A 56,918-nucleotide genomic window follows, 5' to 3' on the forward strand; every position below is an offset into this window, starting at 1 on the left:
CACAAGATTCGAAAAATTCGGCTGGCTCTAACGTATCAGGTTATCTTATTTGGCTTGTGCAAGGATCTGCCCGGGTCAAGCCGAGAGAGCGATTCGTCGTGGGGGCCGCGGCAAAGTTTCTTCGCGAGTTAATGCTCTGAGTTAATGCTCTGAGTTTATTAATGTTTTATCTGCATTGAACCAATATGGTCCATATGTTATCATCAAAAAATTTTTACGGATCGTAGAGAGCGCAGCTTCGGGTTGCAAACTGTCAAATCAAATTATTCATGCGGTCACTTGTTTTCTGTCTCCTGCCGGGAAAATTTTTTGTCCGGAAATGTCCGGTTGCTTTTTGCCGTTTGCCAAAATCCGGATCGGAAGCCCGGCTGCCTTGCTGATGATAAAGTTTATCGATAAGCGATTGCCGTTCGCTTGGCGGCGTTCGGGCAAACCATTCCCCGTTAAACTTCCGGTTCAGGAATCAGTCATAGCGTAATAATTTTTGCTTCAACCTTTTTTCCGGGATTCAACTAAATGACCTTACCTATTGAGGATTATGCCTTACTCGACGATAAAGAATGCGATGCTCGCATCGTGGCGGCAAAAGCCAGGCTGGGCAGCCGTTGCGTTATTCTGGGGCATCATTATCAGCGGGATGAAGTTTTCAAGCACGCCGATTTTACCGGCGATTCGTTAAAGCTGTCCCGGGACGCCGCCCGTTCGGAAGCCGAATACATCGTCTTCTGCGGCGTCCATTTCATGGCCGAAGTCGCCGATGTCCTGTCGAGGCCGGATCAAATCTCGATCTTGCCGGATCTGGCGGCCGGCTGTTCGATGGCGGACATGGCCAATCTGATCAAGGTGCGAAAGTGCTGGAAGGAACTGGCTGAAGTGATCGACGTCGAGAATGAAGTCACCCCGATCACTTACATCAATTCGGCGGCGGATCTGAAAGCGTTTTGCGGCGAGCACGAAGGCATCGTCTGCACTTCGTCGAATGCGCAGAAAATTCTGGAGTGGAGTTTTGCCAAGCGGCCCAAGGTTTTGTTTTTCCCCGATCAGCATCTGGGGCGCAATACCGGTTACCGGATGGGCATTCCCCTGGAACGGATGGTCACGTGGGATTTCAACAAGCCGCTGGGCGGATTGACCGAAGAACAAATTCGAAACGCCAGAATGATACTCTGGAACGGCTATTGTTCGGTGCACCAAGCCTTCAAGCCGGAACAGATCGACCGTTTTCTGGAGCGCTACCCGGAAACCCGGGTAATTTCCCATCCCGAAGCCTGTTTCGAGGTTTGCCGGAAATCCGATTACGTCGGTTCGACCGAATACATCTTGAAAACGGTCCGGCAGGCCGAGTCCAATACCCGCTGGCTGGTCGCTACGGAACTGAATCTGGTCAATCGTCTGCATGAAGAGTGCAAATCCCAGGGGAAAAACGTGCATTTCATGTCGCCGATGCTGTGCATGTGCTCGACCATGTTCCGGACCGATCCGCAGCATCTGGCCTGGGTCATGGAAAACCTGGCGGCAGGCCAGGTCGTCAACCGGATTTCGGTGCCGCCGAAAGAGGCTGATCTGGCCAGGCGCGCGCTGGAAAACATGCTGTCCGTAGCGTGATGTTCGGCGGTTAAGGAAAGGATGTCCTGAACGCGGGCAAGACCGGGCGCGAAAGTTGGTGATACAATTCGAAGCCGATACAAAAGTGCGAGTAACCACGATGAGCCGAAATTATTTCAGTTTTGCCTTCGGGCGTTGTCCAGCCGCTTTGGGGTTTGTTTTTCTGATCGCAGGCTTTTTTTTGACCGGATGCGAAAAAGAAACGCAGCACAGCCCGCTGGTCAAGGAAACAGTCAAAAAATTTGAAGTGGCTACCGCTCTGGAAGGATCCGTCGCCGATGACCAGGGACCGGTCAAGACGGGGACCGTCCGGGTCCTGGACGGTCAGGGCCGAATGATCGCCGGTACGCAGTTGCAGAACGGCGACCGGTATCGGATCGAAATCCCGGCCGGGACCGTTTTGCCGGTCGTCCTGTCCTATCTTCCTTCAGGAAAGGAAACGGATGCCGGTGAATTGATCACGGCGGTCGTGCATCCGAACCTGACTGTCTACAGCATCAATCCGCTGTCCACCGCCATCGCCAAGAAAGCCCGGGAGCTCGGAGGCTATACGCACGCCAATCTGGTCCTGGCGGCGGAAAGCATGGGCACGGTTCCGGACGCCAACAAAACCACGGCCGGCTTTCGGGGCGATCCCACCAAGCAGTACGGCGGCTGGCACTGACGAATTATCATAACCTGTCGGTAAAACGGCATGATTTAAGCCGTTTTGTTACGATCGATATTGAAGGGTAAGTAAACCTCCCTTGCCCAGAGCATTCTTTTCATTAATCTATTCCGGCGATTCGGTTTCGTAGCGACAAAGCCGGCTTTGTTAACCTAAGCTGGTCTCTTCAGGCCGTTCGGTCTATTGCCGTTTCGATGGAATCCTTCCTTGATTTAATGCAGTCCACCCGCTATAATCGTCCAGCTAATTCATTTGGGGCGCAGTGTGGCGGATAAAAAGCTATCGACTGTCGGTAAAGTTCTGATTTTTCAGATTTTGATTATTGCAGCGATGGCTTTGGGGTTTGCCGTAACGAGGGGATGGGTTTCGAGTTATTCCGCAGCGCTGGGCGGGTTCGCGGCATTCATTCCGAATCTGTATTTTGCAATCAAAATGCAAAGAGCCTCCGGGCTGGAAGCACGAAAGATTGTCAGGTCGTTTTATGTCGGGGAATCCGGCAAGCTACTGTTGACAGCCGCTTTGTTCGCGCTGATTTTTCAAATTCCAAACATAGAAATTTTACCGCTGCTGGCAGGTTATCTGGCAGCCTTGTCGGTTTTTTGGTTTGCGCTCTTGATGCGCTGAAATATTAATTAGGTAGAGAGGAACGATGGCAACCGAAGCTCATGCCGCTGAAGGGGCAACTGGTTATATTATTCATCATTTAACACCCCTTAGCGCAGGGGAGGGTTTCTGGACCCTGCATCTGGACACCTTGTTTTTTTCGGTTGTTTTGGGCGTTTTGTTCGTCTGGTTTTTCAAGACGGCGGCGGAAAAGGCCACTTCCGGAGTGCCGGGCCTGGCGCAGAATTTCGTCGAAATGATGATCGAGTTCGTCGATACCCAGGTCAAGGACACGTTCCACGGCCGAAGTGCACTGATCGCGCCGCTGGCGTTGACGATTTTCTGCTGGGTGTTTTTATTCAATTTCATGGATTTGTTCCCGGTCGACCTCCTGCCGTTTATCGGTTCGATGATGGGGTTGCCGTATCTTCGGGTCGTGCCCAGTACCGATTTGAACGCGACCTTCGCGATGTCGATCTCGGTGTTCTGCCTGATCATTTTTTACAGCATCAAGGTCAAGGGCCCCTGGGGGTTTGCCAAGGAAATGCTGTTTCAACCGTTCGGTCCCTGGCTGTTCCCGTTCAACCTGCTGCTGAAAGTCGTCGAGGAAATCGCCAAGCCGATTTCCCTCGGGCTGCGGTTATTCGGCAATCTGTATGCCGGCGAATTGATTTTCATCCTGATCGCCCTGTTGCCTTGTTACATCCAGCCGTTGCTGAGTTTTCCCTGGGCGGTCTTTCATATTCTGATCATTACCTTGCAGGCCTTCATCTTCATGGTATTGACGATCGTCTACCTGAGTATGGCGCACGAAGATCATTGATTTATGCCGTGCGGCGCCGATTCCGATCGATGCGGATCACTCTGAAATGCATGGGATTCAAGCAGCGCTTTCAGGCGGTGTGAGACGGTTCAAGCCGGACAAAATGTCTTTTTTTACTGTTTTTTTATAACGTATCTATTGGAGGTATCATGGAAATTGCAAGATTAATTGCCGATGTACAAGGTTTGACTGCCATCGCGGTAGGTCTGGTTCTTGGTATGGGCGCTTTGGGAACGGCGATCGGCTTCGGCTTGCTGGGCGGAAAATTTCTGGAAGGCGCGGCGCGTCAACCTGAAATGGTTCCGATGCTGCAAGTTAAAATGTTCGTTGTCGCAGGTCTTCTGGACGCGGTCACCATGATCGGCGTCGGTCTGGCGTTGTTCTTTACTTTTGCCAATCCGTTCCTGTCCGCCGTACAGGCCGCTGCTGCCGGTTAATGCGGGCTGATTTACCACCTATCGACAAGAGGAACGCATCGTGAGTATCAATGCTACCCTGATTGGGCAAATGATTACATTTGCACTTCTGGTCTGGTTTACCATGAAGTACATTTGGCCGCCTTTATTTAATTCTTTGGAAGAAAGAAAAAATAAAATTGCCGCCGGTCTGGCAGCGGCCGAAAAGAGTCAGGAAGACTTGAGACTGGCTGAAAAAAAGGCCTTGAGCGTCATTAAGGAAGCGAAGGATAAATATTCTGAGATTGTCAACGAGGCGCAAAAACGCGCCAATGAAATCGTTGAAGAATCCAAGGACACCGCACAAAAAGAAGGCGATCGTCTCAAACTTGCAGCTAAAGTGCAAATCGAGCAGGAAATTCAGCAAACGAAAGAAAGCTTGCGTATAGAAGTCGCGAACCTGGCGGTCAAAGCTGCGGAACAGATTCTGAGCGCGGAAATCGACAAAACCAGGCATCAGGACATTCTTGATAAAGTTTCCAACAAACTATAGGTTGAGTAAATGAGCGAACTGGCAACATTGGCGAGGCCATACGCATCCGCGGCGTTCAAAAGAGCCAAGGAGACCGGCGCCACGGAGAAATGGTCCCAATCCCTGGCGTTTATCGAAGCGATTCTGGCGAATCGGGACGTTTCCAGGCTGGTCGATAATCCGAACGTGAGCAATGAACGCAAGTCGGCCTTGATGCTCGATTTGTGCGGCGACAAAGTGGATCCGGAAGTCGGAAATTTCCTGCAACTGCTCGTTTATAACAAGCGGCTCGGCCTGGTTCCCTACATAACGCGGCTTTACGAAGAATTGAAGGCTCAGGACGAAGGCTACATCGAAGCCGACGTTTATACCGCATATGCCCTGACCAAGGAAGCAAAGGCTCAGTTCGCTTCGTCGCTGGAAAAAAAATTAGGCAAGAAAATCCATATGAAGGTCACCGTGGATAAGTCCCTGATCGGTGGCGTCCTGGTGCGGGCGGGAGACAAGGTTATCGACGGCTCCGTCAGAGGCCAGCTCAAACAAATGCAAAAGACTCTACAGTGAGAGTGAGATCAAGCACATGCAACTAAATCCATCTGAAATAAGTGATCTGATTAAGAAGAAGATCGAAAACTTCGATCTCGGCGCGGAAGCGCACACCGAAGGCACCGTCGTCAGCGTGACTGACGGTATCGTAAGAATCCACGGGCTTTCCGAAGCGATGCAGGGAGAAATGCTGGAATTCCCGGGCAATACCTACGGCATGGCGCTCAACCTGGAGCGCGATTCGGTGGGCGCCGTCGTCCTGGGCGCCTACCAGCACATTTCCGAAGGCGACACCGTCAAATGCACCGGCAAAATTCTTGAAGTGCCGGTCGGCGAAGCCTTGCTCGGCCGCGTGGTCGATGCGCTCGGCAATCCGATCGACGGCAAGGGCGCCATTGAAACCAAGGAAACTTCACCGATCGAAAAAATCGCTCCGGGCGTTATTGCGCGCCAGTCGGTAAGCCAGCCGGTGCAATTGGGCCTGAAATCGATCGACTCGATGATTCCGGTAGGCCGCGGTCAGCGGGAGCTGATCATCGGCGATCGTCAGACCGGAAAAACCGCGATCGCCGTGGACGCCATCATCAACCAGAAAGGTACCGGCATCAAATGCATCTATGTGGCGATCGGGCAAAAACGTTCCTCGATCGCCAACGTCGTGCGCAAACTCGAAGAGCACGGTGCGATGGAGCACACCATCATCGTTTCGGCTTCGGCTTCGGAATCGGCCGCTCTCCAGTTCATCGCGCCCTACACCGGTTGTTCGATGGGCGAGTATTTCAGAGACCGCGGCGAAGACGCCCTGATCATTTACGACGATTTGACCAAGCAGGCCTGGGCTTACCGTCAGGTGTCCCTGTTGCTGCGCCGTCCTCCGGGACGCGAAGCGTATCCGGGCGACGTGTTTTACCTGCATTCGCGCTTGCTGGAAAGAGCGGCCCGGATCAATGCGGACGAAGTGGAAAAACTGACCGGCGGCAAAGTGAAAGGCAAAACCGGCTCTTTGACGGCGTTGCCGATCATCGAAACGCAGGGCGGGGACGTCTCGGCGTTCGTACCGACCAACGTGATTTCCATTACCGACGGCCAGATCTTCCTGGAAACCAACCTGTTCAACTCGGGCATCCGGCCTGCGGTCAACGCCGGTTTGTCGGTATCGCGGGTAGGCGGCGCGGCGCAAACCAAGATCATTAAAAAATTGGGCGGCGGTATCCGTCTCGACCTGGCGCAGTATCGGGAACTGGCGGCATTCGCCCAGTTCGCCTCCGATCTGGACGAAAGCACCCGCAAGCAGATCGAGCGCGGCCAACGCGTCACCGAACTGATGAAGCAGAACCAATATTCGCCGATGTCGGTCGCGCAAATGGCGGTGTCGCTGTATGCGGCGAACCAGGGCTTCCTGGACGCAGTCGAGGTGAACAAGGTGCTGGCGTTCGAAGCCGCGTTGCAACTGTACATGAAGACGGAGCATTCGCAATTGATGGACACCATTAACGCCACCGGCGATTACAACGATGAAATTGCCCGGGGCTTGCAGTCCGCGATCGAAAACTTTGTTAAAACGCATAGCTGGTAAAAGGGTCTTCTAATGGCTGTTGGCAAAGAAATACGCAATAAGATTGGGAGTATTAAAAATACTCAGAAAATCACGCGCGCGATGGAAATGGTCGCGGCCAGCAAGATGCGCAAAACCAAAGACAGAATGCAGGCGACGCGACCTTATTCTCAGCGCATCGGCAGGATCATCAAGCATCTGGCGCATGCCAATCCCGAGTACAAGCATTCGTTTCTGGTGCAGCGCGAGACCAAACGCGTCGGCATCATCGTGATCAGTTCCGATCGGGGCTTGTGCGGCGGTCTGAATTCGAACCTGTTCAGGAAAACGCTGGTCCAGTTGTCGCAGTGGGACAAGGCCGGTATCGAGGTCGACGTCTGCACGATAGGCACCAAAGCGACCGTTTTTTTCAGCAATCTGAAAAAAACGACCCTGGTCGGTCAGATTTCCAAGCTGGGCGATACGCCTCATCTTCAGGACATCATCGGCATCATCAAAATCATGCTGGACGCCTATGAACAGGGCCGAATCGACGAACTGTACGTGGTCAGCAACGAATTCGTCAATACTATGACGCAACGGCCCACCATTGAAAAATTGCTGCCGGTCGCCGCCAGCGAAATGGAAGAGGACCTGTCCGGGCATTGGGATTACATTTATGAGCCGGACGCCAAAGACGTTCTGGATCATTTGCTGGCGCGCTACATCGAATCGAAAGTCTTTCAGGGGCTGGTCGAAAACAATGCCTGCGAGCAGGCCGCGCGCATGGTGGCGATGAAGAGCGCCTCGGACAATGCCGGCAAGCTGATCCAGGAACTGCAATTGATCTATAACAAAGCCAGACAAGCCGCCATCACTCAGGAAATTTCGGAAATCGTCGGCGGCGCGGCAGCCGTTTAAGCCTAAGAGCGACAAAATCAAGAGGACACAGAATGAGTTCGGGTAAAATCGTACAAATTATCGGCGCGGTCGTAGACGTGGAGTTTCCACGCGAAAACCTGCCCAAGGTATATGATGCACTGACAGTCGACGGCGTCGGCCTGATCCTGGAAGTGCAACAGCAATTAGGCGACGGCGTGGCCAGAACGATCGCCATGGGAAGTACCGACGGACTGAGCAGAGGCTTGGCCGTCACCAATACCAACGCGCCGATTTCGGTTCCGGTCGGCAAGGAAACCCTGGGCCGGATCATGAACGTGTTGGGACAGCCGATCGACGAACGCGGGCCCATCGGCGAAACCGTCTCCTGGGGGATCCATCGCGAAGCGCCCAGCTATGCCGACCAGGCGGCCGCCAATGAACTGCTGGAAACCGGCATCAAGGTGATCGACCTGATCTGCCCGTTTTCCAAAGGCGGCAAGGTCGGCCTGTTCGGCGGCGCCGGCGTGGGCAAGACGGTCAACATGATGGAGTTGATCAACAACATCGCAACCGAACATTCCGGTTTGTCGGTGTTTGCCGGGGTCGGGGAAAGAACCCGGGAAGGCAATGACTTCTATCACGAAATGCAGGAAGCCGGCGTTATCAACATCGAAAATCTGTCGAACTCCAAAGTGGCGATGGTCTACGGGCAGATGAACGAGCCGCCCGGAAACAGGCTGCGCGTGGCATTGACCGGTTTGACCATGGCCGAATATTTCCGCGACGAAGGCCGCGACGTGCTGTTCTTCGTCGACAACATTTACCGTTACACTCTGGCCGGTACCGAAGTATCGGCATTGCTCGGCCGTATGCCGTCGGCGGTGGGCTATCAGCCGACCCTGGCGGAAGAAATGGGCGTTCTGCAGGAGCGGATCACCTCGACCAAGCACGGTTCGATCACTTCGATTCAGGCGGTTTACGTGCCTGCGGACGACTTGACCGACCCGTCTCCGGCGACCACGTTCGCGCACTTGGATGCGACCGTCGTATTGTCGCGGCAAATCGCCGAGCTCGGCATTTATCCAGCCATCGATCCTCTGGATTCGACCAGCCGCCAGCTCGATCCCCTAGTGATCGGCCAGGAGCATTATCAGGTCGCCCGAAGGGTTCAGGGCATCCTGCAACGCTATAAAGAGCTGCGCGACATTATCGCCATTCTGGGCATGGACGAGCTGTCCGAAGAAGACAAGCTGATCGTGGCGAGAGCGCGGAAAATCCAGCGCTTCCTGTCGCAGCCGTTCTTCGTCGCCGAAGTATTTACCGGAACCCCGGGCAAATACGTATCGCTGAAGGACACCATCGCCGGCTTTAAAGGCATTATCGAAGGCGAATACGACACGATTCCGGAGCAGGCGTTCTACATGGTGGGTACCATCGACGAAGCTCTGGAAAAAGCAAAAAGCCTGAAGTAAGTCAATGACACCACAAGGTATGCGAGAATGACCACGACCGTACAAGTAGACATCGTAAGCGCTGAAAAAGAAATCTTTTCGGGAACGGCGGAAATGGTATTCGCGCCCGCCGAGATGGGCGAAGTAGGCATCGCGCCTCGCCATGCTCCTTACATCACGCGTCTGAATCCTGGGGAAGTGCGGGTCAAGATCAACGACAAGGAAAGTCATCCGTACTACATCTCCGGCGGCATGCTGGAAGTTCAGCCGCATCTGGTAACAATCCTGGCGGATACGGCGATCCGTGCCAAAGACATCGACGAGGCGGCGGCTCTCCAGGCCAAAGCCCGAGCCGAAGAGGCTCTGGCCGACAAATCCGGCCAGATCGACTACGCGACGGCTCAGGCCCAGTTGGCGCAAGCGGTGATGCAGCTCAGAACACTGGACAGGTTGAGAAAACGCGGCGGATAACGGCGCGGCAATCTCTATCTCAGGACTTTATAAAAAGCCCGGTAGCGTTTAAACTCGTTATCGGGCTTTTTTATTTGACGGAAAGTAGAATGAAAATTACCACAATTATCCTGGCGGCCGGCAAAGGCACGCGGATGCGCTCCGAACTGCCGAAAGTGCTGCATAAAATTGCAGGCAAACCCTTGCTGAAACATGTGTATGACATGTGCAGCGAATTGCAGAACAACCGCATTAAAATCATTTACGGCCACGGCGCCGAGCAGGTTCTGGAAGTCTTAAAGGACCTGGATGCCGACTGGATCGAGCAGAAGCAGCAGTTGGGTACGGGCCATGCCGTGCAGCAGGTCAAGGATCAAATCAACCCCGCCGACATCGTCCTGATTCTTTACGGCGACGTTCCCTTGTTAAAACTGGGAACGGTCAAGCATTTGATCGCCGAAGTCAGCGACAAGTCGCTGGCCTTGTTGACGGTCAATCTGGAGAATCCGAGAGGGTATGGTAGAATCGTTCGTAACGATCATGGCGCGGTGACGCGCATTGTCGAAGAAAAAGACGCATCGGAGAGCGAAGTTCTCATCAGGGAAGTCAATACCGGCATCATGGCGGTTCAGGGCGGGCACCTGATAAAATGGCTGGACCGGCTGAACAACCACAATGCTCAGGGCGAATATTATTTGACCGACATCATCGAAATGGCGGTGGCCGATCACGTCCACATCGCCACCAGCCAGCCGAAAACGATTGACGAAGTGCTGGGGGTCAATAACCGCAGCCAGCTCGGTCATCTCGAGCGAGTCCATCAACTGGAGCAGGCTCAGCAACTGATGGAGCGAGGCGTCACCCTTTACGATCCGGTGCGCTTCGACCTCCGGGGCACAATAGAGCATCTGGGGCTTGATATCGAAATCGACGTTAACGTGATTCTCGAAGGACAAATCAGCATCGGCAACAACGTCAGGATCGGCGCCAATTGCCGAATCGTCGACAGCGTGATTGAAGACAACGCCGAAATACTCGACCATAGCCTTATCGAAAAAGCCGTTGTCGGACAAGGCAGCCGCATCGGCCCTTTCGCCAGATTGCGTCCCGAGACGGTCATTGCACGCAACGTTCATATCGGCAATTTTGTCGAGATCAAGAAGTCGTCGGTAGCCGACGGTAGCAAGATCAATCATTTGAGCTATATTGGGGATTGTACTGTAGGCAGCCGGGTCAACGTCGGCGCCGGCACGATCACGTGCAATTATGATGGGGTCAACAAGTTTCATACAGTTATCGGAGACGGCGCCTTTATCGGTTCCGACACACAACTGATCGCTCCCGTTACTATCGGACAAAATGCGACCATAGGCGCCGGTTCGACGATTACCAAAGACAGCCCAGAAAACCAACTGACCTTGAGCAGAGCGAAACAGGTATCGATAAACGGCTGGCAAAGGCCGAGCAAGAGGGAAAAATAATATGTGTGGCATTGTAGGCGGCATCGCGCAACGAAACGTGGTCCCCATTCTGATGGAAGGACTGAAAAGGCTGGAATACCGTGGCTACGACTCTGCCGGGCTTGCGGTAGTAAGCAATGGAGCCATTTGCCGAAAAAGGCAGTTGGGAAAAGTTAAAGGTCTGGAAGAACTGCTGAACGCCGATCCCGTTTCAGGCCTGATCGGCATCGCTCACACTCGCTGGGCCACGCACGGCAAGCCCAGCACCGCCAATGCCCATCCGCACGTCAGCCGGAACCGGGTGGCCGTGGTTCACAACGGCATCATCGAAAACCACGAGCAGTTGCGCGACGTTCAGGTGCAATTAGGCTACGAATTCACCTCGGAAACCGATACCGAAGTGATCGTGCACGCGATCGATCATGCTCTGGAGTTTTCCAGAAATTTCGTCGGCGCCGTCAAACATGCCGTTAAAAAACTGGAAGGCGCCTACGCTCTGGGCATCGTTTGCAGCGATTATCCGGACACGTTGATCGCCTGCAGAAAAGGCAGCCCGTTGGTGATCGGCATCGGCATCGGGGAATATTTTGTGGCTTCCGACGTCACGGCCCTGCTGCCGGTGACGCGCCGGTTCATTTTCCTGGAAGACGGCGACCTGGCGGTCATCAAAATCGACGAACTGCTGATCTATGATGCGCACGACAACCTCGTGGACCGCCCGGTCAAGGAAAGCCATCTGGCGGCCGACGCCGTCGACAAGGGCGAATACCGCCACTACATGCTGAAGGAAATCTACGAGCAGCCGTTCGCCATCTCGCAGACGCTGGAAGGCCGTTTCATCAACGGCCGGCTCCAGGAAAGCTCGTTCGGGCATAATGCCTCCGCCGTGTTCGACCGGATCAAATCGGTGATGATTCTGGCCTGCGGCACCAGCTACCATGCCGGCCTGGTCGCGCGCTACTGGTTCGAACGGCTGGCCCGTATTCCCTGTCAGATCGAAGTGGCCAGCGAGTTTCGCTACCGGAATCCGGTGCTCGATCCGGACACTCTTATTGTCACTATCTCTCAGTCCGGAGAAACGGCTGATACCCTGGCCGCCCTGCAGGAAGCCAAGCGACTCGGCGCCAAACATTCCCTGACCATCTGCAATGCGCCCGAAAGTTCCCTGGTCAGGGAATCCGATCTGGTCTTGATGACCCGCGCAGGTCCCGAAATCGGCGTCGCTTCCACCAAAGCCTTCACCACCCAATTGACTACGCTGCTGCTGCTGCTGATCGCCATCGGCCGACGCTTTCAGTTGTCCGAAGAGCTGGAACGGAAAATCACTTCCGAACTGTTCGGCTTGCCGGGCAAGGTCGAAAAAACGCTGCAACTCAACGACGAAATTCAGGAGCTGGCGGAGCAGTTCGCGGAAAAGGAACACGCCTTGTTCCTGGGCCGGGGCACCCATTATCCGATCGCGATGGAAGGGGCGTTGAAGCTGAAGGAGATTTCCTACATCCATGCCGAAGCCTATCCGGCCGGCGAGTTGAAACACGGCCCGCTGGCTCTGATCGACGGCGACATGCCGGTGATTGCGGTGGCTCCGAACAACAGCCTGCTGGAAAAACTCAAGTCCAATCTGCAGGAAGTCAGCGCGCGCGGCGGCCAGTTGATCGTATTCAAGGACGAATCGCTGACCTCGGCCAACGAAGGCAACGTGCAGTACCTCAAGATTCCGAAAGTCGAGAATGAAATAGCTCCCATCGTCTTTACCGTGCCCTTGCAGCTTCTTGCCTATCACGTCGCTGTGCTGAAAGGCACCGACGTCGATCAGCCGAGAAATCTGGCGAAGTCGGTGACGGTGGAGTAAACGTAACTTTAACGAAACGACAAAACCGCTGTGTTCATTCCTCAATCGATTTCGAGCATCAAAATGTCCTTATCGAAACTGCGGACGTCGATGAGGGAGTAATTCGGTTTATATGTCAGGTTTTTTCTCCAAACAGCACAGTATCGCGAGGCCCGGTTACAATCGCTGGATGGTTCCTCCGGCCGCGTTGTCGGTTCATCTTTGCATCGGCCAGGCCTATGCCTTCAGCGTATTCAACGACCCATTGACTCGGGTCCTCGGCATCATCGGTTCCACTCCGGAAGACTGGGAACTGACGACGCTGGGCTGGATTTTCAGCCTGGCGATTGTTTTTCTGGGGGTGTCGGCGGCTTTCGGCGGTAAATGGCTGGAAAAGGTTGGCCCCAGGTTGACAATGTTCGTCGCCGCCTGCTGCTTCGGCGGCGGCTTTCTAATTTCTTCACTGGGCGTGTATCTGCATGAAATCTGGCTGCTGTATCTGGGTTACGGCGTGATCGGCGGCATCGGACTCGGTTTGGGTTATGTCTCGCCGGTGTCGACCCTGATCAAATGGTTTCCGGACCGCCGCGGCATGGCGACCGGCATGGCCATCATGGGCTTCGGCGGCGGCGCGATGATCGGTGCGCCGCTCTCGGTCATGCTGATGGATCATTTCAAATCATCTATGTCGGTGGGCGTCATGGAGGCCTTTCTGGTCATGGGCGGCCTGTATTTTGTGTCGATGCTGATCGGCGCCCTGACGATCCGTCTTCCTTCTGCCGATTGGCGGCCAGCGGGATGGACGCCGAAGACCGGGCAAAACAGGATGATTATTAATCATCACGTCCATATCGATCAGGCCTTGAAGACGCCGCAATTCTATCTGTTGTGGCTGGTGCTGTGTCTGAACGTCACTGCCGGCATCGGCGTGTTGGGGCAGGCGTCGGTGATGATTCAGGAAATGTTCAAAGGCGCGGTCACGCCCGCGGCGGCAGCCGGCTTTGTCGGCCTGCTGAGTTTGTTCAACATGGGCGGGCGCTTTTTCTGGTCGTCGGCGTCCGATTTTCTGGGCCGTAAAAACACCTATTTCGTATTTTTTACGCTGGGCCCTTTGCTTTACGCCGCCGTTCCCACGATGGGCATGCTCGGCAATATCGGGCTGTTCATCATTTTGTATGCCGTTATCATGAGCATGTACGGCGGAGGTTTCGCAACCATTCCCGCTTATCTGGCCGATATCTTCGGCACCCGCTTTGTCGGCGGCATTCACGGGCGTTTGCTGACGGCCTGGTCGACCGCAGGGGTATTAGGTCCGGTGCTGGTCAATTATTTGCGCGAATTCCAGATCGAACAGGGCGTGGCGAAAGCCGATGCCTACAATGTGACGATGTATCTGATGGCGGGTTTGCTGGCCTTGGGATTTCTGTGCAATTTGCTGATCCGTCCGGTGCATGAAAAACATCATATGGACCGTGATGAAATCGATGATGCTGTGTCGATCGGCAACGGCGCCGGTTCCGAATTGGCTGTTTCCGAGACTTCCACAAACTGATGAGGGTGAGCCTGCAATGAAATCCGTCGAACGAAACCTAGGCGCCTGCCTCAGTTGCTGTTCGGGCTTTATGCCACCATCCCTTTGGATTAGTGTGTGTTCAACTCTGAAAAGGGGCTCGTCTTAGTTTGATGTTTAATTTGCCATCACGAACCCGTAACTTTCCGTCGATGAAAACATGAATTCTTGTCCGAGAGCTCGATGTTTTAAATAGGTGCGATAGGTTCAATGAGCTGGGTGTAAAAACGGTGTGTAATGGCTTGGACAGTAAGGCATAATCAGGCGAACGGGGCGGAAACAATTGGACCATGCGGACCACCTTGTTACATCAGGACTCTACAATAAGCCGTTGCAGTAAAAAATCAAAAGTTATACGCTAAATCAGAATGCGGCTTGATGAAATCTTTGAACATCATATTTGACAATAACTCAAAACCCACTGCTTTATTGATAAGCGCTTAACAATAAATCGGCTTGTGTATAAGATATACGGAGTTACCCAGACAGTCCCGGAAGGAAATGCGAGTTGTCCACGTTGAATTGACCGAAACCGAGCGAGAGTTATTACACCACCTGATTAAGAAAGGCAGCGATTAGCGAGAGCGGGCAGAATCGATTTTACAGCTTGCCGGAAGGGTCTACGTCGTTCGAGGCGGCGAAAAAGCAAAGGTTGATGCCGGAGACGATACGCGAACGACGGCGCCAATGGTTCAAGAACGGATTCGCCAGCCTAGCCGATCAACCGCGCAGCAGAGAGCCGAGGAAGTTGAGTGATGAGCACCGAGCGCGGTTAAAGATGTGGGTCGAGGCCGAACCGTTAAGCAGCCGAACTTTGATCATTCGTTTGAAAACCGAGTATGGTGTCGACGTCAGTGCCGGCACCCTGCGTAACGAGCTGAAGCGGATGGGTTATGTGTGAAAACGGACGCGTTACCGTTTACAAAAAGCACGACCCCGAGTACTTTGAACAAGCCCAACGCGACATAGCGGAATTGATTGAACAAGCGAATGCGGGCAAAATTGAACTGGCTTATGTCGACGAAGCCGGCTTTGCGCCGCAACCGCCCAATCGTTCGGCGTGGACCCCAAGCGGCGAAACCCAGGCTATCACGGCGAAACGAGGGGCGCCGGCTGAATGTAATCGGTGCCCTGCGGTCGTCGGGCCAGTTGGTCCTGACGAAATTATGGCAAAGTATCCATGGCTTATGGTTCTTTGCGTTTTTGATGGCCATGCGGCAACAAGTCCGCAAGCCCATGATGGTGATTTTGGACAATGCCTCCATTTACACAGCCCAAAAATTGAAACCTTACTGGGACCTTTTGGAAAAAAAAGACATGCGGTTTTATTGCTTGCCCGTACAGTCCCGAACTGAATCGGATTGAACTGCTTTGGCGCAAGATGAAATACGAATGGCTCCCATTTAAACTCTATATACCGGACGAACTGGAATGAGCCATCGATGAAATGGGCCAAGAGTTTGGGGATTTATATAAGCTGACTTTTTGTTAAGCGCTTATTAAATAAAAGAAGAAAAGTGAAAAGGAAAAGTGTATGAAACAGAATATTGTTGCAATTGTTGGGTTGGGTTATGTTGGGTTGCCATTAGCGGTGGAGTTTGGGAAAAAGTTTGAAACTATTGGGTATGACTTATCCGAAAGTAAAATTGCCAATTATAAAAAATATATTGACCCGACAAGAGAAGTCTCAAAGCAAGATTTTTTAGCCTCGTTTGGCTTGAAAGTAACCAATGATCCTAGTGAGATAAATAGAGCTGATTTTGTGATCATAGCAGTACCTACACCAGTAGATGCTGCACATCAGCCAGATTTTTCACCTTTGGTTAAAGCTTCAACTACAGTTGGCAAATATTTAAAACGAGGTGCTATTGTTATTTATGAGTCGACTGTCTATCCTGGAGCAACTGAGGATATTTGCATACCTATACTCGAACAAGAATCCGGCCTTAAATGGAAAAAGAATTTTCATGTCGGCTATTCACCGGAACGAGTTAATCCCGGGGACAAAGAGAAAAAAATTACGAAAATTATTAAGGTAGTGTCTGGCGATGAATTAGAAACACTCGATAAAATTGCCAAACTATATGAAAGCATAATTGATGCCGGTGTCTATCGAGCCAGTTCTATCAAAGTGGCTGAAGCGGCAAAGGTTATTGAAAATACTCAACGCGATTTAAATATAGCGTTGATGAATGAGCTATCTATTATATTTTCCCGTATAGGTATCGATACTCTGGAAGTATTAGAAGCTGCGGGAACTAAATGGAATTTTTTACCTTTCCGCCCTGGGTTAGTAGGTGGGCATTGTATTGGAGTTGATCCCTATTATCTGACTCATAAAGCGGAGATGATCGGCTATCATCCTGAAGTGATTCTTGCTGGAAGACGAATTAATGATGGTATGGCTTCATTCATTGCGCAGCAAACGGGTATGCTATTAATTCGTGCTGGTTATTCAATCAAAACTGCAAAAATTATTGTCTTGGGTTTAACTTTTAAAGAAAACTGTCCTGATTTAAGAAATTCAAAAGTTGCAGATGTAGTCTATGAATTACAGAATTTTGGTTGGGACGTATCAGTGCATGATCCAATAGCCGATCCTAAAGATGCGATAGACGAATATGGAATCTCATTGATGAATTGGGCTGATTTGCCAAGCGCAGATGCGATTGTTGCAGCAGTTTCTCATAAAGAATATTTAGAATTGCCTTTTACTGATTTATTAGGGAAACTAAAACCAGGCGGTGTGTTTGTAGATGTGAAATCGGTATATGATCCGGTTTTTATTCAGTCGGCTGGTTATAATTTGTGGCGACTGTAGCATTTGAATTTTATTAGATTATTTCAATAAAATAAATTTCATCAATAATTGATAATTTTTAATTATTAAAAATATTGATGATTAATTAAATTTAAGGACTATGTATTTTTAAATGCATAATTTAATTTATGGAATTTACTAAAATATTATTAAATCGGTTTTCGGATAATCCGGCTACCTGGTTGATTACGGGGGTTGCAGGCTTTATTGGCTCAAATTTGTTAGAAGCGTTACTTGATAATGGTCAGCGCGTTATTGGGCTTGATAATTTTGCTACCGGTCATCAGCGTAATTTGGATCAAGTTAGAGATATTGTTGGTGAAGAGCGGTGGGACAACTTCAAGTTCATCAATGGCGATATCAGAGATATTGCTGTTTGCCATCAAGCATGCATGAAGGTGGACTTCGTATTACATCAGGCAGCACTCGGTAGTGTCCCAAGATCCATTGCAGATCCTGTTAATACTAACGCGGCAAATATCGATGGATTCTTAAATATGTTGGTTGCCGCACGTGATGCCAAGGTGAAACGCTTTATTTATGCGGCCTCTTCTTCAACTTATGGCGATCATCCAGGCTTACCCAAAGTGGAAGATAAAATTGGAAAGCCTCTATCTCCTTATGCTGTAACCAAGTATGTGAATGAACTGTATGCGGATGTATTTGCAAGATGTTATGAGTTGGAGTCAATCGGATTACGTTATTTCAATGTATTTGGCCCCAGACAGGACCCTGCTGGCGCATACGCCGCAGTAATCCCCAAATGGATTACCGCCATGGTTCGGGGGGAGGATGTCTATGTCAATGGTGATGGCGAAACTAGTAGAGATTTCTGTTATATAAAAAATGTCGTGCAAGCCAATCTACTAGCCGCAATTACTCAAAATAGCGCAGCAGTTAATCAAGTCTATAATATTGCTGTTGGCGATCGTACTACGCTAAATCAATTATTGGATTATCTAAAAGAAAATTTAGTTTTATATTTTAATAGGCTCGAAAATTTCAAGCCCATTTATCGGGATTTTCGATCTGGAGATGTTCGTCATTCACTCGCGAATATTTCTAAAGCTCAGGCGTTATTAAGTTATGCGCCAACATATGATGTTAAAGCAGGATTATCGGAGGCATTAGATTGGTATTTAAAAAATCTTAACGAAATATTTATTGATAATTATCCGTCTTCACCGACTTAAGCTCATCTCGTTATACACAACTTCCCGTCTCCCGCAGCGCCCGTATTCCCAAAGCGAAGTCCATGACGCGCTGGAGGCCGATCCGGAGTGTTTTGGCGCCGGGTTCGCCGTCGCCTTTGCGACCTGGAAATCCGCCGAAGCTGGCTACCACGCGGATCACTTCGTTCAGAGGCGGTGGCGTGTCCGGCCGCGGCTTGCCATTCTTCACGGTCGAATATCGCTTCGCAGACCATCTCCGGGCAAGCCCTGCCCAGCCCCGCATCAGGTAACCGATCCGGCACTCAGCCATCCTATACAACGTTGGCGCCGGTTCGATACGCGATAGGGTCGACATCTGTAAAGCTTCGACTTGGCAGCCGTTTTTTAGGATATTGAAGAACCGTTCGATTTCCCAACGGCCGCGATACCCATCGATCAAGGTCGCGCCTTAGGCCAGCGCCAGGGCCGCCCGGTTACTCATCAGCCGCCATGCCAATGCCTTCTCGCCAGCCGGCGGATCGATTTCGCGGGCCAACAGCGCCGTGATTTCGAACCTCCCGCGTTTCCCGTCGGGTAAGCACACGCGTAGGCAGCGCAGTTTCTGGATGATATGGCGCCCTTTCCGTCCTGCGTGCGGCGGCAGGTAAAAATGGTCTCCGCCCGTCCGCCGCAGGCTACCGGAATGCTTGCACTGGGATTGGCGGTGTCAATGGCCAATAATGTCCCCGATCGCTTGTTCAACCGTTTATCTCCCAAATCGATTTCTGACAATTCTTCACCCGCCTAGCGCATCTCTATGTTTCCCTGAATTCAAACAGGCGGTAGCTTATCAGCATAGCGGATGTTGTGTATCGAGATGCCTTAGCGTTTTGACCAAACTCATCCAACATTGCCAAAGGCTGCTTCAACATCTCGCAATACGGTTAGGTTAGCAGTGAGGATTTTTCCGGCCGGGCTTTTCGTTTCATCGCTCACCTCTGTTATAGTTTCGGTTAAACTGGTTTTTAATTTATCCATCCCTCTGAAGAAGATAATCCGGCATGAAATCGAACCGATCTGCTCAACGCACTCATTCCGTCTGGCTGATGCTGTTCTGGCTCTACGTCGCCGTTCCCTTGGGCTGGGGCGTATGGTCGACCCTGAAAAAGGCGCTCGCGTTGTTTAATTGAGCTTTCGTATCGTCGAAAGACGGCAATCGGCCATACCGCTTTGATGGCCGCCAAGAAGCGGATCTTTCATGGAGCATTGAAATCCGATGATGTCGAATTTTAGCGGAAAGGATTATTGAAAGGCGTTGTTGTCAGTCAAGTCAAAGCCTGAAAAGAGCGTGGGGCCAGACAATGAGTCAATGACCATGAATATTTTCAAGCGTTTACGAATCCGCCATATCCTGCGCCGCTATCCCGTTCCGTGCGATTTGTGGCGGCAAGCCGTCAAGACGCTTCCTGTTGCGCAGGGGCTTTCGGCGGTGGAAAAAGCGCATCTGCGCGAACTGGCCACCTTGTTTTTGCGCGACAAGAAATTTTCCGGCGCCCAGGGGCTGCAATTGACCGATGCGATGTGCCTGACGATTGCGGTGCTGGCCTGTCTGCCGGTGCTCGGGCTTGGGTTCGGCTGTTTGTCGGGCTGGACCGAAGTCATCGTCTATCCGGAAGCGTTTCGGGTTGCCCGGGAAGAACCGGACGATGCCGGCGTCGTGCATTTTACGGAGCAGGAACTGGACGGAGAATCCTGGTCGCGCGGGCCTTTGATCCTGTCCTGGCAGGCTATCGAACAGGACCTCGAAGACAGCCGCTCCGGACGCAACGTCGTCATTCACGAGATCGCCCATAAACTGGACGTGTTGAACGGCCCCGCCGACGGCTATCCGCCGCTGCATCGGTTCATGGACCTCAAGCAATGGACTCTATCTCTCGCTACCGCTTATCGAACTCTGGTGCGCCAAGTCGAGCGCCATCACCACCCTTGCCTGGATCCGTACGCGGCCGCCAGTCCGGCCGAGTTTTTTGCGGTCGTCAGCGAATATTTTTTCTGCGCTCCGGACATACTGCAAACGCACTTTCCCGAGGTTTACCGGCAATTGCAGCTTTATTACCGGCAGCATCCTTTACAGCGTAACCGGTCTGAGACGGACAAGGTTCAATCGAATGGGACGATAGATCAATTTTAGAGAGTTCGGGTTTTTATCGTTTCTGCAACGACAATTCCCGAAACACACTTCGATAGGCTAATTCACTGCGCATCTGAGCCAAGCGGCGGGCTCCGGCCCGGTTCTCTTCGGGGCGGAAGCTGATTATCATCAGCAATCTCGTAGGTGAGCTTCTCGACCCCAAAAAATTCAGCAAGTCCAGCGTAAATTTATCGCTCCACTGCGAATTGTCGAGGATCAATATAAAAGTGGATTCGCTGCCCAGCCTTTCGAAAAAATTGGCTCCTTCCCGCAGCATGCGGGCTGCTTTGAGTTGCGGAAGAGGGCTTCGGAAGGAGCCGATTACTTCAGGCTCCAGCACATTGGCTACCTGTTGCAGCCAAGTCGGAGCAAATTGATATAAAAATTCAATCAGTGGCTTTCCTCCTGGCTTCCGGCATCGGCGTTCCAGGGCTTCGAGCAGAGGCAGAAAAGGTTCGGCGGCTCCATTCAACGGCACGCATCGGGCGCGCAGAAGAGTAAATTCATGATGGCCGATCTCGGTCAGGAACCTTTCCAGCAGCGCGGTTTTTCCCGTTCTTCTTTCACCGTTCAAAAAAATCAGCCGACGGTCGCCTTCCGTTGCCTGCTCGAAAGTTTGAAGTAATTGGTCCAGTTCGGCTTCGAATTGCTGCCTGTTTTCGGGAATGCCGGGCTGCGGCCGCAACAGGATGCCTTCGGTCCGGAGCATGGGCTCGATTGCCTGAAGGCCGTGTTGAACGGCGACTTCGGAAACAAAGCGGTAACCACGCCGGCAGGACGTCAGAATGTAGCTCGGTGTTTTTCGATCGTCATGCAAGGCTTTACGCAAGATGTTAATGGCCAGCCTCAATGCCGTATCCTCGACGATTCGGCCCTGCCATACCGCATCGAAAAGCTCTTCCTTGGAAATCAGACGGTCGGGATGCTGCAAAAAATACAGCAGCAACCGGTAAATCTTCGGCTGCAAGCTGACGATTCCGCTTTCCGAGCGTAACGACTGGGTGTCCGTATCCAGAAAAAACGACCCGAATGCGTAAGTAATTTTCTGTTCCATAAGAGCAAAGCCCTCGGTTTGTTATTCGAGCTATGGAGAGGGTTAACAGATTAATAACAATTTGCTAACAATTTGCTAACAAATTACAAAAGCGAAATGAGTATACTAAAAAGCGGGATTTAAGGAAAAATTAAGTTTAGTGTGATTGCAGCAATAAGAGTCTGGCCGTGAAAGAAAAGTAAATCGAAGGAAAAACAAGGAGTAAGAGGAGATGGCTAAATTTATTTCAAAGAAGAAACAGTCGATCGGCGGAATGAATAATCTGTTTCTCGACAAGAGGTACGGCAAAGCTTGGCTAGTAGTCAGCCATGTTGAAACGAAAAGCTAGAACCCACCAGATCTACGAGGTTTTAAAAACTTCGTAGGCCTTTATTACCATGTTGACTGACTAGCAGGTTAAGCATGAAACGAACGAATGTGTCCCTTATTCTGCTCTGTTTCGTTTGGGGCACAGTCTTGGCGCAAGGCTCGTCGGTGGAGTCCTCCCTCACCGAAGACGGTTCCAAAGCCTTGCGGGAGCACCTTGCGCTTGCGGCTAAATACCCGGCCGATTTCGGTTTCTCGAATGCAGACGAGGCGCGCTCGGCTCGCCTGGGTTGGGCATACCCTTATTATTCGCTGGACGAATGGGCTTCTTTGATCAAGAAGCCTTTGCAAGCCATTGCAGCGGAAACCGATGTTCCGCCGAGGAGGCTCATCGAAGTGCTGGGGGCGGATAAAACGCCCCGCTGCGTTTTCATCCAGGCGCGTCTGAAAAACGGGCAGTGGGGTCCCGGCGTATTGGGGTTTCGTAATTTGGCCGGCGATCTGACGAATCTGGCCAGGCATCCTCGGCGTTCTTATTTTGTTCTGCTGGTCGATCCGAATACGCGCCGATTGTATTTTGCGGATAAAACGAATCCGGACAAGTATTTTAGATTAGGAGAAAAATAATGAAAAAATCTTTACTTTCCATGATGGCCGCTCTGTTTCCACTGATCGTGCTTGCGGATGCCACTTCTGGGGCGTTACAGAACCGCGGCCAGGAAATGTCAAATTGGTGCTGGGCAGCGAACTCCGAAATGCTGCTGGACTGGCACGGCAATGAGACCGGCCAGACTCAGATCGCCGATTTTGCCGTGGCCGGAGCGAATGTCGGTAATTATCTCAGCGCAGACGGTTGGGGGCCGTTCAAAATACCGGGTACCGATATCGTCTTCTTTCAAAAAGGTATAAAACAGGTGCTCGAACACTTCGGCCCCATCAAGAGCGACGTGCAAAATTCGGCGCTTTCCGAAAACGACGCCAAGGATTTTCTCGATCGGGGCAAGCCGTTTATCGTCCGCGAGGACTGGTCCGGCGGCGGAGCGCATGTGTTGGTGGCCAAAGATTATGCCGGCTCGGATTTTAAAATCGAAGATCCGTGGCCGTTGAATGGCCAACCGGCGCCGGGTAACCCCGGAGTTTCCGCATCGGTCGCTTATTCAACGCTCACGGGAACGACGCCGGATTACAGATCTGTCGTCTTCGGGTTAAGCGGCGGGAATACCTGGACTGAAACGTTAACCCTGGGCAAATCGCTCGATATCGTCTTTTTGATCGATTCCACGGGAAGCATGGGGCCTTACATCAGCAACGTCAAAAGCCAGGCCACTGCTTTGGTATCCGACTTGAAGTCGAAATTCGAAGACTTGAGAATCGCCGTCGTCGAATACCGCGACTTTCCGGAGTATCCCTACGGCGATTCCGGCGACTACATTACCTCGGTCAAGACCTCCTTTACCGACGACACGGATAATGCGATCGCCGCGATCGATTCGATTTCGGTCGGAGGCGGCGCCGATATTCCCGAAGCCTTGTTTTCGGCTGTAGAGCGTACCGCGACGGGAGCCGAGATTGGCGGTTGGCGGACCGGCAATAACGTATCCCGTCATATCATATTGATGGGCGATGCGCCGGGCCACAGTCCGGAGCCCTGGACCGGCGGCAAATCGCTGGACGATTGCAAAACGGCATTGCAAAATCCGGATCATCCGGCGAGCGTGCAGGCGGTGCACGTCGGCTCTGACGACTCCGCCGGCGCGGACTTTTCGGCCCTGGCTGCCGTCAATAACGGCCAGAAAGTATCGACGATCAGTGCCGATGACGTCTCGGGGCTGATTTCGGGCCTGATCGAGGACATTTCGAACGGCCGCTTTCCGATCCATGAAACCAAAAATCCCTATCCGGTCTTCACCTGGCCTCCTTTGGGCAGCCCGATGGCTTCGTCTCCGATGCTGAAGAGTTTGTCGGTCGAACTCGAATTCAACGATCCGGTAAGGAGCTGGCGTAAATATAAAACGATCAAAGTGAAAGACTTGGGTGCTACTTCCATTACCGCCAACAAGCTTTTGCCGGTCGGCGAATATCGCTGGCGGCTCAAAGGCAACACCAAATCCGGTAAATTTTTATATCCGGACGCAACGGAAGCCAAATCGGAGAAACTCGGCAAATTTGTCGAAGAGGCGTTCACTACGTTTAATCGGCTCTCGAATGCGCCGGGACCGATTACCAAGTTTTCCTCGACGTGCCCGTTTTCAACTGGGGCGGCCTATGATGTTTACTTTGAGAAAGATCCGGATACCGAAGTGTACGCTGTTAAGCGAATCAGCCAGTCGGGCAAGGAAAAAATCTTTAAATTTAAGCCCAAGAAACTTGTTGAAGTCGAAACGGGCGTTTTAAGCGCCACTCTCAAAGTCGGGAAAAACGAGAATTTCTGCTGGTACGTTCAGGGGTTGAACTACGATCGGAAAAAGGTTGATCCGGAAGCTTTTAACTGAGTTTATTGCAGCCCATCCAGGTGAATCATGAAAACTATTGTCGTTATTGCACTCTTCATGGCGGCCATTCTGATCCGGCAGTCGGCCGACGAACAGCCGAAGGCCATGCAGGCCACCAAGGCGTCTTCCGGCCATAAAACATCGGGCTGGAAGCCGCCGGCAATGGCCGAAAACTTGTATCAAACGGCACTGTCAAAACCGATGGAAGCCGTTGTCGGCGCTCAACCTCTTCATTCGAAGCGAAAGATACTCGAAGAGCCTTTGACGGAACGGATTCGCTCCATTACGCAGGCAGCCGAATATCTCGACGAACAGGACGGTTTTGACTTGGCACAGGCCGGTATCCATGGCGATCGCAGTCGAGATTCCGGAAAAAACGTCTCGTTTAATGAAAGCTTTGCGGATAGAGAGAGCGGCTCCTGGGAGAATCCGGGGGCCGAACCGAATATTGGCGAGCTGCGGGAAACCCTGTTCGCTTCGGATAGCGATCTGGAAACCAAACAGGATGTTCTTGCCAATATTGAATCGTTGATCGAAGACGATAATGATTTGATCCATTTCCTGAGACAGGTGATCGAGGATGGCTCGCAGCCGGACGATTTGCGTGCCCAGGCGTTGAGCCGGCTCGCGGATTTCGGAATGGAGTACGTACGCAGATACGGCAACAGCGGAAATGAAGAATTGTTGAGCGAGCTGGATTTATTGGAACGGATTGAATTGTCCAGAGTGCAAAACAAGGAGGAAGATGATACAAAATTGTAGAGCTCCGGGATAAGCCTCAGCTTCCCGGCGCTATTCGACCTTCCCATCCATCGTGCCGTTAAATTGAAGTTGCGCTATCGGGAGTGACAAGACTTGCCATGCCAATGATGGGGCTTGTGGCAAAGCGAGTTTTATCACTCTCAGGAAATCCATGACTTTGATCCTCCCGATTCGCGGCATTGCCGCTAGGCATTTTCAGGTGCGCGCCTGACGCTGCCGTCCGGCTCTTCCTGCTCGAAGTGATTGTTTTCATGTGATCGCTACAGCGGTTACACCACGGCGGAAGCTCTTGTAAATCATTAAATAATTAATTAAACATATGACATGTTTTTGTTGTATAATATGAATATATTCATAAATGGCTCAGGTTTATCTTGAGCTGATACGCTTTCGAACAGGAGACAACAGGAATAGTTTCGGGAGTTGGACTCCTCTTTATCGAGCTCGAGGGATGAAGAAAAGCGTCTCATGTTATGAATATTTTCATAAAATTTGGGTTTTTTTGAGGTTTGCAAATGTCCATCCATAGCATGGAGAAACAGCGGCGGGCGGTCAGCGTGGTGAAAACCGCGTTGTTGAGTCGGGGCATCAACGACCGTTCCGTTTGCGTCTCCGTCGAAAGCGAAGTTTGCGGGAATGGCCGTCGCCACGCAGCGGCTGCCGTGTTTGTTTCAGCGCCGAGCGGTTCGAATGTCGAGCCTTGTTATGAAACCGGCAGGACGATTGCCGAAGCGGTGAGGAACCTGATCGATTCCCTCAAAGGACGAACGAGCGGCGCTAAAACGGGAACTTCCGAAATAGCGCCGTTCTAAAACAAGCGTTGTGCGAACCGAGGTAGCCGCCTCGGCTCGCACGTTCCCAAATTCGCACATTCAGGAGTCTTCAGAGTATGACAATACAACCGAAAAATCAAGTTAAACCGTTGTTCTTGTAGGATAAAACGCTGGCGATCCCAAGAAAATGCCGGTCTTTCGGCCGCTTCTCGATGGGCTTTTCAGAGAATTGCCGCCGCCCTGCCTGCGGCGGCGGCAAGGGTAACGGAGCCGGATGCAAGCCGGAGCCAACGTTCCGATAATGAACCAACGGATTTTCATTCCATTTGCGGAAAACGGTCCGGCCGTTCCGTAACGACTCTCTTCCGACGGAAGACAGTTAAAATCTCGGCGGGTAGGGTAGCCGCCCGATCCGTCCGATTTTTTTCAATCGCACATTCAGGTGTTTTTTATTATGAATTCAAAAGTCAATGCATTGGCGACCAGAACCGATGTAGAAAGCCGAGTGAAAACCAAGCGAGGCGTCATTGCCTCGAATCCGCTCGATCTGCCGGCGGAAACGTTTAAAGAAGGGCTGGACCGCCGCAAGCAGAACCGCGCCGCCTTGATGGAATGGATACGTGACGCCTTGATCGACGGCCTGGATTTCGGCAAGGTCCACGTCGTGCCCAGGAGTAAATGTTCGGCCGGCAAGCTGTGTACGAATCCGGCCCATTTCAGCAAGCCCAGCCTGTTCAAGCCGGGTGCCGAGAAAATCTGCGGCATGCTGGGGCTGACCGTGCGCTATCCGACGCTGAACGATTATGAAAAAGCTGCGCTCACCGGAACTCAGTTGAGCCAGATCATTATCCGCTGCGAAATTGTCGACGCGTCGGGCCGCGTCGTCGCCGACGGCGTCGGGGCGAGGATCATCGCCCAAGACAACGGCGACATCAACAAGGCATTGAAGATGGCCGAGAAATCCGCTCACATCGACGCCACGCTGCGGATGGCCGGGCTGTCGGAAGTGTTCACCCAGGATATTGAAGACATGATGCAAAGAACGGAAGCCGAAAGCATTCAGCAAGCGGAAATTCTGTTCAGCCAAGAGGGTTTCGAAGGCATCAGCAAGGAGCAGTTGCTGAAGCTCGAAGCCAGAATCAAGGAGCTCAATCTGGACCGGGACCGGGTCAAGGAATGGATGTACAAGGCATCGCATCAACGGTTCAGCAATTTTCTGGAATTGAACCAGGACTTTTACCGAAAACTTTATGACCGGCTCGACAAATTGGCCGGAGCAGCAACATGAGCAAAATGACCCTGTACGATTTAAGCACGAATTACTGCCAGGCCCTGGACTTTTTGACCGATCCGGAGCTCGATTTGCCCATCGAAGCTGTCAACGACACGCTGGAGTCCTTGAGCGGCGAACTGGAAGACAAGGCGGTCAACGTGGCCAAATTTCTGCGCAACATGGAAACCATGGCCGAGGCGATCAAAAACGCCGAAGCGGCCATGGCTAAACGGAGGAAAGCCTTGGAAAACCGGGCGCAATGGCTGAAATATTATTTGAAGGACAGCATGGAGCGGACCGGCATCACCGAGATCGAATGCCCGTATTTCAAGCTGTCCGTGCAAAACAACCCGCCGGCGGTGCACGTTCTCGACGAAGATGCGGTGCCCGCCGAATTCAAGGAGCAGGTCGTCAGTTGGAAAATCGATAAGGCCGCGATCAGGAAGGCGGTCCAGGCGGGAGAGAACGTCGCCGGCGTCAGCCTTGCCAACGGCACGCGCTTGGTGATCAAGTAATTTTACTTACGGAAAGAGCCGTTTTTATGGCTCTTTCTCATCATTAATTTGGACGAATTATGAATCTGTTCATATAATAAGGAGGCTTGCAACCGATTAAGGAAAGACCTGATGCGAATTGGCGATATCTTGAAGAGTAAAAGGACGGCTCTCGAGCTGACCCAAGAGGATCTGTTCAATCGCTCGGGCGTTACCCAGTCGATGATCAGCAAACTGGAGAAAGGCAGAACCGAAAACGTTTCGATCGACGTGCTTAGAAAACTGGCCAAAGCACTCAATTGCCTGCTGATCGATCTGCTTCCGGAAGAAGACAAAACCAGAAATTGAGTTTCTAATCCATCGGATCCATGAACTTGCTCTTGCTGCCTGAGCCTCGAACTCTTTCCTGTCCTCCACGAAGACTCCCGGCTTTTTGAGAAGAAAGCGCCGGCATCTTTTCCTCAAGGACTTCCGATGACCCCTCTCAATCCGGACAGAAACAAGGACGTCGTCTGCCATTGCAGCGGCACTACTCGCCGGCAAATCACCGCATTAATCGATGACGGCATTGATCATCCGGAAAACATATCGCGAATGACCGGCGCCGGCGCCGGCTGTGGCGCTTGCGAAACCGTCATTCTGGATGTATTGTCCGAATATTCCCAAAGCGCCGCAAAACCCGGCGGCTGACCGATTTTCCGGCCCTGCGGCATTGCCACGAAGGGCTTTTGTCCCTTTGCCGCAGGCGGCTGTGGCTTCCCGGCGGCTTAAAGCTCTCCGGCTTTAGCGAAGAGAATATGAGATAATGAGGGAAAAATAATAAATGCCTTACGGATCATCAAGGAAAAAACATGTTTTCATTACAGACCATCTTCGGCAAAGGGGATAAATTCTACGGCCTGCTCGAAGCGAGCGCGGAATCCGCACGGTCGTCGGCCACGGCGTTGATCGAATTGCTCAGTACGCCGGCATCGCAGCAATCGCTGGAAAAATTCAAACAGGCCCGACGCCGGGAAAAGGATTTGTTCGCACAGATCAGCGAAGAACTGGTCAACACCTTCGTGACCGTGCTCGACCGCGAAGACATCGAAGCACTGAACGGCGCGCTTTATAAAATTCCCAAAGTCGTCGAAAAGTTCGCCGAGCGTTATACTCTCGCGCTGGCCAGAATCGGAGAGGTGGATTTTACCAGCCGCGCCGCCATGCTCGAGCAGGCCTGCGAAGTGCTGGAGCAAATGGTCAAACTGTTGCGCAAAGGAATGGATCTGGATCAGATCAAAAAACTAAACGACCGGCTGCAAACCATCGAAGGCGAAGCCGACCGTCAGATTCTGGAACTGTATCAGGACGCTTACACCCACGAGTCCGATCCGATCCGGTATCTGATCAAAATGAATTTGTTCGAAATTCTGGAAAAAGCGATCGACCGCTGCCGCGACGCCGGCAACGTCATCTATCACATCGTCCTGAAGAATTCTTAAAAGGCCTGCCATGCTGACTCTGCTCTTGCTTGTCATTCTGGCGGCGTTGGTCTTTGAGTTCATCAACGGATTTCACGATACCGCAAACTCGATCGCCACGGTGGTCGCCACCAAAGTCTTAACCCCTACCCAGGCGGTCATTCTCGCCGCGGCAACCAATCTGGTCGGCGCGCTGTCCGGCACGGCCGTGGCTAAAACCATTTCCTCCGGCCTGGTCGATACCGGGCTGGTGACGATTACTTCCGAAGTCTTGATTTGTGCATTGATCGGCGCCATCGTCTGGAACCTGATCACCTGGGCGCTGGGCTTGCCGTCCTCTTCCAGCCATGCTTTGATCGGCGGTTTGTGCGGCGCGGCGCTGGCGGCCGGCCATAACGATTTCGACGTATTGATCTGGTCGAAAACCGCATCCGTATGGACGGAAAACAAGGGACTGCTCTGGAAGGTTTTGATTCCGATGGTGACTTCTCCTCTGGCGGGATTTACCTTGGGCGTCGTCATCATGGGCGGTCTGATGGCCCTCATCAGCGGTTTGAACTCCGCCGGCGGCGTAGCGGCGCGCTCGGTGCGGCCGAAATGGATCAATATCGTATTCGGCAAGGCCCAACTGATTTCGGCCGGTTATATGGGCTTTGCCCACGGCAGCAACGATGCGCAGAAAACCATGGGCATCATCGCCTTGTCGATTTTTGCCGCCAACGGCGCCGGCACGCTGGAGCAATTGCCGGCCTGGGCCGAATTCCTGCGTCCGGGCGGCGGAGAAAAAGACATCGATACCTGGATCATCGTCACCTGCGCGCTGGTCATGGCGTTGGGCACGGCCGTCGGCGGCTGGCGCATCATCAAGACCTTGGGTCACAAAATGGTGAAGCTGCATCCGATCAACGGTTTCGCGGCAGAAACCAGCTCGGCGACCATCCTGCTGACGGCGGCGCATTTCGGCATGCCGGTCTCGACGACGCACAGCATTTCCACCGCGATCATGGGCGTGGGCTTCGCCAAAAATCCGCATGCCCTCAGGTTGTCCGTCATCGAGCGGATCGTTTGGGCCTGGCTTTTCACCATTCCGGCTGCGGGCGGTCTGGCCTGGAGTTTGGTGAGCTTATTGTTGCTGCTTCGGTAGCGGCTTCATTTCCTCCCGTATTTGATGTTTTCGGTCCAGAGAAATAACCCTGCCGGGTAGGGACGAATTCATTCGTGCTCTCAGGGTATTCGCCCAGGTTGGCACCGAAGGCAGGTCCGGTCGTCTGCCCCGGCAGGCTGCCATTTTCCCTCCGGCTGTTTGTCCTTGGCACAAGTCCTTCCGAATCTTAAGTCCTCCTCGCTGCTGCGTTAACTTTACCGTATTCATGCAAACCACTTCCGGAATTCAGGGTCTATTGAATCAGGGGGGGGGGAGGCTCTGCCGCGGAGTTTTAATGATGCGTCCGGAATGTTACTGTGAAAGTTATCAATGAGTGAAAAATGCAGCCTCGATGCAGCGAAGCGGAATCGAGGAATTTCGCCCCCTCTATGATGGCTTCCATGTTCCTGGGTGATGCACGAGTTTCATGATCGTTAGGAGGAAAGATGAATCCCAATCAATACATCGACGTCGAAATGCAACAGATGCAACAGGAAATGCTCCGATATTTCCGGACGCGGTGGAAATTTTTTTTGGCGGAGGGCATTTTTTTTGTGGTGCTCGGCTTGATTGCCATGGTGGTTCCCCGGATCGTTTCGGTCGCGATTGTTCTGTTTTTAGGTTGGCTCATTTTGTTCGGAGGTATTGTCCAGATAAGCCGGGCTCTGATGTTTCGAGCGATGCCCGGTTTTTGGGCCTGGCTCTTCATGGGCCTCCTGCAGGGGATCGTGGGTTATTTGTTTCTTGCCAGGCCGGTCGCCGGAATACTGACCTTGACGATGCTGATCGCGGTGTTTTTTGCGCTGGAAGGCATCGCCAAAATTTATCTGGCTTTGATGCTGCGCCCCTTGCCGAATTGGGGATGGGTTCTTTTCAGCGGCATCACCGCGCTGGTTTTTGCCGTCATCGTGTCGGTCTTCTGGGCGGAAGCCTCGCTATGGCTGTTGGGGTTGTTGTTCGGAATCAATATGATTTTTCTGGGCGCATCGCTGGTTAAAATCAGTCTGAATTACAAAGAAAGCGGCCAATAAGTCCGCTCTGCCTTCGACTCCCGGCCGGCTTCAGTACGGACGGGGAGAAGAAGGATTCCTGTTGTGTCCGGGAATGAGTTGGCCTACCATCTTCCGAGCCGAATGTCCAAGCGGACGTTTTTTTATGTGCCGATCTGAATTTTTCCGGAGCTTGAAAATGACCAAAACCGCCCCTGCCGATACCGATTTGTTCGATCCCGTGACCATAGGCGCCTGGCGATTGGCCAATCGCATCGTCATGGCGCCTCTGACCCGTTGCCGGGTTAACAACGACGGCGTGCCGGGGCCGCTTCAGGCGACCTATTACGCCCAGCGCGCCGGCGCGGGGCTGATCATCAGCGAAGCCACCAATATTTCCTGGCAGGGCCGCGGCTATGCCTTTACTCCGGGCATTTTCACCGGCGCGCAGGTGGCCGGCTGGCAGCGGGTCACCGAGGCTGTGCATGAAAAACAGGGCAAGATCCTCTGCCAGCTCTGGCACGTCGGCCGTTATTCGCATCCTTCGCTGCAACCGGGCGGCGTTTTGCCGGTCGCGCCGTCGGCCATTGCGCCGGAAGGCGATACCTTTACCGAGCAGGGTTTCCGCAAAGTGCCGACGCCGCGCGCGTTGGAGACCGAAGAGATTCCGGACCTCGTCGAGCAATACCGCCATGCCGCCGAATGCGCCAGGCGAGCCGGTTTCGACGGTGTAGAAATCCATGCCGCCAATTGCTACCTGCTCGATCAGTTCATCCGGGACTCCACCAATCGCCGCACCGATCGGTACGGCGGCAGCATCGAGAACCGGACGCGCCTGGTGCTGGACGTCGTCGAAGCGGTGACCTCGGTCTGGAGCGACGGCAGCCGGGTGGGCATTCGCCTGGCGCCGGTCACTCCCAATACCGGCAACACGCCGCTGGACAGCAACGTGATGGCGACTTACGGCTATCTGATCGAAAAGCTCAACCCGTTCCATCCGGCTTACCTGCATTTCATCGAAGGCGCCACCGGCCAATCGCGGCAGGTGCCTTCGGGCGTCAGCCTGGAGAAGCTGCGCGCCTTGTTCCAGGGGCCATACATGGCCAACAACGGCTATACGCTCGAGATGGCCAAGGCGGCGCGGCGGAGCGGAACCGCCGAACTGATTTGTTTCGGCCGGCCGTTCCTGGCCAATCCGGACCTGGTCGAAAGATTCAAGAAAGGAGCCGCCCTGGCCGAAGCGCCGAGGGAAACGTGGTACGGAGGAGACGAGCGCGGCTATACCGATTGGCCGGCGATGACTTCGGAAGCCTGACATCGGCTACTGAGCCGGCCGGGACAAGCAGAACCCGGCCAACTCGTTAGGGACTTTGCCGGAATCGCGAAAACGCGTTGCGGCCGCCTCTTGTTCTTCTGACGAAATCCCTGATAGGCTCCATCTTCCCGAGCGTCTCGGAGCCGCCGATCCGTCGGAACGATACGATTCCCAGGAAAGCTTAACCGCAAGCGAATGAACGTTCGACGTCAATGAACCAATTGTTCCGTTACGGCGTCCCAATGATATCTTTCTTCAATCGAAGGCAACCAGAAGGAAAATGGGTTTGGTTTTATGCCGAAAAAAGGTCGGAACATTGTCGTTATCGGAGCTTCGGCCGGAGGTTTGGAGACCCTTGACCGATTGATCGGCCAACTGCCGGGCGAGTTTCCCGCGGCCATTTTTATCGTTCAGCACCTGGACCCCGCGCACATGCCCTCCATGCTGCTGCACAAATTAAGCGCATACAAAGCTTTCCGCTGCAAGATAGCGGAAGACGGCGAGGCATTCGGGCCCGGACAAATCTATATAGCCCCGTCGGATGCTCATCTGTTAATCAAGGAAAGCACGCTGCTTGTCCGGCGAGGCGCCAAGGAAAACCGCTACCGGCCGGCGATCGATCCTCTGTTCCGCTCGGCGGCGGTGGCGCATGGGCCGCGCGTGATCGGCGTTGTATTGACCGGAATGCTGGACGACGGCACTTCCGGACTGATGGCGATTCACCGGTGCGGCGGCGTCGCCGTCGTCCAGGACCCGAGCGATGCGCTGTACCCCGACATGCCCCAAAGCGCCATCAATAACGACCACGTCGATTATTGCGTGCCGTTAAGGGAAATGGGGCGGCTCCTGGACAAACTCAGCCGCGAGCTTCCGGACCCATCGGTTCCGATACCTGAAGACGTTCGGATCGAGGCGGAAATTGCCGAGCGTGTCCTTTCGGAAATTGCGGAAATGAGTGGGCTGGGCGCCTTGGTTCCTTACGCTTGTCCCGGTTGTGGAGGCCCGCTTTGGGAGATGAAGGATGAGAAAGGGCAACGGTTTCGCTGCCACACGGGCCACACCTTCACCGCCTTGGCGTTATTGGACGATCAGTCGAAAAAAATCGAGGAGACGCTGTGGACCGCCATAAGGATGTTCGAGGAGCGCAAGAATCTTCAGAAAAACATGGCGAATAAAGAAAAGCGTCCCAGATCGAAACAAATATACGAAAAAAGTTTGCAGGAAACCCAGGCCCATATCGACCGTCTTCGATCCCTGCTGCTGGCGGCGAACGGACAAGCCGGCGATGAATCGAATACGTCCCCGATTGAGCCGGCATCGCGCAGCCTGCCTGCCGACGACTAAGTCCGGGCGGCCGCGCTGCATCGCAAGGCCGAACGTTTCCGCTGTAAATCGGCCGGAGCGCATTGGCATGCTTCCGCCTTTCCCGGAAGGCTTGAACGAATAAGAACGGTTAAGGCTTCAACACGACCTTAACGCAATCTTCTTCTTTCTCCTGAAATATCTTGTAGGCATAAGGCGCTTCCGACAGCGCCAGGCGATGGGTGATGATGTCGTCCAGTTTGACTTTACCCTGCTCGATGTATTGCAGGAGCAGGTCGATGTATTTATGGACCGGAGCCTGCCCGCCTTTCAGCACGATGGCTTTTTCGAAAAACTGGCCCACCGGGAAATTATCGTAATAAGTCGGATAAACTCCGAGCACGGACACGATGCCGCCTCGGCGAACCGCGCTCATGCAGGCCTCCAGCACTTTCGTCGAGCCCACTTCGAGATTGACGACGGCTTTGGCTTTTTCCAGCATCGAGCGGCCGGGCTCAAAGCCGACCGCATCCACGCAGACGTCTGCGCCGCGCCCTTCCGTCATCGCCCGGATTTGTTCAACGACGTCCTTGGCGCCGTCCTTCCAGAGGATCGTTTCACAGCCCGCCGCCGCTTGGGCCTTGTCCAAACGATAGAGCAGAACGTCGACGACGATGACCTTGCCGGCGCCTCGCAGCCAGGCACATTTGGCCGCCATCAGTCCGACCGGACCCGAGCCGAAAATCGCTACCGTTTCGCCGCCCCTGAGCTCGCCCCAGTCGATGCCGGTGTATCCGGTCGGAAAAATGTCGGTCAGAAACAACACCTGTTCGTCGGTCAGATCGTCCGGCACCCGTCTCGGACCGAAATCGGCGTAGGGCACCCGCACGTATTCCGCCTGGCCGCCGTCGTAGCCTCCGTACAGGTCGGTATAGCCGAACAGGCCGCCGCCTTTTTCCGTCATCACCCCACCCTCGGGACCGTAGTGGTCGGGATTGGAATTTTCGCAATGGCCGGGCAAATGATGAGTGCAAAAGAAACAAGTGCCGCAGGCAATGGGAAACGGGACCACGACCCGGTCTTCCCGCTTGAATTTTGTTACCGCCGGACCGACTTCCTCGACGATGCCCATGAATTCATGGCCCATCACCATCGGGCGCAGTTGCGGCAGGCCGCCGGAATAAATGTGCAGGTCGGAGCCGCAGATCGCCGTTGAGGTGACTTTTAAAATCATGTCCCTGTCCTGACGGAGCGCCGGGTCGGGGACCGTATCGCAAGAGATCTTTTGGGGGCCGTGTATTCGGACGGCTTTCATGGCGTACCTCCGGTTGGAAAACTAAGGTCAAACAGACAGTTGATCAAAAGACGAATGCCCAAGGCCGGCTGATGTTGCGAACGGCCGGCATCAGGCGCAATCGGGCCGGCTTTTCTTCCGTTTGCCGGCCCACGCGGCCTCTTTGCTATCGATTCAGGCCGCTGCCGCCGGGAATGGCGTCCCTCATCATATTGTCGCCGCCGGGGCTGACGGTATCCTGGTTGATGTTTTCGGTATGGGGAGCAGGGCCGCTGTTCATCTTTTCCGTGTCAAACGTGGTATCCCGGGGCGTGCCCTGGCCGCCGGGCGCGTTTCGTCCTGAAGTAGTGCCTTGGTTTACGAGCCGTGCCGGGGGAACTCCCCGGTTTGTGTTTTGGCCCGAGGCAGTACCCTGATTCATTCCCTGACCGACTTCCGGCTCATCGCCTGAAACCAGATTCCGGTAGCGCTGCACCGAACCTTGCTTCGGCTGAGTGCCGCTGTATTCCGGATGCGGCTTGGTGCCTCTGCCGGCGCCCTGCTTTTGGGTGGTCGGTACCCCGCCGCTTCGGCTCTGCATGCGGGTGTCCGCCGATTGCAGGGTTTGAGGGCTCGTTCCTTGTTGTTCTCGAGCCTCGGCAGGATGGCTCAGATAAAATAAGCTGGCTCCGAAAATGATCGGCAGCCACAGTTTTTTTATCGCCAATTCAACCGGTTGGGCCGCGAAAGCGACGTTGGCCGCGGCTGCGGTATGCGATCGGGTTGCTTTTGCTTTCATGATGGTGTCCTCTATGGAAACTATTGCGGCAGCCGGTGCGAATTAAAGCAGCGTCTTGCAGCAATAAGGCTGAGTGGTTTCGGATCCGGCCGGGCTAGCGGCCATGCCGCTCAGCAAATTGAATAAGAACTCTATTACCGTTGATTACCGGACTGTATTGCCGTTTATCCCGGAATTTAGCCATAGATTAATGATTTATCCTGTCCGGATCGGTGCGTTGTCCCACATTCACGAAAAAAACGACGGTGCTCTGCAATAGACGCCCTTTGCGGGCGGAAAGGGAAGGGTTCGTGGATTTCTTACACCACACTTGCCGGATTTGAGAAGAACGTTTACAACGAGTAGCGCTGTCCGGTCGGAATCATCAAAAGGCCGAGCTGTCGGTTTTTTAGCCATGCCGCGACGCGAAACGCCAACAGAAAAGCGATGATGAGTAGATAAAAGACGGGTTCGCTCAAGTCGCCCTTGAGCTGTCAGAAATAGTGCAGCACGGCCAGAAAGGAAGCGAGATGGATCCAACGGTGCAGTTTTTTCCGGCGCGGCGTAAAGAACTCGAGCCCAGGAACCGTTTGCTGCTCTGATTCCAGCGAGGATGCGGTACGGTCGGGTTGACGTTGGCGTAAAAACCGTATTCGTCGGGAGTGTAGTTATTCCAGGTGGTTATCGGCGCCTGTTTCAGCAGGTCGACATTGACCAGAAACGCCGTCGTATTCGTGACGAACGACTGTTTGTCGACGCAGGCAGGAAAACGCCGGGAAAAACGACGGTCGGGCGGATAATCGACAAGTATCCCCTCGGGTTTGCCGAATAGTGCTAAAATCGGCGCTCGATTACACTTCAATTCAGGAAAGACATGACAAAAATCACGATTGAGCACAACCCCAGCGAAGAGCGTTTACAGAAACTGGGCGTGGCGAACTGGTCCATCTGGGAGAAAGAAGTCTCCAAATTCCCGATCGATTTCGACGAAACCGAAACCGCTTATATTCTGGAAGGCGAGATTCTGGTCACGCCCGAAGGCGGCGAACCGGTGCGCATCCTGCCCGGTGATCTGGTGGTATTCCATGAAGGCTTGAACAGCCAGTGGGAAGTGGTCAAGCCGCTGCGCAAGCATTACAGCTACGATTAAGCGGTTTGACGTGTTCGCATGCCTTTTTTCGGCTTGCAATGAACAAATTGTCGGCCATCTTAAATTTGCGAACATTGAGGTAGGTTGAGTTGGCGGAGACAACCCAACAGATCTCGTTATCAATGGTTGGGTTGCCGAACAGCAGGCAACCCAACCTTGTATCTTAATTCTCGTTATGGTTAGCTACCATGACTTGGGACAGCAAGTAGCAAGTAGCCCGGATGCAACGCAGTGACATCCGGGGATTTGATGCACAGAACTCCCGGATTACGCAAAGCTCCATCCGAGCTACGCTAGCTGGCTTTTTCCCGGAAAGCCGGCCTTCCGGAGGAAAATCTTGCCGTTCAATCCCTGCCGAAGCGAAGCAGTATCACTGCCAGGCCGGAAAATCCGGCGCCGGCATAGAAAGTCATTGCGGCACCGGCATGGTCCCAAAGCCATCCGGCCAGAAGGCTGGCCGCGAGCATGCCTAAGCCGGTCACGAAATTGAAAACGCCGAACGCAGACCCTTTCAAATCCGACGGAGCGGCATCAGCTACGAGAGCCGCCAGAATCCCTTGGGTAAACCCCATGTGCAGGCCCCAGAAGGCCACGCCGATCAGCACCAGGCAGGGAGAAGCCGCCACCGCCAGCAGCAGGTCGGCGCAAGCGAGCAGAAGGAGCCCTGCCGACAGCAGGGCATGCCTGCTCCACCGGTCGGACAGAGCGCCCGCGGGATACGCCGACAGCGCATAAACGACATTCATCACCACCATCACCATGGGCAGCCAAGTGAGGGTCAGGCCCGCCTGTTGCGCGCGCAACACCAAAAACGCTTCGCTGAACCGACTCAGCGTAAAAACTCCGCCGATGGCGACGATGTGCCAGTAGGCGTGGGAAAAACTGTTCAGATAAACCATTTTGACCGGCGACCGAAAGGCATGCCGCCCTCCCGGCGCTTCGGTCTCCTGGACTCCGGCAAGGATCAACAGGACGGCGGCCGCAGCAGGGACAACGGCGAACCATAGTACGGCCTTGATGTTATCGTGATGGAGATAAAGCAATAAAACGGCCAGCAAGGGCCCCAAAAAAGCGCCTGCCGTATCCATCGACTGCCGGAGGCCGAAACAGGCGCCTCGGATTTCCGGAGGTGCGACATCGGCCATGAGCGCGTCGCGGGGTGCGCCTCGAAGGCCTTTGCCGATCCGGTCCAGAAACCGGGCCGTAAATACGGTTTCGATCGAACTTGCCAGAGGGAACAAGGGCTTGGTCAGGGCCGACAGGCCATAGCCCAGCAAGATCAGCCGCTTGCGATATCGGAGAAAGTCGCTCAGGGAACCGGAAACGATTTTGATCATTTGCGCCGCCGCTTCGGCAAAACCTTCGACAAGGCCGACGGTCAAGCCGCCAGCGCCGAGAGAGCCGACCAGAAAGACGGGCAGCAGGCTGTGGATCAGCTCGGACGAGACGTCCATGAACAGGCTGACGAAGCCCAATACCCATACCGTGCCGGGAATCGCCGGCCGCCGTTGTTTGCGAGTCATAACCAAAGTTTCCTGTCATCAGTTGTTTTTTCTCGAGGTGTCAGGAGAAAGGCAAGGAGAGCCCGAGCCCGCCCGAATGCTGACGAGTTAAAGCCGCCGCGCAGAGCAAATAAAGATCACGTCTTTTCCGGAGGGACGAAGCAACCGGCAGGAACGCTTCGGCAGAAATTCGGGTCCGAGGAAACGTTGACCTTGCAAATTCCGGTAAATCATCATGACACTTTTACTGAAACGGGTCTATGACCCTCCTGAAGAACATGACGGCGTGCGCATTCTGGTGGACCGGCTTTGGCCGCGCGGGCTTTCGAAAGAGGAAGCCGGCATTGATTACTGGGCCAAAAACGCTGCGCCGTCCAACGAGCTTCGCCGCTGGTACCGGCACGAGGAAGAAAAATGGCCCGAATTCCGAAGCCGTTATCTGGACGAACTGAGCAACAACCGGCCGGCGGTTGAAGATTTGATCGGCCGACTCGGCCGAGGCAACGCTACGCTGCTTTACGGTTCCAGGGAAACGGAGCGCAATAACGCGGCCGTTCTGAAGGATTATCTGGAAACGATGCTGTAACCGGCGCCCGAATCCTACTTGATGCCCAGGCGCTTGGCCAGGCGGTGCAGGTTGCCCCGATCGATGCCCAGGCATCTTGCCGCTTCCGCCCAATTTTGCCGGCATTGGGCGAGGGTGGCGAGAATCTGCGCCCGCTGGAAATTCTCGACCGCCTGGGCCAGCGGCACCGCTTCGCTTCGATCCGCCGGAAAATGAAGAGAAGCGGGCGGCAAGCGGGTTTCCGCCGCAATACCCAGGTCGGCGGGCTCCAGCACGACCGTTCGGCCTTGCTGGGAGGATGCGCGAAGCACCGCACGCAGGATGACGTGTTCGAGTTCCCGGACATTGCCCGGCCAGGCATACGCTTTTAATTCCTCGACGGTGGCCGGCTGCATCCCGACCGCTTCGAGTCCTAGACGGACCCTGGCCTGGTCCAGGAAATAGCGGGCCAGAAACGCAATATCCTCGACCCGCTCTCTCAACGGCGGCACGGTCAGAGGATAAACGCTCAGCCGGTGATAAAGATCGGCCCGGAACCGTCCTTCCTTGATTTCTTCCAGCAGCCGCCGGTTGGTGGCGGCAATGATCCGGACGTCGGCTCTTAGGCTCTTGTCCGAACCCAGCCTCTGAATCTCGCCGAATTGAACGGCTCTGAGCATCTTCGCCTGAATCGACAGGGGCAATTCGCCCACCTCGTCGAGAAACAAGGTCCCGCCGTCGGCCAGTTCGAATTTTCCGATACGGTGACCGGTCGCGCCGCTGAACGCGCCTCGAACGTGGCCGAACAGCTCGCTTTCCGCCAGGGTTTCGGGAAGCGCGGCGCAGTTGACGTAGACCAATGGCTGGTCGGCCCGCGGCGAGCGCGAATGGATGATGCGCGCGACCACTTCCTTGCCGACGCCGGTTTCCCCAAGCAGCAATACCGTCAGCTCGGACCGGGCGACGATGTCGATCTCCCGGCTTAGCTCCTGCATGACCGCGCTGTCGCCGAGTTTCTGGCTGCTGCGCCGCAACACGTCGTTGACCAGCTCGCTGGCCACCAGCTCGCTGTGCCGAGTCTGTTTTTCCAGCGTGCTGATATAGGTCTCATAACGCAGAGACACGGTGGCGATCGCGGCAAACACCTGAAAAATGCGGTCGTCGATGTGATCGAACGCATCCGGTTCCGGCGCCAGGACCAGCAGCACGCCGAACAGGGTGTTTTCGTTGTAAAGGCCGCAACCCACGCAAGATTGAGTAAACGATTTGCCCGCCTGACCGGTCAAAAACATCGAGTCGAAAGGATCGGGCCTGAGGTTCCCGTCCTGAAACCGGACAGGCAGCCGGGAGCGGATCGATTCCACCAGATAGGGATACCGTTCCGGTGGATAGGTTCGAGTCATGGCCTGGGGCGAAAGCCCGAAAGTCGCCACCGGCACCAATACTTCGTCCTGATACCGGAGCAGAGCGCAGGCATGATTCCCGGTGACTCGGGCAAAAATATCGAGAAACTTGGCGTAGCGGTCCTGTACGGAAAGATTCGCCGTCAGGCTAAGCACCGACTGGTGAAAAGCTTCCTCTACATCAATTAAATCGAATGCTTCGGATATTTTCATTGACTGTAGTCAATTTGACTTCTTTGTATCGATTCGACATCATTATGCGTTATGACGTTTTAAGGTAAAACTACTGCAAATTATACGCGAAAACAGATCTTTAACTATTCAAACCGGCTGTTTGGCGAAGATCGAACAGCCGGATGGCGATGTCATTTCGACATCATCGGCAAAATTGAACAAATAAATATTTTAATATCAATAACTTATTATTTGGCATTCATTTTGCTAACTTAATGCATAACGGCTCGACGGGATTATTGGTTTTCTTCCATGCGCGATAAAACGCATCGTCAAATCCCGAAGATCCGGAATGGGAAGATCGGTGATTCGAAAGCTTCACACAAGGAGGAAACGCTCCCGCCGGGTTCCGGCGGCGAATGGCCGATCCGCTAAACCAATAAGAACAACAGGTGTACAGCCATGAGCAATTTATTCCATACAACATTGTTAAAAACAAGCCGGGCCGGGGTGAATTCTTCTGCATCCGGTCCTTTCAATCGGTCGTTCGTTAAAGCGATCGGACTGCCGCTTGCGCTGGCGCTGCTGCTCGGCGGCTGTCAGGCGCAGGCGGTCAAACCGGAGGCCCAACAGTTAAGCCGACTCGGCAGGATTCTGGTGGTGCCGGTCGAGTCGCCGCCGCTCGAAGTCATCCCCGATCCGATCCGGAGCCGGGCTCCCGTCTACGGGCAGTATCAATATGAAACCGTTCCTTCAACCCTGTTGATGAACAAAAAACTGTACCGGAATCAGGGCGGCATCCTGATCGCAGGACTGGTCGCCGAATCCGAACTGACGGAGGCGGACGGTTCACTTCAAATAAGCGACTTGACGGATCAGACCGAGGCTCTCGTGCCGGCCACTCAGGCATCCGCGTATTGGTCGCCTTCACGGATGTTGGCCCAGGATGCGGCGGAGCAATTAACCACCGATCGGCTCAAGGCCACGTTAAGCGATTCGTTTTACCGGCTGCCGATGCCGGGCGGAGACCGGGCTGCGGAACAGGGCGCCTGGCGCGAAGCGATCAGCCGATGGTATGAGCAGGACCGCTCGTCCGTCGATTACCGGCAGGCGGATTTGAATCGGATCGACGCCGTGCTCGAGGTCGGCATCAGCTCCTACCGGATTTTTGAAAATCAGACCTCGCTGAAGGTTCTGGTCAAGCTGGTCGATCCGGCTACCGGGCAAGTCATCGGCCGGAGCAGCGCCCAGACTCAGGCCGCGGAAGATTCGGCGAAATCGTTGCTGAGTCGGGAATCCGAACGATTCAAGACGCTGATCGCCGGGCTCGGCAGAAAGCTTGTCGCGCGGAACTTGAGCGAGCTCGGGCTGCCGTTTCGGCAAACGTCGGGCAACAATCAAGTCGCGCTGACCCTGAACAGGCCGGCGGCCTGATGGCGATCGTTTACGCCGAACCCATTCGCGGCTGGCGTTTTATCCTGTTCAACGCCGTGCTGGCGATGGGCCACATGATCGTTCTGTTCAACATCGGCTCCTATATCGTCATGATGCCCCATGTGGTCGGCGAGCTGGAAGGGGTTACGCCCAGCTTCGGCACCTGGGCGCAAACCGATTTCATGATCGCGCTGGCGCTGGCTTTTCCGCTGAGCCGCCGTTTGTCGGGAAAGTACGGCGCCTATCGAGTCTTCGTCGCGGCGTTTTTTATTTATGCCTTTGCTTCGATATTGTGCGCGATCAGCGACAGTCTGTGGCTGTTTGTGCCGGCCCGCATTCTGCTCGGCTTGGCCGGAGGAGTCACGCTGCCGGTCGGCCAGTCGCTGTTGCTGAAAGAATACCCGGAGCATTTGAAGCTGCTCGGGTTGGGCATTTGGGGACTGGTCACGCTGATGCCTTTTACCGTCAGTTTTGTGATCGGAGGCACGATTGCGGACGAACTGGGCTGGCGTTATCTGTTTTATCTCAATGCGCCGGTAGCCGTGTTCATCGCCGCGACGACCGGAGCCCTGCTGGCCGGGCGGGGCTTCGAGCGCAGCCATGTCCGTTTCGACACGGCCGGTTTCATCCTTTTGGCCCTGATCCTCGGCGGCGTCCAGACGATACTGAATCTGGGCAACGACTTCGACTGGTTCGATTCGCCTTTGTTGCGCTTCGTACTGCTCGTGGTCCTCGTGGCCTTGCCTTGCTTTATCGTCTGGGAGCTGGGAGAGCGCCATCCGGTATTCGAAATACGGCTTTTTGCGCGCCGGAATTTTGCCATCGGCACTTTTTGTCTGGTGACCGGATTCTTGCTGATCCAGGGGTTGATGTCGATGTTTACCGTGCAGCTTCAGTTGCTGCTCGGTTATTCTTCCACCCTGGGCGGCCTGGCGTTTCTGGCGATGGTATTGCTGGCGCTGCCGGTAGCGGTGATCATGCACAAATTCTCGTCGAATTTCGACGCTCGTCTCTTGGCTTGTTTCAATCTTCTGGGTTTCTCGCTGACTCTGCTCTGGATCGGCCGGTTTGACGAACCGGCGTCGTTTGACCAAATTTTCTGGCCGCTGTTGCTGCTCGGCTTGTTTCTCGGTTCGTTTTTTCCGCCGCTGACCAAACTGACTCTGTACGGATTGTCCGGCACTCAGGAACTGAGAGCCGCCGAAGGAACGGGATTGCTGCGCATCGCCGGCGGCGCCTTCGGCATTACGCTGCAGGGAGTCGGCGTCTTCCGCCGAACCCCTTCCCATCAACTGCAACTGGCGGATACGTTCGGAGGGCGGCGCTTTCCCGCCCTCAACCTGCTGGAGGAATTTTCGGCGCAACTGCGTGCCGCCGGTTTCACCGACGAGATGATTCACGCCAAACTGGGCGCCGTCATCAAGCAACACGCCGCGATTCTGGCCATGAACGACGATTTTTTGCTGTCCGGCTACATCTTTGCCGGGTTGGCGGCGCTCGTCTGGCTGGCCCATCCGCCTTACCCGCGCGTGCACCCTACTCTGAAAAAATCGGTCGACGATCTGCGGGCGGAAGAAATGATGGAGGGGCCGTAATGCGCTTGTTCAAACCGGTTATCGGTTGCCTGTTTCTGATCTCGGGCTGCGCCTGGATTCCGGAAGGGGACAAGCCGGCCGAGTTCATGACCGCGCCGTCCATGGACCATGCGTTGTCCGAGTTTCACGAAAAGCAGGCGACCGCGTCTTTGGAACGATGGCCGAATGAACGGTGGTGGCAGGAGTTTGGCAGTTCCGAACTCAATAGTCTCATGGCAAATGGGCTGAAAGATAATCCGGGATTGAAAGCGGCTTCGGACCGGGTGCGCGAGGCGGAAGCGCTGGCTCGAGTGGAAGGATCGAGACTGCTGCCGTTCATCGACGCCGATGCGGACGTCGCCTACGAAAGAGTTTCGGCTCATGGCCTTTTTGCCGCGCTCAACCGTAAAGAAGCGGCAGGCGCCCACATCGTCGCCAGCAAAATTAATCTTTTAAACTTCCGTTACGAATTCGATTTCTGGGGAAAAAACCGCGCGGCATTGGAGGCATCCCTGGGCGAGGCGGCAGCCGATAAAGCCGAAATGGCCGATACCCTTTTACGGCTGACTACCGCCATTGCCCGGTCTTATTTCCGCGGCGTTGCACTACGGCATCAGCTCGATCTGGCGACGGAGATGGTGAAACTGCGCCAGGATCTGCTGGATATAAGTGAAACCCGTTTAAGACTGGGACTGGATTCGGTCGATCCCGTCAAGGAATCTTCCATTAATCTGGAACAGGCCAGAAAGCGGGAAGCGTTGACTCGTGATCAATTGGATTTGCAACGGAATCTTCTAGCCAAACTGATCGGCAAAGGACCCGATTCGACGCAGCATCTGTTCCTCGACAAAGTCAACATTCCGAGAGATCTGGCTTTACCCGACAAATTGCCTCTGGAGCTGCTCCGACACCGGCCCGACCTGACTTCCGCTCTGTTCAGGGCCGAAGCGGCGGCGCAACGGATCAAGGAAGCCAAGGCCCGGTTCCTGCCCACGATCGACTTGACCGCCTTTGCCGGCGTGAACGCTCTCAGGCTGACCAAAGGCGCCAGCACGCTGGCCAATGTTCTGTTCTCGGGTTCCAGCGTTGCTTACGGCGTCGCCCCCGGTCTCAGACTGCCTCTTTTTGAAGGAGGTCGTTTGCGAGCCGAATTGTCGGCTCAACGGGCCGAATACGACAAGTCCGTGGAGCTGTACAACGACACCTTGTTGCACGCGATCCAGGAAGTCGCCGATAGCTTGAGCGGTTGGAAAGAATCGCTTTCCATACTGGAAGCGCATGGCCGTTTAATGTCTTCGCAACGCAAAAACCAGGAGCTGGCCGAGGATCGTGTCCGAGCCGGACTGGACGACCGGCGCGAGTTACTGGACCGGAGGCATGCCGTACTGGAACAGGAATATGTCTTGAAAACGCTCGAAACCGACCATTTGGCGGCCCGCGTGGATTTGATCGAATCGCTGGGCGGCGGCTATTCGAAAGAAATAGAAATCATCCAGCAACTGATCAGGCACAAGCCGGAGCATCCCGAAGGCTTCGACTTGTACAAGTGGCTGATATTTTCGCAAAAGGAGTGAAGCCGTGCCGTGCCGTTCTTTTGCGAAGCTCCACGAATCTCAAAACCTTTTTCATCCTATAAAGCAAACTTTCGTTTACTGTTTCAGTATTCTCATCTATGAATGTATCTCACAGGACTATTCGCGCCCGCCGCAAGCGTTATTTGCAGTTGGTTCTTTTAGCGTCGTTAGCAGGAGGCTTGATCTATGCCGGGTTCTGGTGGTTGCATGCCCGCCATTGGGTGGTGACTTCCAACGCCTTTGTTTCCGGCAACCTGATTCCGGTTGAAGCGGATGCGACCGGCATCGTCACGCAGGTTTTAACGGAGGAAAGCCGATATGTCAAAAAAGGCGAACTTCTGGTTCAACTTGACCGGCACCGGGCGCTGACCGCGTTGAACCAAAGCGAAGGTAAGCTGGGCCAGACCACGCGGGAGATCGGCGCTCTTTTCGCGACGCGCCGGCAGATGTGCCAGAAACTGATTGCCCGTTCGGCCAGTTTGAGCCGCGTCCGCCACGACGTGGTCCGCTTGCGGCAAGCCGCTCCCAACGGTTCGGTATCGGAGCAGGCATTGCAAAACGCCGAGGACGAAATGGCGGCCCTGGACGCCCAAAGGCTGGAAGCCGAGGCCGAATTCAATGCCGTGGAAGCCCGGGTCGGAGGCACGACGCCGAAGCGTCATCCCGACGTGGAAACCGCCAAACATAATTTTATAGCCGCCTATCTGGAATATGCTCGGCAGCACGTTTATGCGCCGGCTTCGGGCTATGTCGCCAAACGCAAAGTCCAGGTCGGCAACCGGGTGCAGCCGGGCGATCCGCTGATGACCATCATTCCGCTGGACCACCTGTGGGTGGAAGCCAACTTGCGGGAAACCGAGCTGATGAGGGTTCGTCCGGGACAGGCGGCGGAAATCGCCGTCGATCTGTACGGCAGGCATCTGACCTTTCACGGCACCGTCGAAGGGTTGGTGCCCGGCACCGGCAGCGTCTTCGCGCTGTTGCCGCCGGACAATGCGACCGGCAACTTCATCCATATCGTTCAGCGGGTGCCGGTGCGCATTGCGTTGCGCGCGGACGAAATCCTGAAAAATCCTGTCCGGCCCGGACTTTCCACCGTCACTTCGATTCACGTCGAGGAATCCGAACGGCCGCCGGGAGATTCGCTGGTGACCGTTTCCAGCCGGGAATACGCCACCGACATCTTTGCCGGCGAACTGACCGAGGCGGAAAAGCGCGCGGAAAAAATCATCGAGGATAATTTGCCTTTCTCAAGCGATTTCGCGGAATACCGCTGCCATGCAGGCGAACGCTAGAGCATTTGCCTATCGCGTGCCGGAAAGACCTGCCAGGTTTCAAAAATCTGGCAGGTCTATTATTGCCCCACGTCCGGCCGTACGCTCGAATCAAATAGGCTCTAGGGGCGCGATAGCGGCTTGGTGAAAGCAATTTGTTCGATCGTCTCCATGGCCGCCTCGTCGAGCTCCATATCGTAGGCGGCCAGATCGTCGGCCATGTGACCGGGGTCGGTCGTGCCGGTCAGCGGGATCATTCCGCTTTGCAGGGCAAAACGAAAGACGAGGCGGGTCAAGGGGCAGCCCAGCCGCCGGGCAATCGCCTGAATCTCGGGCCGGGTCAGTTCCAGCGCATTGGCGGTCAATAAAGAGAAGCCCTGGTAAAGGATGTCGTGAGTGCGGCAAATCCGGCGAATCTCGTGGTCCCAACAGGTGTAGGCGTAACAGCGGTTCTGCACGAATGCCGGCTTGACTTCGGCCAGCTCGATCAATTTTTTGAGCTGGTCGAGCTCGACGTTGGAGACGCCGAGCAGCCTGACCGCCCCCGACTTCTGCAGGGTTTCCATGGCCCGCCATACCTCGCAGTCGGCTTTGGACCATCCCAGGGCAGTCGCAGGAGCATGCAGAATGTAGGAATCCAGGGTGTCCGTCTGCAGATGCTCCAGCGTGCTTTGAAAGGATTGCTTGACCTGAACGGCATACTCTGCAAGGGGATCGTAGGGGATTCGGTGATCCTGGCCCGACGCAAAGGTAAATTTGGATTGCAGAAAAAGATTGCTGCGTCCGAGCCGGCCTTCGGCCAGAACCTGACGCACCGCTTCACCGACGCCCGCTTCGTTATAGTGACGGCGCTGGTTGGCGGTATCGATGCCGAGAAATCCCGAATCGAGAGCCTTTCGGGTCAGCGCTTCGGTTTCGTCTTCTTTCCAGGCCGTTCCGTAGAGAAAGGTGGGAATATCGACCCCTCTGTGCTCGATAACCCGGTCGATCGGATGAGTAGTCAGTGCCATGATAATGCCCTCCAGTACCGATTTTAGACCTTGAAAAGCCGAAATGTATCCTTTCCGAAGCGTTCCGGAACGTCTTTATTTTAGGCAGGATAAGGCGGATTCAAGAGGAAAAGGCGCGCAATTCGGGATCGCCTTTTGCCGTCACGCCCTATGAAGGCATGGGCGCAGTAATAATAGTGACAATGGCCGATGGGCCGGGAAGTCCCTTTCTCATTTCCTGCCGATCAGCTTTGAAAAGACAGCCGATTGCCGAACGCCTCGTGCCATTCGCGGGAAAACTGGCTAACGGCCGCGGGAACCGCCGGATGCTTCAACATTTGCTCGGCAACGTCGACCGGGATCGTGATTGCGCCGACGCCCAGTTTCAATACCTCCATCACCTGCTGGGTATTTTTGAAACTGGCCGGCAGCAGCTTGCAGGGCAGATGGTGTCGGTCGATCAACAACTGCAAATCCGCCACCACGCCGATGCCGTCCGCGCCGATCATATCGATGCGGTTGACGTAGGGCGCCAGGTAATCCGCCCCGGCCAATGCCGCCAGAAAGCCTTGATGCGAACAATAGATGGCCGTCGCCAGCACCTGATGATTCAGGGCCTTTATCTTGCGGATCGCCGTCAGGCCGGATTCGGTGGCGGGCACTTTGACCACGACGTCGTAGGGCAATCGGTTCAGTTCGGCCGCTTCGTTGACCATTTCCTCCACCGATTGGCTGACCACCTGGACATGAAACCGAGCCTCGGCGCCCAAACTCCCGGCCAGCGCCGGCAACAACTGCTTCAGGCCGGTCGCCGATTGGGCCAGAATGGAGGGATTGGTCGTCACTCCCCGTATCGGCAGGCACGCATTGAACCGCGCCACCTGCCGGGCGTCGGCCGTATCCAGATATAACTCAAGCATGATGAAAAGTCCTGTAATCGCTATGAGGAAGAAGCCTATCGGTTCTTTCCTTCGGCGCCTTCGGGCCCTGCCGCCTCGAAAACCGCCCGGTTTAAAAAAATTTTAAGTTTAGCGATTTTATAATCGCTTTTCCCGACATTGCGCCGGCGTGAAATTTCCGGTCCGGCTCGAACAGGAGGCCGGCTTTTTCAAGAATACTCCGATATTCGGCATTTAAAATTTTTACCGCAAGCGCGATCATTATAAAATGGCGCGGCGGGCCATGCAGTTCCGGCAGTTAGCCGATCGAACGCGCCTTTGTTTACTCAACCGTTTGTATAAGGAAAAAACGACCCCATGAAGAAACTAATTCTAATCCCCAGCTTGATGATTGCCTTCATTTCCGCTCCGGCCGTCATGGCCGACGTCAACACGCCGCGCATCGATCAACGCGAAGACAAGCAGCAGGATCGAATTCAGCAAGGCATCCGGTCGGGCGAGCTGACGCCTCAGGAAGCGCATCGCCTGGGCGCTCAACAGTACCACATCAACCGCCTGGAACAGGCCGCCAAGGCCGACGGCGTCGTCACTCCGGGAGAACGGCGGCGGTTGATGCATCAGCAAAACATGGCCAACCGGAACATCTCCCGGGCGAAGAACAACCGCTACGATATGCATTAAGGACATGGCCGGAATTCATTTTCCTGCCAAAGACCTGCCAGATTTTAAAAACCTGGCAGGTCTGTGTTAGCCATGTAGAAGTTATTTTTGACCGTATCCTGAACGACAACCCAGCCGGGGCCGAAGGCCCGGCCCAGGTTCAGGCTGCGGTTCCACGGCGCCGAGCGGAACCTGATCCCTCGGCCTTTTTATTCTTTCCTGTCATCCGGAGTCATTAACCGGGCCGCCAGAGCGTGATCCGAAAACTTCTCCAGCGCCTGGCCGACGTGCCGGCAAGCGCCGCCCTGCGCCGTATAACGCTTGCAAAAATCATCAAGGAATTCCATTACCGTATGATCGATCAGATAGCCGTTCGAGAAATCGAAGACAATCGTCTGGCCGTCTTCCAGTCCTTCCAGCGCTTTTTTTAGCGGCAGAAAGTTGGAAAACAGCGCCGAACCCAGCAGCCTGACGGTGATCGTGCCGGGGCCTGTAGGCTCGATGCGGAAATGGATTTTGAACAAGTTGTTCAACCAGACGCCGCGCAATAAATGAATGCCGAATTTGACCGCCACGCCGATGGCCACGCCGGTCAGTAAATCGGTGGCCAGCACGCCGATGATGGTCGCCGCAAACAAACAGAACTGCTCCGTCCCGATACCCAGCACTTCGCTGAAGGTTTTCGGCGAGGCCAGGCGGTAACCGGTGTAAACCAGCAGAGCCGCCAGCGAAGCTTTCGGAATGCTGTGGATAAGGTGCGGAAACAAGGCGACGAAGCCGAGCAGAATCAGTCCGTGAAAAAAATTGGACCAGCCGGTTCTGGCGCCGTAATCGATATTGGCGGAACTGCGGATAATGTCGGCGATCATCGGCAGGCCGCCGATAAAGCCGGCTACCGTATTGCCGAAACCGATCGCGGCCAGCTCCTGGTCCGGATCGGAAGTGCGCCGGTACCGGTCCAGCTTGTCGACCGCTTTGGCACTGAGCAGGGTTTCCAGGCTGCTGACCAGGCAGATGCTGACGACCGCCCCCCAAAAATCCACGGTAAACGCCTTGGCAAAATCGGGAAAATAAAAAAACGACGGCAAATCGTCCGGAATCGCCACCAGAAAACGGTTTTCGATCAAATGCCGATGGCCGGCCGCAAGCTCCGCCTCCGATAAAAAAGGATGCCAATGTTCGTGCTGCAATCCGAAAAACTGCCCCAATCCGATGCCGGTCAACAGCACCACGAGCGGCGCGGGCACCGCTTTTAACTTCGGATGTTTCACCCAGGGCCAGAAAATCAAAATCGCCAGGCTGCTCAAACCGATCAGGAGAATGGTGGGTTCGGGATTGAACAGGCTGTGCGGAATTTGCGCAATCGTCTCCAGGATGCTTCCGGGATGCGGGCTGGCGCCCAGCATGACGTGGCTTTGTTTGGCGATGATGATGAGGCCGATCGCCGCCAGCATGCCGTGCACCACCGAGGCCGGAAAAAACGCGCTGAATTGCCCGGCCTTGTAAACGCCCATGAACACCTGCAGGGCTCCGGCGAGCATGATCGCCGCCAGCGTGTACCGGTAGCCGGCCAAGGCATCGCCTTCGCCGAGGGTTTCGACCGCGCTCAGAATGACCACGATCAGACCGGCGGCGGGACCGTTGATCGTGACGAAGGAGCCGTTGAGCCGCGACACCAGAAGCCCTCCCACCATTGCGGTGACGATTCCCGCCGAAGGCGGAAAACCGGAGGCGGCGGCGATGCCGAGGCACAACGGCAAGGCGATCAGAAAAACAAAAAAACCGGACAGAAGATCGCTGCGCCAGTTTTCCTTTAAACCGTCCAGTCCGGTTTTGGGTAAAGAATTGGAATATTTACTCACGGATAATCCTCGTCCTGCTAGATTGGCGGCAAATCCTTAACCGGAATTGCCGGCGTTGCTGATTTTTGCTTGAGTGTCTGTCCTCATTCCCCGGCAGACAGCCTTGAGAATCGGTATTCTAACACTCCCGGCGGGATAAATTGCCGATGCGGTCTTTATTAATTTCGAATCGATAATAACATAAAAGGAATCGAAAAGGCTCCGCCGTCAGCTTTCCGGCACGGAGCTGATCTTCAGGCGCAGGCCGCCCTTGGGCCGGACCGTCACCACCATTTCGATTTCCGGCTCCTGTTCCGTACAGAGCTCGAATCGGAAATGACGGATCAGCATCGACAGCAGCAAGGTCGTTTCAACCGTCGCAAAGTGGTTGCCGATGCAGAATCTGGAACCGATGCCGAAAGGCAGGAAATGGTATTTGTCCATTTTCCTGCCGAGAAAGCGCTCGGGATCGAAGGTTTCCGGCCGGTCCCAAAGCGCCGGATGGTGATGGATATTGAAAATGCTGACCAGGACCAGACTCCCGGCCGGCAGCGCATGATCCTGCAGGCGGGTGCTGCGGGTCAGTTTTCGTATGACCAGACCGGCGGGCGGCCTGTGCCGCAGCGATTCCTGCAACACGGCTTTGGTGTAGACCAGCCGGTCCGGTTGCTCGGAGATGGCCGCGCTTCCGTTTGCTATTGCCTTTGCTTCGGCCCTGGCCTTGTCCTGGCTCTCGGGGTGCCTGGCCAGCCAATACAAGGTCCAGGTCATCAGATTGGCCGTAGTTTCATGACCGGCGGTGAAAATGGTAAGCATTTCATCGCGCAGTTGCCGGACGTTCATCGCGGTGCCGGTCTCCGGGTCGGCCGCCGACAACATCCGGTCCAGCAGATCGTCGTGAATCCGGCCGTCCTTGCGCCGCTGTTCGATCATCCGGTAAATCACCGAGTCCAGGATCGCCAGCGACTTCCTGAATTGCCGATTGGCGAGCGTCGGCACCCACAACGGTGGAGTGAAGGGGTTCATCGTGGTTCGGGCCGCATGGCGCAGACAGGTGTCCAGAGCCGGGGCGATCGCATCGACCTCGTGCAGGACGCTGGTGCCGAACATCGTGCGGGTCAGCACTTCCAGCGTCAGGCGCATCATTTCGCCGGCCATGTCGACTTCGGCGCCGGGCGCGAGCATCTGCCAGCGCCGGATCCATTGTTCTCCGGTTGCGGCCATTTGCGGGCGCATCGTCTCGACGCTTCGCCTTTGAAAGACCGGCTGCAACAGCCGCCGTTGCCGCTGCCACAACGCTCCCGTGCTGGTCACCAGGCCCTGTCCCAGCACCAGTTGCAGGCCTTTCGGCTTGTCGGGATCGTACATTTTGACGAAGACGTCGGGCTGTTCGACCAATACCTGTTCCGCAAGATCGGGATGGCTGAGCAGGTAGAATCGCTGCAACCCCAGCCGAAAACCGACGATATCGCCGAAGTCGCGGTGCCAGCGGCTCATGCAGGCCAGAGGATCGGACCTGAACTCCGGCAGATGGCCCAGCAGCAGGCGGCCCTTGGGCGACGGGATGGTTTCGGTTGGCATCGGTACAATTCCTGGGTACGGGACGGAAACGATTTCCGGGGCCGAAAAGCCCAATACAGGCCAAGCCGGAGGAAATCGAAAAAACGCTAATTTACCCAAGGTCTGCATTTTTTTAAAGCAGGAAACATCCTGCGGCAAGCCGTGGCGGGTTTGTTTTCGCGGCGAGCCGGGACCGTTCGAGGCACGCGCCGAACCGCCGGGACGAAAAATTTGACTGCCTGAACGCTACGCTATACATTTAAGACTTATTAAAAACGTTTCGGCACAATCGGTTATAATAATTTGTTAATAACAAACGGCAATTCGGAAATTGGACCGAATCGATTTAAAACCGTCCCGTTGCCGCGCCCCTGTCTTGCCGCCGGGGTTCCAACCCGGGCCAATTTCAATCAGTCTAATTGCCCACGGGCAGGATTCATCTCATGACGACTCTTCGAACGATCTTTTTATCGGGCCTGCTGTGCTTTGCCGGAGCGCCCGCCCATGCCGACGCTCCCGCCGCCCATATTCACGTCATTGTGTCCCTCGTCGACAACGTCTCCCAGGGCATCGTGCCGGTTCCTGCGAAAATCGGCAACGGCAACGATCCCCGCTCCAATCTGTACTGGGGCGCGGCCTACGGCGTGAAAACCTTCCTGAGCAAGGCGGACGGCTGGCAAAACCTGGGCTGCCGGCCGGGCATCAACGATACGATCCTGGAGCGCTGCGACTTTGCCTGGCAGGACAAGCTCATCGTCACCGCCGACGCCTACCGCGGCAGCCGGATCGGCCAGGCGATGCTTGATTTCATGCAACTGGCGGCGACTCCGCCCGCGGCGGCAGCGCGTGAAATGGTCGTGTTCATCGGCCACGACGGCCTGATGGACGAACAACACCAGACCCTCGCGGAGCGGTTTCCGAAACATGCCGGGCACGGCAAGGAAGCCGTCGTTCTGGCCTGTCTGAGCGACGAGTTTTTCGCGGGCCATCTGGCGGCCGCAGGCGCCAGGCCGGTGGTCACCACGTTCAGCTTCATGGCTCCGGAAGCCTACGTGCTGGAAGCGGTGGCGAGGGGATTCGCCGAACACGCGAGCGAGGCCGAGCTGCGCAGAGCGGCAGCGAATGCTTACGCCAAATACCAGCACATCTCCGCCAAAGCGGGACAGTCGGTATTCGGCGAGCAGAGCCGCGCGGCGCCTTTGCGGCTGAGTTTAGGCTATGGCGGTTTGCCTCGCTAGGGCACGGCCTTGAGCTTTAGATCGAGCTTTCTATCCCGTTTTGAAGGCCGGTCAGGCCTCGAACGGTAGCCGAGGACGCTGACCCGGGCAATGCGGTTAAGTTGAGAAAAAATACACGGTAGGGTGGATAAGCGAAGCGCATCCACCGCACGGCCTACGGAACTTCGAAAGCCGGTCAAGATCTCGAACGATAGCGGACGCAAGGCAAGCCGGTTAACGGTATTTTCCATTTTTTCGGGGAGCTTTGTTAATGTTCTTCCTCGGCGTGAATGTCTTTCAAGCCGAACCCATTTGCAGGCGCGAGAGTCCTATCCAGTTTGCGCTTTATCGGGGTTTGAGATCGAATTATGAGCACTCTGCTTATTATCCCGACGTCATGCTGGTCTGCGACAGCCGGGACGACGAAGACAACTACAAACAAAGCCCCTGCTTTATTGCCGAAGTGCTCTCCCAAAGCACCGAAATAACCGATCGCCGCGAAAAATGTCTGGCTTATCAAAAAATGCCGAGTCTGCGTTATTACCTGCTGGCGAGCTCCGATAGCATGCACGCGGACTATTTTCAGCGCGATCAATCCGGCGAATGGCAAATGGCCATGCTGGAATCAGGAGAAACCCTGACGGTCGAGTGCGAAAGCTACCGCGCGGTTTTGACCTTGGATGATATTTACGAGGATGTGGTGTTCGATTAGGACCCAAACATTCAAAAAGGAGTCCATAAGGATCCCACTTGTCATCTTATAGCCAGCTAACGATTAAATCCCACCACTCTTTTCCGCCTTGTGTCCTGTCCGCCCAATCGCTCCGGCGATAGCCGATTGACTGCGACTTATTCTGACGCATGCGCCGCTTATACTGCCGTTCTGTTGAACCGACAAGACGAACATCATGCCCGACTATAATTTTTCCCTATCCCGAACTGGTCAATTACCAATCTGTAAATTAATTTCTATTGCAAGGTTATCCACGTGCTTTGTGGATAACCATGTCATTAATTTGTAGCATTCGGCTCTAACCTCTTACCCTTTTTGAAGAGATGTTAAATTGACCAAAAATTGGTCAGACTTTTTTCAGGAAATTACCAAGCCTCCGGAAACTATTGTCGAAGCCGTCGATTGGTTAACAGCTATACTTGATGGTGAGCAGAAAATCTCTTTGGCGGTTATGCAAAAAGATGATTTGAACAATCTACTTTTCAGTCTTGGTCTGGCGATCCGGAATACATTTAAGTTGCATGAACCTGAAAGCAAATTATTAGGGCATGTGGGGTCGCTCATCCGGATGATGTATCCGCTGCAATCATTAGCGAATTATGGCAAACGTTACATTCTTGAAATAAACGACAGGTTTGACGGAAAACATGGGAATACAGGATCGCGATTATTACCGAGAAAGGCATAGAAAGTCCTACTCGACGAACAAATCTGGAAAAGTAAGCACTGGCAAAAAATACTTCTTAACTCCAATTTTGACGCTTGCTTTACTGTGGCATGGGGCGAACATGATTCTTGGCAAAATGAAAAATGGGTTAACCGTTAAACCTGTGCCAGCAATGTCAACTGATAATTCCTCTGATTTGATACCAGGCGGCATTATTTTGAAAGCCGACCGTCAAGGACATTTCAAGGGAACTCTATCGATAAATAGCGTACCTATGCCCTTTTTGATCGATACCGGAGCGACCACAACCACAATTCCGGAAAATATGGCCATTGCGGCCGGTTTACCTGTTGGCCGTTCGATCCGGTCCAATACGGCGGGTGGACAAGTCCTTGAGCACCAGACCCGGATAAACAGCTTAAAAATAGGTAACGCCGAGATAAAAAATCTCGATGCCAGTATTAATCAGTATCTAAACGAGGTACTGGTTGGCATGAATACATTAAAGTATTTCCGCATGACACAAGACGGAAATACACTGACACTCGTGACCTATAACGAACCGGAGGAAGGCATTGCCGAACCAGAAGAAGAAATTGTCGAAATAGAAAATCTATCACCTCCTCCGTCTCAACAAACATTTCAACCGTCCGACGATGAAACGGCAGATGAAACCGTGGCATCGGATTACCCAAGTAAAACTACTTGGAAAAAAACAGTTTCCTGCGATGGACATAATAATTGCAAAACGATCTATAGCGATCATTGATCACGGCCGATTGAAGAGCACCAGGCGAATCCGGAATACCGGGATGGAATTTGGGGAATCGTCGAACTGGATATGAGTCAATTGTCGTCGAAATCGAAGCGGGTGAATATCACCTTGCCCAAATATCTGTTAAGGATATCGCTACAAATCACTTCCCCCTTTGAAAAAGGGGGATCAAGGGGGATTTATTAAAAAATCTTCCCCAGCCCCTCAGTAACTGCTTCCTGCGTTACTCTATCTCCTGCATCCATGCAGTTGTCTTTGTCAAAGAGGGGAGCAATAATTTCGTGCGGTTCGGAACAATCCCAATTCCGGGAAATTATTTGTGACGATATCCTAAACACGATCGATCATTACGCAAAAAAGCATGGAGAAACCCAGTCGGGTTTATTGGCTCATGCCGTCACGGAATATATGAATAGCCATCGATAGGAGGCTGGCGGCCGCACTCCTTATCTATCCAGAAAGCGTCAAATCCATTAAACTCCTCCGTGTTAATCCACTCATTCCGGAGTTTACCATGAGCACCACCCACGAACCCCGCCCCCCGTTTCCACCGTTCACCCGCGAGACCGCCGCCCAAAAAGTCCGCATGGCCGAGGACGCATGGAACAACCGCGATCCCCAGCGCGTCGCCCTGGCTTATACGGTCGACAGCCGCTGGCGCAACCGGGCCGAGTTTCCGGTAGGGCGGGAGGAAATCATCGAGTTTCTGACGCGCAAATGGGCGAAGGAGCTCGACTACCGGCTGATCAAGGAGCTGTGGGCCTTCGACGGCAACCGGATCGCGGTGCGTTTCGCTTACGAATGGCGCGACGACAGCGGCAACTGGTTCCGCTCCTACGGCAACGAGAACTGGGAATTCGACGAGAACGGCCTGATGAGCCGCCGCTACGCCAGCATCAACGATCTGCCGATCGAGGAATCCGAACGAAAATACCACTGGCCTCTGGGACGCCGGCCCGACAATCATCCGGGACTCGGCGAGCTGGGGCTTTAGCGCTTACCGCGGTGCGTAAAGCGTCCC

Annotated in this window: 59 protein-coding genes; 46 read left to right on the forward strand and 13 right to left on the reverse strand. The window is 54.3% G+C overall.

Annotated elements, in window-relative coordinates:
• Positions 1–516: 516 nt before the first annotated feature.
• The 18 genes from nadA (at position 517) to A3OW_RS0118945 (ending at position 18,363) form a co-directional block, all read left to right on the forward strand.
• Positions 517–1,605 carry a quinolinate synthase NadA gene (nadA, locus tag A3OW_RS0118860; RefSeq protein WP_020565019.1) on the forward strand — a complete coding sequence of 363 codons (1,089 nt, stop codon included), beginning with the start codon at positions 517–519 and terminating at the stop codon, positions 1,603–1,605.
• A 100-nt stretch (positions 1,606–1,705) separates the two neighbouring features.
• Positions 1,706–2,269, forward strand: a complete 564-nt coding sequence (locus A3OW_RS0118865; protein WP_020565020.1) for a hypothetical protein — start codon at positions 1,706–1,708, stop codon at positions 2,267–2,269.
• Between the two features lie 267 nt (positions 2,270–2,536).
• Positions 2,537–2,896 carry an ATP synthase subunit I gene (locus A3OW_RS0118870; protein ID WP_020565021.1) on the forward strand — a complete coding sequence of 120 codons (360 nt, stop codon included), beginning with the start codon at positions 2,537–2,539 and terminating at the stop codon, positions 2,894–2,896.
• 25 nt (positions 2,897–2,921) lie between these two features.
• A complete protein-coding gene (gene atpB, locus A3OW_RS0118875; protein WP_026223728.1) occupies positions 2,922–3,698 on the forward strand; it encodes a F0F1 ATP synthase subunit A in 777 nt (258 codons plus the stop codon).
• Between the two features lie 149 nt (positions 3,699–3,847).
• Positions 3,848–4,135, forward strand: a complete 288-nt coding sequence (gene atpE, locus A3OW_RS0118880) for a F0F1 ATP synthase subunit C (protein ID WP_026223729.1) — start codon at positions 3,848–3,850, stop codon at positions 4,133–4,135.
• A 40-nt stretch (positions 4,136–4,175) separates the two neighbouring features.
• Entirely contained in the window at positions 4,176–4,646 is a 471-nt protein-coding gene (locus A3OW_RS0118885; RefSeq protein WP_026223730.1) for a F0F1 ATP synthase subunit B, read from the forward strand.
• Positions 4,647–4,655: 9 nt separating this feature from the next.
• A complete protein-coding gene (locus tag A3OW_RS0118890) occupies positions 4,656–5,189 on the forward strand; it encodes a F0F1 ATP synthase subunit delta (RefSeq protein WP_020565025.1) in 534 nt (177 codons plus the stop codon).
• A 16-nt stretch (positions 5,190–5,205) separates the two neighbouring features.
• Positions 5,206–6,747 carry a F0F1 ATP synthase subunit alpha gene (gene atpA, locus A3OW_RS0118895; protein ID WP_020565026.1) on the forward strand — a complete coding sequence of 514 codons (1,542 nt, stop codon included), beginning with the start codon at positions 5,206–5,208 and terminating at the stop codon, positions 6,745–6,747.
• 12 nt (positions 6,748–6,759) lie between these two features.
• Positions 6,760–7,626 (forward strand): F0F1 ATP synthase subunit gamma, encoded by an 867-nt coding sequence (gene atpG / locus A3OW_RS0118900; protein ID WP_026223731.1) that lies wholly within the window; start codon positions 6,760–6,762, stop codon positions 7,624–7,626.
• 32 nt (positions 7,627–7,658) lie between these two features.
• Entirely contained in the window at positions 7,659–9,059 is a 1,401-nt protein-coding gene (atpD, locus tag A3OW_RS0118905) for a F0F1 ATP synthase subunit beta (protein ID WP_020565028.1), read from the forward strand.
• Positions 9,060–9,086: 27 nt separating this feature from the next.
• Positions 9,087–9,509 carry a F0F1 ATP synthase subunit epsilon gene (locus tag A3OW_RS0118910; protein ID WP_020565029.1) on the forward strand — a complete coding sequence of 141 codons (423 nt, stop codon included), beginning with the start codon at positions 9,087–9,089 and terminating at the stop codon, positions 9,507–9,509.
• Between the two features lie 89 nt (positions 9,510–9,598).
• Positions 9,599–10,969, forward strand: a complete 1,371-nt coding sequence (gene glmU, locus A3OW_RS0118915; protein ID WP_020565030.1) for a bifunctional UDP-N-acetylglucosamine diphosphorylase/glucosamine-1-phosphate N-acetyltransferase GlmU — start codon at positions 9,599–9,601, stop codon at positions 10,967–10,969.
• A gap of 1 nt (position 10,970) precedes the next feature.
• Positions 10,971–12,800, forward strand: a complete 1,830-nt coding sequence (glmS, locus tag A3OW_RS0118920; RefSeq protein WP_020565031.1) for a glutamine--fructose-6-phosphate transaminase (isomerizing) — start codon at positions 10,971–10,973, stop codon at positions 12,798–12,800.
• 112 nt (positions 12,801–12,912) lie between these two features.
• On the forward strand, positions 12,913–14,331 hold the full coding sequence (locus A3OW_RS0118925) for an L-lactate MFS transporter (RefSeq protein WP_020565032.1): 1,419 nt from the start codon (positions 12,913–12,915) through the stop codon (positions 14,329–14,331).
• 673 nt (positions 14,332–15,004) lie between these two features.
• The gene (locus A3OW_RS28715; RefSeq protein ID WP_232422405.1) at positions 15,005–15,250 is read left to right on the forward strand and encodes a helix-turn-helix domain-containing protein; all 246 of its coding nucleotides are present in this window, start codon (positions 15,005–15,007) and stop codon (positions 15,248–15,250) included.
• Positions 15,251–15,363: 113 nt separating this feature from the next.
• On the forward strand, positions 15,364–15,714 hold the full coding sequence (locus A3OW_RS0118935; protein WP_157385938.1) for a transposase: 351 nt from the start codon (positions 15,364–15,366) through the stop codon (positions 15,712–15,714).
• Between the two features lie 169 nt (positions 15,715–15,883).
• Complete coding sequence (locus A3OW_RS0118940) at positions 15,884–17,170, forward strand: nucleotide sugar dehydrogenase (protein ID WP_020565034.1); 1,287 nt, start codon at positions 15,884–15,886, stop codon at positions 17,168–17,170.
• 128 nt (positions 17,171–17,298) lie between these two features.
• Positions 17,299–18,363: an NAD-dependent epimerase/dehydratase family protein gene (locus tag A3OW_RS0118945; RefSeq protein WP_020565035.1), complete on the forward strand. Its 1,065-nt coding sequence runs from the start codon at positions 17,299–17,301 to the stop codon at positions 18,361–18,363.
• A gap of 10 nt (positions 18,364–18,373) precedes the next feature.
• Here A3OW_RS0118945 and A3OW_RS26100 read toward each other — a convergent pair whose 3' ends face one another.
• The 3 genes from A3OW_RS26100 to A3OW_RS28720 all read right to left on the reverse strand — a co-directional run bounded on the left by A3OW_RS26100 (position 18,374) and on the right by A3OW_RS28720 (position 19,359).
• A complete protein-coding gene (locus A3OW_RS26100; protein ID WP_026223733.1) occupies positions 18,374–18,781 on the reverse strand; it encodes an IS4 family transposase in 408 nt (135 codons plus the stop codon).
• 41 nt (positions 18,782–18,822) lie between these two features.
• Entirely contained in the window at positions 18,823–19,113 is a 291-nt protein-coding gene (locus A3OW_RS29160) for a transposase DNA-binding-containing protein (protein WP_083918249.1), read from the reverse strand.
• Between the two features lie 108 nt (positions 19,114–19,221).
• Entirely contained in the window at positions 19,222–19,359 is a 138-nt protein-coding gene (locus A3OW_RS28720; protein WP_232422407.1) for a hypothetical protein, read from the reverse strand.
• Between the two features lie 23 nt (positions 19,360–19,382).
• Here A3OW_RS28720 and A3OW_RS28905 point away from each other — a divergent pair, with 23 nt between their 5' ends.
• Together A3OW_RS28905 and A3OW_RS0118970 are read left to right on the forward strand one after the other, a co-directional pair.
• Positions 19,383–19,511 (forward strand): MFS transporter small subunit, encoded by a 129-nt coding sequence (locus tag A3OW_RS28905; RefSeq protein WP_020565038.1) that lies wholly within the window; start codon positions 19,383–19,385, stop codon positions 19,509–19,511.
• Positions 19,512–19,696: 185 nt separating this feature from the next.
• Positions 19,697–20,512 carry a M90 family metallopeptidase gene (locus tag A3OW_RS0118970; RefSeq protein ID WP_033412864.1) on the forward strand — a complete coding sequence of 272 codons (816 nt, stop codon included), beginning with the start codon at positions 19,697–19,699 and terminating at the stop codon, positions 20,510–20,512.
• Between the two features lie 13 nt (positions 20,513–20,525).
• Here A3OW_RS0118970 and A3OW_RS0118975 read toward each other — a convergent pair whose 3' ends face one another.
• Complete coding sequence (locus A3OW_RS0118975) at positions 20,526–21,566, reverse strand: winged helix-turn-helix domain-containing protein (protein WP_020565040.1); 1,041 nt, start codon at positions 21,564–21,566, stop codon at positions 20,526–20,528.
• A 402-nt stretch (positions 21,567–21,968) separates the two neighbouring features.
• Between A3OW_RS0118975 and A3OW_RS0118985 the strand changes: the two genes are divergently transcribed.
• The 13 genes from A3OW_RS0118985 (at position 21,969) to A3OW_RS0119055 (ending at position 33,918) form a co-directional block, all read left to right on the forward strand.
• Positions 21,969–22,499: a hypothetical protein gene (locus tag A3OW_RS0118985; RefSeq protein ID WP_020565042.1), complete on the forward strand. Its 531-nt coding sequence runs from the start codon at positions 21,969–21,971 to the stop codon at positions 22,497–22,499.
• Positions 22,499–24,364, forward strand: coding sequence for a VWA domain-containing protein (locus A3OW_RS0118990; RefSeq protein ID WP_020565043.1), 1,866 nt, complete (start codon positions 22,499–22,501; stop codon positions 24,362–24,364). Before A3OW_RS0118985 ends, A3OW_RS0118990 begins: the two co-directional genes overlap by 1 nt.
• Before the next feature lie 27 nt (positions 24,365–24,391).
• Positions 24,392–25,126 (forward strand): hypothetical protein, encoded by a 735-nt coding sequence (locus A3OW_RS0118995; protein ID WP_033411800.1) that lies wholly within the window; start codon positions 24,392–24,394, stop codon positions 25,124–25,126.
• Between the two features lie 515 nt (positions 25,127–25,641).
• A complete protein-coding gene (locus A3OW_RS0119005) occupies positions 25,642–25,938 on the forward strand; it encodes a hypothetical protein (RefSeq protein ID WP_020565046.1) in 297 nt (98 codons plus the stop codon).
• Positions 25,939–26,353: 415 nt separating this feature from the next.
• A complete protein-coding gene (locus A3OW_RS0119015; RefSeq protein ID WP_020565047.1) occupies positions 26,354–27,187 on the forward strand; it encodes a hypothetical protein in 834 nt (277 codons plus the stop codon).
• Positions 27,184–27,687 carry a siphovirus Gp157 family protein gene (locus A3OW_RS0119020; RefSeq protein WP_020565048.1) on the forward strand — a complete coding sequence of 168 codons (504 nt, stop codon included), beginning with the start codon at positions 27,184–27,186 and terminating at the stop codon, positions 27,685–27,687. Before A3OW_RS0119015 ends, A3OW_RS0119020 begins: the two co-directional genes overlap by 4 nt.
• A gap of 63 nt (positions 27,688–27,750) precedes the next feature.
• Positions 27,751–28,014 (forward strand): helix-turn-helix domain-containing protein, encoded by a 264-nt coding sequence (locus tag A3OW_RS0119025; RefSeq protein ID WP_269746799.1) that lies wholly within the window; start codon positions 27,751–27,753, stop codon positions 28,012–28,014.
• 126 nt (positions 28,015–28,140) lie between these two features.
• Positions 28,141–28,356: a (2Fe-2S)-binding protein gene (locus A3OW_RS0119030; RefSeq protein ID WP_020565050.1), complete on the forward strand. Its 216-nt coding sequence runs from the start codon at positions 28,141–28,143 to the stop codon at positions 28,354–28,356.
• A 161-nt stretch (positions 28,357–28,517) separates the two neighbouring features.
• Complete coding sequence (locus A3OW_RS0119035) at positions 28,518–29,147, forward strand: DUF47 domain-containing protein (protein WP_020565051.1); 630 nt, start codon at positions 28,518–28,520, stop codon at positions 29,145–29,147.
• Between the two features lie 10 nt (positions 29,148–29,157).
• Positions 29,158–30,270 (forward strand): inorganic phosphate transporter, encoded by a 1,113-nt coding sequence (locus tag A3OW_RS0119040; RefSeq protein ID WP_020565052.1) that lies wholly within the window; start codon positions 29,158–29,160, stop codon positions 30,268–30,270.
• Positions 30,271–30,716: 446 nt separating this feature from the next.
• Positions 30,717–31,301, forward strand: a complete 585-nt coding sequence (locus A3OW_RS0119045; RefSeq protein ID WP_020565053.1) for an HdeD family acid-resistance protein — start codon at positions 30,717–30,719, stop codon at positions 31,299–31,301.
• 157 nt (positions 31,302–31,458) lie between these two features.
• On the forward strand, positions 31,459–32,574 hold the full coding sequence (locus tag A3OW_RS0119050) for an alkene reductase (protein WP_020565054.1): 1,116 nt from the start codon (positions 31,459–31,461) through the stop codon (positions 32,572–32,574).
• A 294-nt stretch (positions 32,575–32,868) separates the two neighbouring features.
• The gene (locus tag A3OW_RS0119055) at positions 32,869–33,918 is read left to right on the forward strand and encodes a chemotaxis protein CheB (protein WP_020565055.1); all 1,050 of its coding nucleotides are present in this window, start codon (positions 32,869–32,871) and stop codon (positions 33,916–33,918) included.
• Positions 33,919–34,027: 109 nt separating this feature from the next.
• On the opposite strand, the gene A3OW_RS0119060 is transcribed toward A3OW_RS0119055, so the two are convergent.
• The 3 genes from A3OW_RS0119060 to A3OW_RS0119080 form a co-directional block, all read right to left on the reverse strand.
• Positions 34,028–35,191, reverse strand: a complete 1,164-nt coding sequence (locus A3OW_RS0119060; RefSeq protein WP_020565056.1) for a zinc-dependent alcohol dehydrogenase — start codon at positions 35,189–35,191, stop codon at positions 34,028–34,030.
• Between the two features lie 145 nt (positions 35,192–35,336).
• A complete protein-coding gene (locus tag A3OW_RS0119070; protein WP_020565058.1) occupies positions 35,337–35,948 on the reverse strand; it encodes a hypothetical protein in 612 nt (203 codons plus the stop codon).
• A 454-nt stretch (positions 35,949–36,402) separates the two neighbouring features.
• Positions 36,403–36,789 (reverse strand): hypothetical protein, encoded by a 387-nt coding sequence (locus A3OW_RS0119080; protein WP_026223734.1) that lies wholly within the window; start codon positions 36,787–36,789, stop codon positions 36,403–36,405.
• 12 nt (positions 36,790–36,801) lie between these two features.
• Between A3OW_RS0119080 and A3OW_RS0119085 the strand changes: the two genes are divergently transcribed.
• Entirely contained in the window at positions 36,802–37,077 is a 276-nt protein-coding gene (locus tag A3OW_RS0119085) for a cupin domain-containing protein (protein ID WP_020565061.1), read from the forward strand.
• A gap of 344 nt (positions 37,078–37,421) precedes the next feature.
• Here the strand turns inward: A3OW_RS0119085 and A3OW_RS0119090 are convergent, their stop codons facing one another.
• Positions 37,422–38,600 carry an MFS transporter gene (locus A3OW_RS0119090; RefSeq protein ID WP_020565062.1) on the reverse strand — a complete coding sequence of 393 codons (1,179 nt, stop codon included), beginning with the start codon at positions 38,598–38,600 and terminating at the stop codon, positions 37,422–37,424.
• A 214-nt stretch (positions 38,601–38,814) separates the two neighbouring features.
• Here A3OW_RS0119090 and A3OW_RS0119100 point away from each other — a divergent pair, with 214 nt between their 5' ends.
• Positions 38,815–39,165, forward strand: coding sequence for a DUF488 domain-containing protein (locus tag A3OW_RS0119100; protein ID WP_020565064.1), 351 nt, complete (start codon positions 38,815–38,817; stop codon positions 39,163–39,165).
• 14 nt (positions 39,166–39,179) lie between these two features.
• On the opposite strand, the gene norR is transcribed toward A3OW_RS0119100, so the two are convergent.
• On the reverse strand, positions 39,180–40,739 hold the full coding sequence (norR, locus tag A3OW_RS0119105; RefSeq protein WP_020565065.1) for a nitric oxide reductase transcriptional regulator NorR: 1,560 nt from the start codon (positions 40,737–40,739) through the stop codon (positions 39,180–39,182).
• Between the two features lie 423 nt (positions 40,740–41,162).
• Here norR and A3OW_RS0119115 point away from each other — a divergent pair, with 423 nt between their 5' ends.
• From A3OW_RS0119115 to A3OW_RS0119130, 4 genes are all read left to right on the forward strand, one after another.
• The gene (locus A3OW_RS0119115) at positions 41,163–42,134 is read left to right on the forward strand and encodes a hypothetical protein (protein WP_020565067.1); all 972 of its coding nucleotides are present in this window, start codon (positions 41,163–41,165) and stop codon (positions 42,132–42,134) included.
• Entirely contained in the window at positions 42,134–43,729 is a 1,596-nt protein-coding gene (locus A3OW_RS0119120; RefSeq protein WP_020565068.1) for an MFS transporter, read from the forward strand. The genes A3OW_RS0119115 and A3OW_RS0119120 overlap by 1 nt, the downstream gene beginning before the upstream one ends.
• Positions 43,729–45,282 (forward strand): efflux transporter outer membrane subunit, encoded by a 1,554-nt coding sequence (locus A3OW_RS0119125; protein WP_020565069.1) that lies wholly within the window; start codon positions 43,729–43,731, stop codon positions 45,280–45,282. The genes A3OW_RS0119120 and A3OW_RS0119125 overlap by 1 nt, the downstream gene beginning before the upstream one ends.
• 98 nt (positions 45,283–45,380) lie before the next feature.
• Positions 45,381–46,577, forward strand: coding sequence for an HlyD family secretion protein (locus tag A3OW_RS0119130; protein WP_026223736.1), 1,197 nt, complete (start codon positions 45,381–45,383; stop codon positions 46,575–46,577).
• 101 nt (positions 46,578–46,678) lie between these two features.
• Here the strand turns inward: A3OW_RS0119130 and A3OW_RS0119135 are convergent, their stop codons facing one another.
• Both A3OW_RS0119135 and A3OW_RS0119140 read right to left on the reverse strand, forming a co-directional pair.
• Entirely contained in the window at positions 46,679–47,566 is an 888-nt protein-coding gene (locus A3OW_RS0119135; protein WP_020565071.1) for an aldo/keto reductase family protein, read from the reverse strand.
• Between the two features lie 224 nt (positions 47,567–47,790).
• Positions 47,791–48,465, reverse strand: a complete 675-nt coding sequence (locus A3OW_RS0119140; RefSeq protein ID WP_020565072.1) for a transaldolase family protein — start codon at positions 48,463–48,465, stop codon at positions 47,791–47,793.
• Between the two features lie 336 nt (positions 48,466–48,801).
• Between A3OW_RS0119140 and A3OW_RS0119150 the strand changes: the two genes are divergently transcribed.
• Positions 48,802–49,125 carry a hypothetical protein gene (locus tag A3OW_RS0119150; protein ID WP_198291337.1) on the forward strand — a complete coding sequence of 108 codons (324 nt, stop codon included), beginning with the start codon at positions 48,802–48,804 and terminating at the stop codon, positions 49,123–49,125.
• 188 nt (positions 49,126–49,313) lie between these two features.
• On the opposite strand, the gene A3OW_RS0119155 is transcribed toward A3OW_RS0119150, so the two are convergent.
• Both A3OW_RS0119155 and A3OW_RS0119160 read right to left on the reverse strand, forming a co-directional pair.
• Entirely contained in the window at positions 49,314–50,966 is a 1,653-nt protein-coding gene (locus A3OW_RS0119155) for a SulP family inorganic anion transporter (RefSeq protein WP_020565075.1), read from the reverse strand.
• A gap of 207 nt (positions 50,967–51,173) precedes the next feature.
• Positions 51,174–52,526: a cytochrome P450 gene (locus A3OW_RS0119160; RefSeq protein ID WP_020565076.1), complete on the reverse strand. Its 1,353-nt coding sequence runs from the start codon at positions 52,524–52,526 to the stop codon at positions 51,174–51,176.
• 422 nt (positions 52,527–52,948) lie between these two features.
• Between A3OW_RS0119160 and A3OW_RS0119165 the strand changes: the two genes are divergently transcribed.
• The 6 genes from A3OW_RS0119165 to A3OW_RS0119185 all read left to right on the forward strand — a co-directional run bounded on the left by A3OW_RS0119165 (position 52,949) and on the right by A3OW_RS0119185 (position 56,891).
• Complete coding sequence (locus A3OW_RS0119165; RefSeq protein WP_020565077.1) at positions 52,949–53,743, forward strand: hypothetical protein; 795 nt, start codon at positions 52,949–52,951, stop codon at positions 53,741–53,743.
• Between the two features lie 250 nt (positions 53,744–53,993).
• Entirely contained in the window at positions 53,994–54,434 is a 441-nt protein-coding gene (locus tag A3OW_RS25435) for a Uma2 family endonuclease (RefSeq protein WP_020565078.1), read from the forward strand.
• Between the two features lie 352 nt (positions 54,435–54,786).
• Positions 54,787–55,143, forward strand: coding sequence for a DUF6794 domain-containing protein (locus A3OW_RS26105; protein WP_020565079.1), 357 nt, complete (start codon positions 54,787–54,789; stop codon positions 55,141–55,143).
• Positions 55,103–55,891, forward strand: coding sequence for a retropepsin-like aspartic protease family protein (locus tag A3OW_RS0119180; protein WP_026223739.1), 789 nt, complete (start codon positions 55,103–55,105; stop codon positions 55,889–55,891). The genes A3OW_RS26105 and A3OW_RS0119180 overlap by 41 nt, the downstream gene beginning before the upstream one ends.
• 9 nt (positions 55,892–55,900) lie before the next feature.
• Positions 55,901–56,083, forward strand: coding sequence for a type II toxin-antitoxin system HicB family antitoxin (locus A3OW_RS27355; RefSeq protein WP_083918250.1), 183 nt, complete (start codon positions 55,901–55,903; stop codon positions 56,081–56,083).
• 328 nt (positions 56,084–56,411) lie between these two features.
• Positions 56,412–56,891 carry a nuclear transport factor 2 family protein gene (locus A3OW_RS0119185; protein WP_020565081.1) on the forward strand — a complete coding sequence of 160 codons (480 nt, stop codon included), beginning with the start codon at positions 56,412–56,414 and terminating at the stop codon, positions 56,889–56,891.
• Positions 56,892–56,918: the final 27 nt, after the last annotated feature.

The sequence above is a fragment of the Methylosarcina fibrata AML-C10 genome, from assembly GCF_000372865.1.
In the GTDB taxonomy this organism is placed as follows: domain Bacteria; phylum Pseudomonadota; class Gammaproteobacteria; order Methylococcales; family Methylomonadaceae; genus Methylosarcina; species Methylosarcina fibrata.

Coding starts and splice junctions, on each gene's coding strand:
- nadA (WP_020565019.1), top strand. CDS start 517: ATGACCTTACCTATTGAGGATTATGCCTTACTCGACGATAAAGAATGC.
- A3OW_RS0118865 (WP_020565020.1), top strand. CDS start 1,706: ATGAGCCGAAATTATTTCAGTTTTGCCTTCGGGCGTTGTCCAGCCGCT.
- atpB (WP_026223728.1), top strand. CDS start 2,922: ATGGCAACCGAAGCTCATGCCGCTGAAGGGGCAACTGGTTATATTATT.
- atpE (WP_026223729.1), top strand. CDS start 3,848: ATGGAAATTGCAAGATTAATTGCCGATGTACAAGGTTTGACTGCCATC.
- A3OW_RS0118890 (WP_020565025.1), top strand. CDS start 4,656: ATGAGCGAACTGGCAACATTGGCGAGGCCATACGCATCCGCGGCGTTC.
- atpA (WP_020565026.1), top strand. CDS start 5,206: ATGCAACTAAATCCATCTGAAATAAGTGATCTGATTAAGAAGAAGATC.
- atpG (WP_026223731.1), top strand. CDS start 6,760: ATGGCTGTTGGCAAAGAAATACGCAATAAGATTGGGAGTATTAAAAAT.
- atpD (WP_020565028.1), top strand. CDS start 7,659: ATGAGTTCGGGTAAAATCGTACAAATTATCGGCGCGGTCGTAGACGTG.
- A3OW_RS0118910 (WP_020565029.1), top strand. CDS start 9,087: ATGACCACGACCGTACAAGTAGACATCGTAAGCGCTGAAAAAGAAATC.
- glmU (WP_020565030.1), top strand. CDS start 9,599: ATGAAAATTACCACAATTATCCTGGCGGCCGGCAAAGGCACGCGGATG.
- glmS (WP_020565031.1), top strand. CDS start 10,971: ATGTGTGGCATTGTAGGCGGCATCGCGCAACGAAACGTGGTCCCCATT.
- A3OW_RS0118925 (WP_020565032.1), top strand. CDS start 12,913: ATGTCAGGTTTTTTCTCCAAACAGCACAGTATCGCGAGGCCCGGTTAC.
- A3OW_RS28715 (WP_232422405.1), top strand. CDS start 15,005: ATGCCGGAGACGATACGCGAACGACGGCGCCAATGGTTCAAGAACGGA.
- A3OW_RS0118935 (WP_157385938.1), top strand. CDS start 15,364: ATGTCGACGAAGCCGGCTTTGCGCCGCAACCGCCCAATCGTTCGGCGT.
- A3OW_RS0118940 (WP_020565034.1), top strand. CDS start 15,884: ATGAAACAGAATATTGTTGCAATTGTTGGGTTGGGTTATGTTGGGTTG.
- A3OW_RS0118945 (WP_020565035.1), top strand. CDS start 17,299: ATGGAATTTACTAAAATATTATTAAATCGGTTTTCGGATAATCCGGCT.
- A3OW_RS28720 (WP_232422407.1), bottom strand. CDS start 19,359: ATGGATAAATTAAAAACCAGTTTAACCGAAACTATAACAGAGGTGAGC.
- A3OW_RS28905 (WP_020565038.1), top strand. CDS start 19,383: ATGAAATCGAACCGATCTGCTCAACGCACTCATTCCGTCTGGCTGATG.
- A3OW_RS0118970 (WP_033412864.1), top strand. CDS start 19,697: ATGAATATTTTCAAGCGTTTACGAATCCGCCATATCCTGCGCCGCTAT.
- A3OW_RS0118975 (WP_020565040.1), bottom strand. CDS start 21,566: ATGGAACAGAAAATTACTTACGCATTCGGGTCGTTTTTTCTGGATACG.
- A3OW_RS0118985 (WP_020565042.1), top strand. CDS start 21,969: ATGAAACGAACGAATGTGTCCCTTATTCTGCTCTGTTTCGTTTGGGGC.
- A3OW_RS0118990 (WP_020565043.1), top strand. CDS start 22,499: ATGAAAAAATCTTTACTTTCCATGATGGCCGCTCTGTTTCCACTGATC.
- A3OW_RS0118995 (WP_033411800.1), top strand. CDS start 24,392: ATGAAAACTATTGTCGTTATTGCACTCTTCATGGCGGCCATTCTGATC.
- A3OW_RS0119005 (WP_020565046.1), top strand. CDS start 25,642: ATGTCCATCCATAGCATGGAGAAACAGCGGCGGGCGGTCAGCGTGGTG.
- A3OW_RS0119015 (WP_020565047.1), top strand. CDS start 26,354: ATGAATTCAAAAGTCAATGCATTGGCGACCAGAACCGATGTAGAAAGC.
- A3OW_RS0119020 (WP_020565048.1), top strand. CDS start 27,184: ATGAGCAAAATGACCCTGTACGATTTAAGCACGAATTACTGCCAGGCC.
- A3OW_RS0119030 (WP_020565050.1), top strand. CDS start 28,141: ATGACCCCTCTCAATCCGGACAGAAACAAGGACGTCGTCTGCCATTGC.
- A3OW_RS0119035 (WP_020565051.1), top strand. CDS start 28,518: ATGTTTTCATTACAGACCATCTTCGGCAAAGGGGATAAATTCTACGGC.
- A3OW_RS0119040 (WP_020565052.1), top strand. CDS start 29,158: ATGCTGACTCTGCTCTTGCTTGTCATTCTGGCGGCGTTGGTCTTTGAG.
- A3OW_RS0119045 (WP_020565053.1), top strand. CDS start 30,717: ATGAATCCCAATCAATACATCGACGTCGAAATGCAACAGATGCAACAG.
- A3OW_RS0119050 (WP_020565054.1), top strand. CDS start 31,459: ATGACCAAAACCGCCCCTGCCGATACCGATTTGTTCGATCCCGTGACC.
- A3OW_RS0119055 (WP_020565055.1), top strand. CDS start 32,869: ATGCCGAAAAAAGGTCGGAACATTGTCGTTATCGGAGCTTCGGCCGGA.
- A3OW_RS0119060 (WP_020565056.1), bottom strand. CDS start 35,191: ATGAAAGCCGTCCGAATACACGGCCCCCAAAAGATCTCTTGCGATACG.
- A3OW_RS0119070 (WP_020565058.1), bottom strand. CDS start 35,948: ATGAAAGCAAAAGCAACCCGATCGCATACCGCAGCCGCGGCCAACGTC.
- A3OW_RS0119085 (WP_020565061.1), top strand. CDS start 36,802: ATGACAAAAATCACGATTGAGCACAACCCCAGCGAAGAGCGTTTACAG.
- A3OW_RS0119090 (WP_020565062.1), bottom strand. CDS start 38,600: ATGACTCGCAAACAACGGCGGCCGGCGATTCCCGGCACGGTATGGGTA.
- A3OW_RS0119100 (WP_020565064.1), top strand. CDS start 38,815: ATGACACTTTTACTGAAACGGGTCTATGACCCTCCTGAAGAACATGAC.
- norR (WP_020565065.1), bottom strand. CDS start 40,739: ATGAAAATATCCGAAGCATTCGATTTAATTGATGTAGAGGAAGCTTTT.
- A3OW_RS0119115 (WP_020565067.1), top strand. CDS start 41,163: ATGAGCAATTTATTCCATACAACATTGTTAAAAACAAGCCGGGCCGGG.
- A3OW_RS0119120 (WP_020565068.1), top strand. CDS start 42,134: ATGGCGATCGTTTACGCCGAACCCATTCGCGGCTGGCGTTTTATCCTG.
- A3OW_RS0119125 (WP_020565069.1), top strand. CDS start 43,729: ATGCGCTTGTTCAAACCGGTTATCGGTTGCCTGTTTCTGATCTCGGGC.
- A3OW_RS0119130 (WP_026223736.1), top strand. CDS start 45,381: ATGAATGTATCTCACAGGACTATTCGCGCCCGCCGCAAGCGTTATTTG.
- A3OW_RS0119135 (WP_020565071.1), bottom strand. CDS start 47,566: ATGGCACTGACTACTCATCCGATCGACCGGGTTATCGAGCACAGAGGG.
- A3OW_RS0119140 (WP_020565072.1), bottom strand. CDS start 48,465: ATGCTTGAGTTATATCTGGATACGGCCGACGCCCGGCAGGTGGCGCGG.
- A3OW_RS0119150 (WP_198291337.1), top strand. CDS start 48,802: ATGAAGAAACTAATTCTAATCCCCAGCTTGATGATTGCCTTCATTTCC.
- A3OW_RS0119160 (WP_020565076.1), bottom strand. CDS start 52,526: ATGCCAACCGAAACCATCCCGTCGCCCAAGGGCCGCCTGCTGCTGGGC.
- A3OW_RS0119165 (WP_020565077.1), top strand. CDS start 52,949: ATGACGACTCTTCGAACGATCTTTTTATCGGGCCTGCTGTGCTTTGCC.
- A3OW_RS25435 (WP_020565078.1), top strand. CDS start 53,994: ATGTTCTTCCTCGGCGTGAATGTCTTTCAAGCCGAACCCATTTGCAGG.
- A3OW_RS0119180 (WP_026223739.1), top strand. CDS start 55,103: ATGGGAATACAGGATCGCGATTATTACCGAGAAAGGCATAGAAAGTCC.
- A3OW_RS0119185 (WP_020565081.1), top strand. CDS start 56,412: ATGAGCACCACCCACGAACCCCGCCCCCCGTTTCCACCGTTCACCCGC.